Here is a 52,141-nt window from a genome sequence, read left to right as displayed (position 1 = left end):
GTTCGTTCAAGGCGGTGGTCGACGGCGAATACGATCACCTGCCGGAAGCTGCGTTCTACATGGTCGGCGGCATTGACGACGTGATCGCCAAGGCCAAGAAGCTGGCTGAAGAAGCGTAAGACAAAGCGCCCCTCCCGCGAGCGGGAGGGGTCGGGGGAGGGCCTGTTGGGCAGCCTTTATCCCGAAGCAAACATGCCCTCCCCCAGCCCCTCCCGCTTGCGGGAGGGGAGATTAGAGGCCCTCCTGTGAACGGAGGGGAGTTTGATCATGTCGCTCCACTTCGAACTCGTCACCCCGGCCCGCCTCGTCCGTTCGGAAGAGGTCTTCATGGTCGAAGTCCCCGGCTCCGAAGGCAACTTCGGCGTGCTGGAAGGCCATGCGCCGTTCATGTCGACGATCCAGGACGGCGCGCTGCGTGTCTACCGCACCAATGGCGCGGCGCCTGAGGATATCCGCATCACTGGCGGGTTTGCCGAAGTGAGCGAGAAGGGCCTGACGGTCCTCGCCGAACACGTCGAGGGCTGATTTCCGCCACGTGGTTAGCCAAGGGGCCGGTCCGTTTGGGCCGGCCTTTTGCGTTTGGGGGTAGCGCGGCGAGCCTCTCCCACGGTCGGGAGAGGCTGGCTGGGGATGCGCGGCGAACTTTTTTCGCTATTTCACATAACTGAACTTTTCAGCCCGATGAAATTGAGGCATGGCGACTCCGTTACCGACATTCCGGGAGAGCCCTGCCATGACCCAGTCCCTCGAAGCCGTGATCGGCGCGCAATCTGACCTTGTCCACTTCCTGCGCAACCAGCAGGTTGGCCCCAACGTCTATCCCGGCGTCCCAGCGGAATATTCCAACTGGCGCGCGGAGCAGTGGGCCTGGGGGCACACCGCGGTGCTCTACAACCAGTCGTACCACATGGTCGATCTGGCGGTTAAAGGCCGCGATGCCTTCGCGATGCTCGAGCATCTCGGCATCAACTCGTTCAAGAACTTCCAGCCCGAGCGCGCCAAGCAGTTCGTACCCGTCACCCCGGACGGCTACGTCATCGGCGACGTGATCCTGTTCTATCTGGACGAGAACCACTTCAATCTCGTCGGCCGCGCGCCGACGATCGAGTGGGTGGAATACCATGCCGCGACCGGCAACTGGAACGTGACCGTGGAGCGCGACGAGCGCTGGGCGATGCGCTCCGATGGCAAGCGCAATTCGTACCGCTTCCAGGTGCAGGGCCCCAACGCGATGAAGATCATCGAGAAGGCCATCGGCACCACCCCGCCCGAGCTAAAGTTCTTCCACATGTGCCGCCTGACCATCGGCGGCAAGGAAGTGCGCGCGCTGCGCCACGGCATGGCGGGGCAGCCGGGCGTCGAGCTGTTCGGCCCCTGGGAAGACTACGGCGCGGTGCATGCGGCGCTGGTCGAGGCGGGCAAGGAATTCGGCATGGCGCTGGTCGGCGGCCGGGCCTATTCGTCCAACACACTGGAATCGGGCTGGATCCCCTCCCCCTTCCCCGCGATCTACACCGGCGAGGCGCTGGCGCCCTATCGCGCGTGGCTGACCGCCAATTCCTATGAGGCGAAGTGCTCGGTCGGCGGCAGCTGGGTGCCCGAGACGGTCGAGGGCTATTACACCACGCCGTGGGATCTGGGTTACGGGCCGTTCGTGAAGTTCGATCACGAGTTCATCGGCCGCGCCGCGCTCGAGAGGATGGCGGCGGCGGGCAATCACCGCACCAAGGTGACGCTGGCGCTCGACAACGAGGACGTGATGCGCGTGCAATCGTCCGCGCTTTCGCAGGGCGAGCGGGCGAAGTTCATGGAATACCCGAGCTCGGTCTATGCGATGCATCCCTTCGATCAGGTGATGAGCGGGGGCAAGCAGGTCGGGCTTTCGACCTGGATCGGCTACACCGCGAACGAAGGCAAGTTCCTGACCTTGGCGATGATGGAGCCGGGCTTCACCGAACCGGGCACCGAAGTGACGCTGCTGTGGGGCGAGCCCGATGGCGGCACCAGCAAGCCCACCGTCGAGCCGCACGTGCAGACCGAGATCAAGGCTGTGGTAGCGCCCGTCCCCTACGTGGCGGCGGCGCGCGACAACTATGCCGAAGGCTGGCGCACGCGGAATTGAGCTGAGCCTGCACGAAGACACCAGACGCCGGTTTCGCATGAGCGGGACCGGCGTTCTTGCTGTCCGGGCCACCCAAAAATAGTTTGTGTTACTAACAATATCTGGCAGATTGCCGGCAACCAGAACCCAAGAGGATTGCCATGGCCGCGAACAACACGATCACCTTTTATGACCTTGCGCTGAGCACGGGCGCGACGATCAGTCCGTTCGTGTTGGCAACGAAATATGCCTTGAAGCACAAGGGCTTCGAGCTGGATGTCGTGCCCGGCGGGTTTACCGGCATTCTGGAACGCACCGGCGGCAAGACCGAGCGGCTGCCCGCGATTGTCGATGATGGCGAATGGGTGCTCGATAGCTGGGGCATCGTCGAATACCTCGACGCCAAGTACCCTGACCGACCTGCCCTGATCCCGCATCCCTCGGTAGCCGCGACCTTGAGGGCGCTCGATCACTGGTTCTGGAATGCCGCCGTCGGACCGTGGATGTTCTGCTTCTGCGCGGACTACCGCGATCTTTCGGTGCCGCAGGACCACGAATATGTGACGCATAGCCGCGAGAAGATGCTGGGGCGCAAGCTGGAAGAGGTGCAGGCCGGTCGCGAGGAACGCCTGCCCAAGATTTCCGCCGCGCTGGAGCCGCTGCGCGCCGCGCTGGGTCAAAGCCAGTGGCTGGGCGGGGATACGCCCAACTATGCCGACTACCGCATCATGGGCGGCATTCTGTTCACTGCATCGGTGTGCAAGGTGCCGGTGCTGGCCAATGACGATCCGCTGCGCGGCTGGATCGAGCGGTGCCTCGATCTCTACGGCGGTCTGGGCCGGCACCAGGGGCTATTTCCGCTGTTCGGGCTCGAGCAGCGCGAGGGCGATCCGGACCTGTTCAACCGCGCGGCGGGCCAGGGCGGCATCTACAAGCGCAACACCGGTCCGGATTCGACGCGGGCGGAAACGCAGCGCATTACGGAAGGGATGAGGAAATAGCGCTCTAGGCAAGCGCAGCGGCGGCCCGCAGCAGGGCTTGCCGCACGCGGGCCTCCAGCGCGGCATCGAAGCGGACGGCGGGAATGGCGACGCTGAAGGCGCCGACGAACTGGCCGTCGATCCGCGCCGGGACGGCAGTGCCCACGATACCGACGGTCGCTTCTTCCCGGGCCACCGCCATGCCTTCGCTGGTGATGCGGGCGATATCGGCGGTGAGGTCCGCTTCGTTAGTGCGGGTGGCCGGGGTGAACACGGCGCGGGTTGTTTCGGCAAAGTAGCGTGCGCGTTCGGCTTCGGGCAGCGCGGCGAGGATAACCTTGCCCGCTGCCAAGGCATGCAGCGGTCGCCGCGTGCCGGGATCGACCGCATAGCGCAGCGCCTGATCGCTCGCCTCGGTGACGATGGCCTCCACTTCCCAGCCGCGCTGGACCATGAACGAGGCGGTTTCGTTGAGCTCGCCCTTGAGCGCGCGGACGAGCGGGGCGACACGGTCGGCCAGCGGCAAGGCCTCCTGCGGAGCGCGCAGGCGTTCGAGCCCCGGTCCCGGCAGATAGCGCCGCCCTTCGCGCACCAGATAGCCGCGATCCGCCAGCGTGGTGAGGAGATAGGACAGGCTGCTCACCGGAATGCCCAGCGCGCCGGCAATTTCCTGCGCCACCGCGCCTTGCCGGTGCGCGACCACGAACTCGATCACATCGAGCGTGCGCAGCGCTGACTTGACCGGGGGTGCGGCGGAAGCGGTCATCAGGGCGCAAATGTCAGCGAGCCGCGCCGCTCGGCGAAGCGCCAGCCTTCGGCGGTGTGCACGAAGCGATCATGGAACGAGCCGACGAGCGGCGCGGCGGCGCCGGTGAACAGCAGCATGGCGCTGACGCCGCTGGCCGCATCGGGACCTTCCACGGTAATCACCACGTTGCTGCAGACGTGCCGCGTGGTGCGCGCCGGGCGGCTCTTGAACGCGGCAAGGATCGCCTCGCGGCCGTGGATCGGCGCATCAGGTGCGGTGGGGCGAAACATCACCCCATCCTCGGCATAGAGCGCGGCGACTTCGTCCCAGCGCGCCTCGTCGTTGAGGTTGGCGTAGAGCGCGATGAGGCGGGCGCAATCGGCCTCGGCAGCGCGGCGTTCTTCCTCTGTCATACGCGCGCCGCCGCGATATCGGCACCCTCGCGCAAGTTGCGCAGCTTGCGCCAGGTGACGATGGGATCGATCTTGCCGTAGCCCGCGAACGTGCCGAAGCCGCAATCGGTGCTGCCCACAACGCGGTCCGGCCCGACGATGGCGGCAAAGCGTTCGATGCGCTGGGCGATCAATTCGGGATGCTCGATGTAGTTCGAGCAGGTGTCGATCACACCGGGGGCGAGGATCTTGTCGGACGGCAGCTTGGCGTCCTTCCAGACCTTCCATTCATGCTCATGCCGCGGGTTGGCAGCTTCGAACAGGACGGTGGAGGGGCGCGCCTTCAGCACGATATCGATCACGCGCTCCAAGGGGATATCGTGGTCGTGCGGGCCTTCGTAGTTGCCCCAGCACACGTGCATCCGCATCCGCTCGGGCGGGATATTGGCGGTGGCGGCGTTGAGCGCCTCGACGTTCGCGGCGGCGACATGCAAGAAATCCTCCTCGCTCATGTCCTGATAGCCGGTGTGGCGGCTCATCGCGAGATCGGGGCAATCGAGCTGGAGGTAGAAGCCCGCGTTCACGATCGTCTCGTATTCCTCGCGCATCGCATCGGCGAGATCGGCGAGATAGGCCTCGTGGCTGGGATAGTGGCGGTTGACCTGAAACGCGGTGATGAGGCCGGGCGACGCGGCGTTCATGAAGGCTTCGGTTTCCAGCCCCGCGTGCTTGTCGAGCGCCGCGCGGAAGCGGCGGATATCGTCATGCAGCGGCTGCAGCGAAACGAGGCGCACATCGCCGATGCACGAGGCGCGGACGAATTCCTGGCTGCCCATGATCGCCGAGAGCTTCTTGGCAAGGTTCGGCACTTCGGCAAGGTCTGCCGCAGGCTTGCGGTCGATATGGCCGCCGAAGCCGGAGAGGCGCTCGATCATGTAGGTCGAGTAGCCGACCTTGCCGAGTTCGCCATCGGAGACGACCGAGACGCCAACCTCCACTTGCGCCTTGACGGCCGCATCGACCGCGCTGGCAACCGCGGTGTCGAAGGCCTCGGCGTCATAAGCCTCACCCTTGTCCCGCGCGAGGAGCAGCGGAGTGAGTTCATCGCCGCGCGGCAGGCTGCCAACATGAGTGGTCTTGATCTTCGCCATCACGCATCGCTCCAGTTCATACTTGTGAACTTTTCATAGAGGATGGCGCGGACGTGGCAAGCCGATGATCACCAAGAAAAGCATTGCAGGCGAGTGCCGCTTCTCGTTATGTTACCGCTATCATAATGTGAGAGGAATGCCATGCGAAAGACCTTCAGCCTTGGGCTGCTTGCCACGACATGTGCCTTTGGCGCGCTTGGCGGCGCATCTGGCACAGCCTTGGCGCAGACCCTCACGGTCAGCCCCGCGCAGACGCTGGAGACGCAAGGGCTCAGCGTGATCATCGAGCAGAACCAGTTCAGCCCGATCTTCTTCGACGAGAAGAATGCCGGCATCCAGATTGTACTCCACGGCGAACGCATTGCCACCGATGGCGAAGTGCGGCTCGATCCCACGCCCGAACAGTGGGCACCCGTCCCCACGTTCGGCGGGCGTACGCTGGGCAGCGCGCCAGGCGAGATCGTCGTCAGCTCAAGCTATCCCGAGCATAATCTCAAGTACCATGTGAAGGTAACCGCAGAGGACACCGGCTTTCGCATCGCGGTGGATCTCGATGCGCCGCTGCCGCCGGAGCTGGTCGGCAAGGCGGGCTTCAATCTCGATTTCCTGCCCACCGCCTATTTCGGCAAGACGTTCTTGATGGGCGGGGTGGCGGGGCTGTTTCCGCGCAACGCGGCAGGACCGATGGCGAAGGACAAGTCAGGCGATCCGCTCCCGATCGCTTCGGGCGCACAATCGATCACGCTTTCGCCCGAGGATCCGGCGACGCGGGTGACGATATCGGCCAATGCTCCGCTCGCGCTCTATGATGCACGCAACCGCGCGCAGAACGGGTGGTTCGTCGTGCGCTCGCTGATCGCGGCGGGAGCGACCAAGGATGCCGTGGTCTGGCACGTGCGGCCCAACGTGATCGCGGGCTGGACGCGGCCGCCGGTGATCGGCTTCAACCAGGCGGGCTATACGCCGGGGCGCGAAAAGGTGGCGCTGATCGAGCTCGATCCCGCGTTCAAGGCGCCGGCCGAAGCCACGCTGGTGCGCCTGACGGAAAGCGGCACCAGGGACGTGCTTATCGCACCGGTCAAGCCGCGCGGCAAGTGGCTGCGCTATGCCTATGCCGCGTTCGATTTCAGCGCTGTTCGCGAGCCCGGGCTCTATGCGATCCGCTATGCCGGGCAGACGACCAACCCCTTCCCCATCGCCGCCGATGCCTATGCACGGATCTGGCAGCCCTCGCTCGATACGTTCCTGCCGGTGCAGATGGACCACGTGACGGTGCGCGAGCAGTACCGCGTGTGGCAGAAGGATTCGCACCGCGACGACGCGCGGCAAGCACCGCCTAATGTGACGCTGTTTGACGGCTACCGCATGGGTGCGGCGCTCGATTCGCCGTTCAAGGCAGGCGAACACATTCCGGGCCTCGCCGTCGGCGGGTTTCAGGACGCGGGCGACTATGACATCCAGACGCCGCAGAACGCCGCCGTTGTGCGCGATCTGGTCTGGGCGCACGAGCTTTACGGGCTCGACTGGGACGAGACGAGCGTGGACGAGGCCGCGCGGCTCGTGGAGATCCGCAAGCCCGACGGCACTGCAGATGCACTGCAGATGATCCGGCATGGGGCGCGCCAGCTCCTCGCGCAGTACAATGTCTTCGGGCACGCGATCGTCGGGATCATCGATCCGACCTTGCAGCAGTATACCCACCTCGGCGATGCGGGTTCGCAGACCGACGGACGGGTTTATGACGCCGCGCTCGGTGCGCACGAGATCGTCGGCGACCGATCGGGCGCGCCTGACGACCGCTGGGCCTTCACCACGCATTTTCCGGCCAACGACCTCAACATGGCCGCCGGGCTGGCGGCGGCGGCGCGGGCGCTGGGCGCACTCGATCCCGCGCTGTCGGCCGAGGCGCTCGCGGCAGCCAAGGCGCTGTGGGCGAGCCAGAAGGACGCGAGCGGCAACAGCAGCGACGGGCGCGACGACGGTGGGTTCGATTCGGGGCTGCTCGATGCAGCGAAAGTGGCAGCGGCGGTCGAACTGGTGATCACCAGCAAGGGTGATCCGGCCGCGCAGGCGGCGATGCGCGCGCTGCTGCCCGCAATCGAGGCGCGGTTCGAGCGTATGAGCGCGCCGGCGCTGCGCGCGCTGCCTTGGATGGATGCGGCCTATGCCAAGCGGATCAAGGCGAAGGCTGCCACAATAAAGGGCAAGGTCGATGGCTGGCTGGCCGGCAATCCCTTCGGCGTGCCGGTCAGCATGGGGGGCTGGGCCGGATCGGGCGAAGTGGCCGCATTCGGCAGCAGCATGTATCTGCTGCACAAGGCCTTTCCCGACCTCATCGGGCCTGAATACACGCTGCGCGCGCTCGATTACCTGCTGGGGAGGCACCCGGCCAACAACCTCAGCCTCGTATCAGGCGTAGGCGGGCGATCGAAGCTGATGGGCTATGGCCACAACCGGGCCGACTTCGGCTTCATTGCGGGGGGCATGGTGCCGGGTGTGCGCGTGATCCAGCCAGACTTTCCCGAGCACATGACCGACTGGCCGTTCCTGTGGTTCGAGAACGAATACACGGTAAGCACGACGGCTTCGTACATCCTCGCCGCGCGAGCGGCGGCGGTTACGACGGCGGAGAAACCGTAAACGCGGATTCAGCCGCCGCGCTCCTCCCCCGGGCGCTTCCCGGTCATGCGCAAGTAGAAGCGCGAGAAGTAGGACGGGTCCTCAAAGCCGAGTTCGGCAGCGACCTGCGTGGCGGTGGCGTTGGTATAGCGAAGCAAGCGCTGGGCTTCCAATGCGAGGCGGCGGTGGATCAGTTCCATCGGCGAGCAGCCGAGCCGCGCCGCGGTAAGGCGTGAGAGCGTGCGGCGGGTGAGGCCCAATGCGCCAGCGTAGAAATCGAGATCGCGGTGCTGGCGGTAATGCAGCTCGATCAGCTGACGGAACCGGGCGAGGCGCTGATCGTCGCGGATCGGTGCATCGGCCTTGCCGTGGTCGCGGCCCAGCGTGCGGATCAAGCTTTCTGCAAGCGCGAGAAACAGCGGATCCTGCTGCTGCCAGTCCTGCTGGAGCACGAGCATTTCGCGTGCCAGCCAGAGCGCACGGGCAGCGGCTTCCGGCGAGAGCTGCGCCATGCCACCGCGCGCAAGCATGGCAAGCAGTGGATCTGCGGTGCCCGCCGCGCGTGTGGAAAAGTCTGTCGACAAGGTGAGGACAAAGCCGCGCGTGCCCTGACGGAAGCGAAAGCCGTGGACCATGGCGGCGGGGACGATGACCCGGCCGGGACCCTCGAGCCCGGTCTCCTCGCCTTCCAGCGTGACTGCGGCGTGTCCCTCTTCTACCAGAAGGACCTGCACGAAATGATCGTGGCGATGGATCCCGATTTCCCAATCATGCAGAGCGCTGCGCTCTGCAATAGTCTCAATATGCGCGAATCCGCCCGGAACCGGGGCGCTGCCCTCACCGTAGAGCGCGTAGCGGGGAATTGCTTCAACCATGTCCCGATAGTGCCAAGTGTTTGTCCCAGCGCTGCCTTCCACGGACTGCCCCCGGCTGTCAAATTACGAAACATGGCGTGCACGAGCGGGCACGGAGGGAGAGACCATCATGCGGACCGAAGTTGCCATCATCGGAGCGGGGCCAGCCGGGCTGCTGCTGGGCCATCTGCTCAAGGCCGAGGGAATCGCTTGCGTGGTGATCGAGCGCCAGACGCCGGACTACGTCCTTTCCCGCATCCGCGCCGGCGTGCTGGAGCAGGTGACGGTGGGGTTGATGGAGCGGCTCGGGCTCGATGCGCGCCTCAAGGCGGAGGGGCTGGTCGAGGAGGGCTTCAATCTGGCCGACGGCGAGCGGCTTATCCGCATCGATGTGGCGAAGTTCACCGGCAAGACGGTAACCGTCTACGGGCAGACCGAGATCACGCGCGACCTGATGGATGCAGCGCCGGAGCGCGGGCTCGAGGTGATCTACGGCGCAACGGACGTGGCGCTCCACGATATCGAAAGCGACGCGCCATCGGTCAGCTTCCGCCGTGATGGCCGCGAGGAGCGGGTGACAGCGCGCTTCATTGCCGGCTGCGACGGCTTCCACGGCCCCTCGCGCAAGGCGATCCCGACCTCGGTGGGCCGCGAGTACGAGCGGGTCTATCCGTTCGGCTGGCTGGGCATCCTTGCAGACGTGCCGCCGTGCAACCACGAGCTGATCTACGCCAATCACGAACGCGGCTTTGCTCTCGCCTCGATGCGCAGCCATGTGCGCAGCCGCTACTACATCGATGTGCCGCTGACCGAGAAGATCGAGGACTGGAGCGATGACCGGCTGTGGGACGAACTCGCGGTGCGGCTCGGGCCCGAGGCGGCGTCGAACATGACGCGGGGGCCGGCCATAGAGAAATCGATCGCGCCGCTGCGGTCCTATGTGTTCGAGCCGATGCGCCATGGCAGCCTGCTGCTCTGCGGCGATGCTGCGCATATCGTGCCGCCGACCGGGGCAAAGGGGCTGAACCTTGCGGCAAGCGACGTGCATTATGCGGCAGAAGCGCTGAGCGCCTATTTCAAGCGGCACGATAACGATGCGGTCGCCGCCTACTCTGCCCGCGCGCTCGCCCGCGTATGGAAATGCGAGCGCTTCAGCTGGTCGCTGACCAAGCTGATGCACCGCTTTCCTGACGATGGCCCGTTCGAGCGCGCCATGCAGGTGGCTGAGCTCGACTACATCGCCTCGAGCGATGCAGCGCAGGCGAGCATTGCGGAAAACTATGTGGGGCTGCCGGTCTAGCGCCGCTCCGCCTGGCCCGGCGCCGCCTCCCGGGTTGTGCCGCTGACAGGTGCTGTCACATCGTCATGGTGCCGTCACACACGGGCGACAAATAGCCCGCGCGGGTGGGTTGCCCGCCTGCGGGGGAACCGGCTTCGATGCGGCAGATCGACATCCTTCTGACCAATGCGCTTCCGGGCGGGCAGGACACTTTCGTCCATGGCGACCTGCGCGTGATCTTCCACGCGTGGAACTGGTCGGCGCCCCTGCCCCTCCTGGACGGCAGCCCGTGGGCCTTTGTCGACTGGCTGCTGCCTGAGCTATCGGGGCTCGAACTGTGCCGCCGCCTGCGCTGCGATACCCAGACCGAGGCAGCGCACATCACGCTGGTGCTGGAAGAAGACGATGCCGACGCCAAGCGCCGCGCACTACGCGCGGGGGCGGACGACTACATCATGGGCCCGATTGACCGCGCGGCGGTGCTCGACCGGGTGCTTTCTGTCCAGCTGCCCGAGCGCGAGGCGCCCGCACGCGCGCTGCGCCTTGGCGAACTTTCGCTCGATCTCACCGCATTGCAGGCCCGCTGGCGCGAGAAGCCGGTGCCGCTGATGCCGAACGAACTGCGCCTGCTGCGCTATCTGATGGAGCAACCAGGCCAGGTCTTCAGCCGCGTGCAGCTCATCGCGGCACTCGGCAAGAAGGATCAGCCGATCGACGAACGCACTGTCGACGCGTGGGTCAGCCGTCTGCGCCGCGCGCTGCGCGAGGCGGGCGCCGGCTATCCACTGCGCACCGTGCGGTCATTGGGATACGTGCTGGACAGGCCGTAGGGAACGGCGGACGCCCTCGAAGAGGACGCCCGCTCTCTCCCTTACAGATCGTGGCCGAGCTTGATGCCGAACACCTGCGGCTTGATCGGATAGAACCGCCGGCCTGCACCGCAGATCGAAGGTGTGCAGACGGTGTTGATGCTGAGGATGCCGCGCTTGTCGAACGCGTTCTCGATGAAGGCCGAGATATCGAAGCCCGAAACCTTGGCGCCCAGCGAGAAGTCGAACGTCTCGAACCCCTTGGTGCGGCCAAGCAGATCCGCCTCACGCGAGGTGAGGTAGGAGCGCGTGCCCGACTGGTGGTTGATCGTGCCCTGCACGAAGGCCTTGGCCTTGCCCATGGCGAACTCGTACCGCGCGGTCATGTTGCCCTTGAAGCGAGGCTGGATCGGCAGCGGCGTGCCCTTGGGCGCCGCGACCACGCCGAGCGTGCAGTCGGGATTGCCGTTGGTATCGAACGAGCAGAAATCGGTGGTCAGCTTGCCATCGATCAGCGCACCCGAACCCGAGAGGTTGAGCCCGCCAAGCCGAAGGTTGAAGTCCATCTCCGCGCCGTAGACCCGTGCATCGCCCGCGTTGTAGATGTTGGTCACACCGTTCGAGCCGACCGGGCTGAGGCCGTACTGCAGGTTCTTCCACTTCTCATAGAACAGCGCACCATTGAGGCGCAGCTTGCGGTCAAACCACGAGGTCTTGAATCCAAGCTCGTAGTTGTCGAGCGTATCGGCGATGTAGGGATTGACGTTGGGCCGGCGGTTGTTGCCGCCCGGGCGATAGCCGGTCGAGTAGGTCGCGTATACCAGCCGGTCCGGATCGATCTTCCACGTGAGGTTGACGCGGTGCGTCTCACCGTCCTGCTTGGCCTGGCGATCGAAGTTGTTGCAGACGCGGTCGTCGGCCTGAACGGGTACGCAATTGGCCGCCGTGGTGTTGGACTTGAAGCCCGAGAAACCGACGAAGGTGTTGTTGACCTTGAACACGCGGATGCCCGCGGCGAGCGTGAGCTGCGGGGTTATGTCGAACGAACCGTCGATGAACGCCGCATAGTCGCGATCGACGCGGTAGGCGCGTGTCGCGAAGAGGTCATCGCCCGACTTGGGCACCGCCGGCGAGTTCGGAATGCCGGCCAGCCCGTTGATGTAGTAGTCCGCAACGATGCGGTCGGTCTGGCGCTGGTAGAACACACCCGCAACGAGCTTGAGACGATCACCGCTGGGCGAGGCGATGCGCAGTTCGTGGCTCTGCTTGGTGAACGCGTCGTGGTTGCTGACCTGCTGGGTGGGATCGAGGAAGCTGCCGTCAGCCGCCTGGAAATAGGTGTAGAACCCGCCCTGGAACTGGTCGTAGGCGACCGAGTACTCCGAATAGTCGCCCTGGTTGGAGATCCTGCGGTCGAAGTAGCCGCCGGCGTACGTGAGGTCCCAGTTGCCGAGCTTGCCGTTGATGGTCAGCGTCGCAAGCGCCCAGGCGTCAAGGTTGCGCGAGGGGCCGAAGTCGGTGACCTTGAGATCGCCGAAGCGCGGATCGAACAGGAACGAGCCCTTGGTCTTCTGGTTCTGGTAGACGACCGAGGGCTGGATCGTCCAGCTGTCGTCAAGATCGACCTTCAGCGCGGCGCGGCCACCAGCCGTGTCGGTGGTGTTGACGTTGTCCTTGACGAACTTCGCGTTGTTCACGGTGACGTTGGTCGCCGGGTTGTCGTCACCCAGCGTGAAGGTGCGCGTACCTGGCACGCTGTCGATATAGCCGCCGTCGTGCTGGTAGAAGGCCATAAGGCGCAGCGCCGCGCGATCGCTGAGCGGAATGTTGACATAGCCTTCGAAGCTGCCGCCGCCGGTGCCCTTGCCCACCTTCGTGCCCGAGACGTCGACACGGCCGGAGAAGCCGCTGGAATCAGGCTTGTTCGGAATGATGCGCAGCGTGCCGGCGAGCGAGCTCGAGCCGAACAGGGTGCCCTGCGGACCCGAAAGCGCCTCGACCCGCGCGATATCGTAGACGTGGAGGTCGACCGCATTGCCGATGGTGGTGACGGGAACTTCATCGAGATAGAGCGCTGCGGTCGGCTGCGAGCCGCCGCGCAGGCCGTCACCACCGCTGGTGATACCGCGGAACGAGAGCTGGGTCTGCCCCGGGCCGAACGACTGGAAGCTGACGCTGGGCAGCGCCTTCGCATAGTCGTCGAAGCTCGAGACATTGAGTTCGTCGAGCTTCTTGGTGCCGAACGCCTGAATCGAGATCGGCACATTCTGCAGGTTTTCGCTGCGCTTCTGCGCGGTCACAATGATTTCGGTGCCATCGGAGACGGCGGTTGGTTCACCGCCGGCCTGCGGGCTATCCTGAGGGGCTGTCTGCGCGAGGGCCATGGGCGCCGCGAACGCCGCAGTCGCCATCAGAATGCTGCGCGAAACGCGCGTGTACGCCGTCGTCATATTATTTTCCCACCTTCTTGGTCCCCCAGGACGGCGCGGACCGTGATCCGAGTTACCGACAATTTCAACCGTGTTTCAGCGATGTGACGCCATCCATCGGCATGCGTGGCCGATTTGCAACGTAATATTGCAGGCTTCGCTTACCAGCCCTGCGGTGCCGCGGGATAGGCGGTCAGGACCTCGCCGAGCGCGGATTTGAGCGGTTCGAGGAAGGGTTCGAACGGCTTCCACGCTTCGGTTCCCTCGCGGAAGATCGGGCGGCGGACCTGTTCGGAGCTCGGCGTGCGCACGGCGCGTTCGGTCTCGTAGAAGGCAAGGCAGGCAGGCTCGAACGGCAGGCCGCACGCGGCGAGCAGCGCGCGCACTTCGGCCTCGGTATCCTCGACCATGCGTTCGTAGATCACGCGGTGCACTGCGCCAGGCAGCACTCGGTCGACATGCGCCATGAGGCGGACGTAGTCGCGGTAATAGGCGCCCATGTCCTCGAGCGAATAGGAGAAGCCCTGCCCGCGCGCGAAATGCTGCTTGAAGTTGGAGAAGCAGCACGAGAGCGGATGGCGGCGCGCGTCGATGATGGTCGCATTTGGCAGGATCAGCCGGATGAACGGCACGTGGAGCCAGTTGTTGGGCAGCTTGTCGATGAACAGCGGGCGCGCCGTGTGGCGCTGGACGCGGGTGCGCTCGAGGTATTGTTCACCAAGGTCCTTCAGCTTCGCGGGATCGAGCGCGGCGAGGCTGGCGGGATAGTCTTCGAGGCTGCGAGCAAGAATACCGATATCGGGCAGTTCGCTGGTGCCTTCGACCGCGCTGTGACTGGAGAGGATCTGCTCGACCAGCGTGGAGCCCGCGCGCGGCATACCCAGCACGAAGATCGGATCGCGCGCAGGGCATCCAACCCCTGCGTATCGCGCGAACATCTCCGGCGTGGCGACCGCGATGGCAGCATCGACCGCGGCAGTTGTCTCGGCGGCCTTGTAGGGCAGGCGCTTCTTGCGCAGCGCATTGCCAGCCGCATAGTGTGCGAAGGCGAGTTCCGGCTCGCGGCGATCCTCGTGCGCCTTGCCGAGTGCGAAATCGAGGTGCCAGCGGTCCTCGGGGCTGACCTGATCGCCCGCCAGTGCGGCCTGCATGGCGGCGATATCGTCATCGCTGAAGCGCACCGTCTTGAGGTTGGCAAGGCTCCACCACACTTCGCCCAGCCCCGGCTGGATGGCGAGGGCGCGGCGATAGGCGGCAATGCCTTCGCCAAGCCGCCCGACGGTCTTGAGCAGATGGCCGTAGCTCATCCACACCTTGGGCTGGTTCGGTGCCTCCGCCAGCACGCGGGCATAGAGCGCGAGCGCCTCGTCGAATTCACCGATGCGGCCGTACGCGGCAGCCTGCAGATTCGCGTTGCCGAGGTTGTCGGGATCCTCGGTGGTGACCTGCGCCAATTCGTCGAGCGCCTCGGCAACGCGTTCGGTGCGGTAGAGCACGAGGGCGAGATTGGCACGCGCCGGGGTGAAATCGGGCGCGAGCTCTATGGCGCGGCGCAGCAGGTTCTCAGCATCGTGATAGCGCCCGATACGGCCCGCAAGCTCCGCAAACAGGCGGATGGCGCGCACATCGAAGGGGTTTTCCTTGAGCAGCGCGCGCAGCAGGGGCTCGGCCTCATGCAGCGCATTGGCGTTCATCGCCATCGCGGCGCGAACGAGGCGGGGATCATAGCTGCGGACGTGATCGGGGAGGCTGGCCATTGCGTCCGCAACAAACACGGGTGACGCGGCGCGATCAAGCGCTAGTCTATGCGCAAAGCAAGAATGGGAGACCTGATGAACAAGCCCCGCGGCCTCAATTTCTGGATGGTGCTGGCGCTATGCGTGGGCAACATGGTTGGCTCGGGCATCTATCTGCTGCCTTCGACGCTGGCGCCGCTCGGCACCAACCAGCTTCTGGGCTGGATGGTCACCATCGCAGGGGCAACTGCGCTCGCCGCCACCTTCGCACGGATGGGCGCGCGGATGCCGGGATCGGGCGGGCCTTATGCTTATGCGCAGGCGGCGTTCGGACCCTTTGCCGGGTTTGCGACGGCATGGAGCTATTGGGTCATGCTCTGGGCGGGCAATGGCGCGATCGCGGTCGCGGTGGTGAGCAACCTCAGCCTCGTAGTGCCGTGGATCGGCAAGACGCCGGGTGTGCCCGCAGTGCTGGCGGTCGCCTGCGTGTGGGGGATGACCTGGCTCAATATCCGCGGCGTGCGCGCGGCGGGGGCGTTTTCGGTGGTGACGACCGCGCTCAAGCTGATGCCGCTGGTGCTGCTGATTGCGCTCGCCGTGTGGTTTGCGGCAAGCGGCCTGCCGCGCGTGGAGCAGCCGCCTGTTTCGATCGCGCCGGGGGCCATCGCGACAGCGGCCGGGCTGACCTTCTGGGGCTTCCTCGGCCTTGAATCCGCGACCGTGCCTGCCGGCAAGGTGGAGAACGCGGCACGCGTGGTGCCGCTCGCGACGATCATCGGTGTGGTGCTCACAGGGGCGGTGTACTTCGGGATCAGCCTTGCGTTTTGGGCCTACATGCCTGCCGATCAGGCTGCCGCCTCCCCTGCCCCGGTTGCCGATTTCCTTGGTCGGACATTCGGCGGAAGCATGGCCTCAGTCGTTGCAGTGTTTGCCGCGATCAGCGCGTTCGGAACGCTCAACGGCTTCATCCTGCTGCAGGGCGAAATGCCGCAGGCGATGGCGCGCGGCGGGGTGTTTCCGGCGTGGTTCGGCAAGGACGGCGCGCGCGGAACGCCGGTGCGCGCGCATATTGTTTCCTCGTTGCTGCTGAGCGCAGTAACGCTGCTCAACTATGGGCGGGGGCTTGGCGACCTCTTCCAGTTCATCGCCTCGGTCAGTCTCGCGGCAGGAATGCTGGCCTATTTCATGAGCATGCTGGCTGCCATTCGCCTGCTCCCCGAAGAGCGCGGACTGGTCCTGATGGCGCTGGGCGGCGCAGCGTTCATCGGCTGGGCGACCTGGGGCCTCGGCGCGAGCGCAGTGGGCTATGGGCTGGGCCTCGTGCTGGCAGGGGTGCCGGTCTATCTGGCTGTGCGGCGGGGGCAGGAGGCCGCGCTTGCATGAGGCCGCGCTGGTGGAAGCGCTTCTGGCTGCGCTATCTCTACTACTTCAAGCAGCACTGGATCATTGCCGGCACGATCACACTGTGGGTTCTGTGGATCATCGTGCAGATCGGAATTCAGCTTCTGCCGGTGGTGCTGGAGTTCCTGCTTGAACTCGTGATGTCACTGATCGCAGCGCTCTAGGCCTTGCGGTAGCCTTCGCGCGCGGCGCGGGCCATAACGACCGCAGCGTAGAGCACGACCACGATCACCAGCCAGCGCAGCATGGCGACATCCATACTCTTGACCACGAAGGCAGCGACAAGGACCGCCGGGACACCGCCGAGAATGATGCCGGTGACGACGCGCATGTCGATCTCGCCGATCAGGATGTGGCGCACGCTCGCCCCGGCGCCCGCAAGCGCGGCGCTGCCTGCCATGACCGGGAAAGCATAGCGCGGGTCCATGCCCATCAGGCTGAACATGATCAGCGTGGGCGCATAGTTTCCGATGCCGAAGTTGACGAGGACGCCGAAGACGAAATTGGCCGCAATCGCGACGACCAGCCACGGCAGGCTGAGCGTGGAAGCGGTGCCACCGCCGGGCATCAGATGGAGATTCATGATGGTGAAAATCGTCGCTGCGATCACCAACGCCAAAGCGACGACGGCCTGCACCACCCAAACCTGCGCACGCGCGACGAGCGGCGCGCCTGTAAGCGCGCCGGAGAGCACGGCAAGTACGCAGCCCACCAGCAGGACCGGATCGACCTGAACGCCGAGCAGGATCAGAAAGATGATCGCCTGCATGATCGAAGGCCCGGTGTGGCCGACCAGCATCGTGCTGGGGATCAGCCGGTCCGGCACCATGCGGCGGAACTTCATCCACGCCGTGGTTGGCGCCATGGAGCCGATGCCGAGGGTATCGAAGAAGTTGGTGACAGCGCCCAGCAGGATGGCTTCGGGCGCCGGAACGCTGCGCTGCGCGATCGCCGAGCGCAGCAGCGCGAACAGATAGAAGGACACTGCCAGACCAAGCGGGATCAGCAGCGCAATCAGCATGGTCTGTTCCCTTTGGCCCTGTTTAACAGGCAAAGCCTAGCGCATTTCAGCGGACCTGCAATGCCACCGGCGGAACGGCTGGGGCACCCTTCGCAATGTGCCGAAACTGCAGAAGAAACCAGTCGCCAAGGTCATCGGCCGGATGTCTTGCCCGTCACGCGCTTCAATCATTCCTTAACTCTCGCTGTTTAGACCTTGATAACACTTTGGGGGCCAGAGGTTTGATATGTCGAAGTATCCGAAACCGCTGCCTCCCCCCTTGAATTGCCCCCTCCTCGCGGGCTGCCGCGCGGGGGCAATCAGCCCAAAGCGGGACTCGTAATCGTGGTCACCGCCCGCCCCAAAGTCGACACCGTGTACGACGAGGAGGCGCGGCTTCGCGCGCTTCAGCAGCTCGAGATCCTCGATTCAGATCCTGAATTGCCCTTTGAGACGATCGTCGATCTCGTGCGTGACGTGCTCAAGGTGCCGATCTGCGCGGTCTCCCTCATCGATCGGGACCGGCAGTGGTTCAAGGCGATGCGCGGTCTCGCCGTTTCGGAAACCGAGCGCAGCATTTCCTTCTGCACACATGCGATCCAGCAGGACACGCCGTTTATTGTGCAGGATGCAGCTCGCGATCCCCGCTTTGCGGAGAATCCACTGGTGACCGGGGAACCCGGCATCGGCAGCTATGCCGGGGCCCAGCTCAAGACCAAATCCGGATACAACATCGGCACCTTGTGCGCGATCGATCAGGGGCCGCGGGAGTTTTCCGGCGCGGAACTCAGCATTCTGACCAAGTTTGCCAGTCTCGTGATCGATGAAATCGAAATGCGCGAGATTGCGACGACCGATGTCCTCACCGGAGCGCTCAGCCGCCGTGCCTGGCTGCGCTGCGCCGAAAATGAAGTGCACCGAGCGCTGCGCACTAAGGCTCCGCTGGCCTTCCTCATGATCGATATCGATCACTTCAAGCAGATCAACGACCGCTTCGGCCATCCCGTGGGCGATGCGGTCATCAGGGAGGTTGCCAAGACCTGCGATTCCGAGGTGCGCCAGTCAGATTGGTTCGGCCGCTTTGGCGGTGAAGAATTCGTGGTGGCCATGCCGGGGACAAGCCTTGCCGATGCGGCCATGGTCGCGGAGCGGATCCGCGAAGCTGTCATGACCCTGCGGCTGGCTTGCCTCGGCGATCACACCTGCACGGTCAGCATCGGCGCGGCTGCCTACGAAGCGCTGGAGACCAACCCGGAACTGGCGCTAGACCGGGCCGATCAGGCGCTGCTGCGAGCGAAGCTGCTCGGCCGCAATCGCGTTCAAAGTACCCCCGCGCTGCCGGACATGGCGAGCGCGGCGGCCTGAACGAGGCGGAGCATACTCACCGGCTTCGGTGCAGCGCCTTCCACAGCGTGCCGCGATCACGGATGATTTCCGCCGCAGCGTTGTGGCCCGGTGCGCCTGTCACGCCGCCGCCAGGGTGGGTGCCCGAACCGCACATGTAGAGGCCCTTGATGGGCGAGCGATAATCACCGTGGCCGAGCACCGGTCGCGCGGCCCAGAGCTGATCGAGCCCCATGTTGCCGTGGAAGATATCGCCGCCGATGAGGCCGAACTTGCGCTCGAGATCGAGCGGCGAGTGGATCTGGCGCGCGATGACCGCGCTCTTGAAGTTAGGCGCGTGGTCGTTGACGGTATCGATGATGAGGTCCGCCACCTTCTCGCGGTGCTTGTCCCAATCGACCTTGGGATCGAACTGCTGACAGAACAGGCTGGCGACATGCTGGCCCGGAGGGGCGAGGCTGTCGTCGATGGTCGAGGGCAGCTTGATCTCGATGATCGGCTTCTTCGACCAGCCGCCTGTCTGCGCATCGATGAAGGCCTGGTCCATGTAGTCCATGCCCGGCGCGATGATGATGCCGGCGGTGTGGTGCTCGGCCTTTTCCTTGCCCGGCAGTACGGTGAAATCGGGGAGTTCGGACAGCGCGACGTTCATGCGGAACGTGCCCGAGCCGGTCTTGTAATTCTTGATGCGGCGGTTGAAGTCCGCGTCGAGATCACTTGAATCGACAAGTTGGCGATAGAGCAGCGCAGGGCCGACATTGGCGGCGATTGTTGGTGCGTAAAGCTCCTCGCCGCTTTCGAGCTTCACGCCCGTGGCCTTGCCGTTGTTGACGAGGACCTTGGAAACCGGCGCTTCGAGGCTGATCTCGACGCCGTACTCGGCACAGGCGCGCGCCATGGCCTGCGTGATCGCGCCCATGCCGCCGACCGAGTGGCCCCAGGCGCCGAACTTGCCGTTCACTTCGCCGAACACGTGGTGGAGCAGCACATAGGCCGAGCCGGGGGTGGAAACGCCCGCGTAGTTGCCGACGACGGCATCGAAGCCGAAGGCGGTCTTCACGTAATCGTGCTCGAACCAGCCATCGAGGAAATCGCGCGCCGACTTGGTGAAGATATCGAGCAGATCGCGCTGCACATCAAGGCCGAGGCCGGCAATGGGCCAGCCCTGCTGCGCAGCGGCCAGCAGCGAGCGCACCCCGCCACCGACGTTGGGCGGGCACTTGAGCGCGATATCGCGCAGCACCTGCGCGACCTTTTCGAGTGCGGCGTCGTAGTGCGGATAGGCCTCGGCGTCCTTCTTGTTGAAGCGCGCGAACTCGGCTTCGGTCCGGCCGGGGCCGCCTCCGAGCTTGAGATAGTCATTCTCGAAGGGGAAGAAATTGCTGATCGTGCGCTCGATGATGCGGAAGCCGCGCTCGTGCAGCTTCATGTCGGCGATCACCTTGGGGCGCAGCAGGCTGACGGTGTAGCTCGCGGTCGAGTTGCGGAAGCCGGGATGGAACTCTTCGGTCACACAGGCGCCGCCGACAATGTCGCGCCGCTCCAGCACGCGCACCTTCATACCGGCGCGGGCGAGATAGAAGGCGCAGGTGAGGCCATTGTGGCCGCCGCCGATGATGATCGCGTCGTAGCGGTTGGACATTGGATTTCTTCCCTTGAATTCGCTGTTCTGCTTTCTTGCTCTCTCCCCTTCAGGGGAGAGGTACGAAGGCTTGCGAGCTTGCTCGCTAGCCGAAGTTGAGAGGGGATCGGGGCGCTCGTTCCCCTCTCCCAACCCTCTCCCCTAAAGGGGCGAGGGCATCTATGCCTTGCTCCACCCCGCCGGCGGGGCCTTATGCAGCCTCGCCTCAGGAGTCAGCGCGCGGATCTTGCGGGCGAAGCTGCGCAGGCAGACTTCGCTTTTGCCAATCGGGCCAGCGCCATAGGTCTGGGAATTCATCCCCTGCTGCACGCGCTCGATCAGCCAGGTGTCTTCCTTGTTGACCACGCGATTGATGCGCCAGTTGGCATAGCGCACCAGCTTCATCGTCCGGCTGTCGTCGGGCAGCGCATAGGCCATTTCGCGCAGCAGGCAGGTGGTGGGGCTGATCGGCAGCCACTGCATGAAATCGATCTGGTCGGCATAGATATCGAAAGCGATGTTCGGCCAGAGCTTGAAGTAGAGCCAGCGGCGGCGGTTCTCCTCCGGAAGCTCCTCCACATGGGGCAGATGCGCCTGATAGAAGCGTTCCCAGAAATTGGCCGAAGGCTTGTCGACGAGATCGCCCTTCAAGCGGTCAACCCAATCGTCTGCGCTGATCTGGTAAGACTTGCCGAAAATGCGCGTGAGGCCGTCGTGCGCGACCGGGATGTGGAGGTTGTCCGAATAGTTGTCGCCAACATTCTTCCAGTTCACGTCACGCGGGCGCAGTCGCATCCTGCCCATCGGCTGCATGTCCTCGAACCGGTAGGGCGCGATCTCGGCCTCGTGCGGCGCCATCATCTCGCCGGGTGTGGGGAACACGCCGGGCTTGAGGCACACCCAAACAAAGCCGCGCCACACTTCAAGCGCGACGGGTGCGAGGCCGTTTTCCTCCAGCTTGAGAGCGGGATAGTCGGACTTCATGGGAACGCCGGTGAGGCGGCCGTCGGTTTCATAGACCCAGGCGTGATAGGGGCAGACCAGCTTCTTGGCACAGCCCGCGGTGCCCTCCACCAGCCGCATCGCGCGGTGTCGGCAGACATTGGCGAAGGCGCGGACTGCGCCATCATCGCCGCGCATCACGATCACGCTTTCGCCGATATAGTCGATCGTGCGCCAATCCCCCGCGTTCGGGATCTCGTTCACATGGCAGACGATCTGCCACGAAGGGCGGATGACCCGCTCCATTTCGAGCGCGTGGTATTCGGGATCGGTGTAGAGCCAGCCGGGGAGGCTCCAGTCCGCGTCAGGATCGTGCTCGCTGGCGGAGAGCGCCGCGATGGCAGACTGGTGGCCCATACCGAATCTCCAGGGGATCGAAAAAAGCTTGTTGGACGATCGTACAACAACGGGTAGGATGTGCAAGATGAAAGCGCCCGCATTTCGTAGGATCGAGCCCGATGCGCGCCGCCTCGCGCTGATCGAGGCGTGCGCGCGGGTGCTGGCGCGCGCGGGTGCCGCCGGCGTGAGCGTGCGCGCGATTGCGGTGGAGGCGGGCGTCTCGCCAGGCCTTGTCAGCCACTATTTCCCGGGAATCGAAGCGCTTGTCGCCGCGACTTACGCGCATGTCGAAGCGACGGTCGCCGAAACGCTCGACCGCGCAGTGGAGGCGGCAGGCCCCGAGCCGCGCGCGCGGCTCGATGCATTCGTGACGACGACGTTCGCGCCGACAATTGCCGACCCGCAGCTGCTCTCGACATGGATCGCATTCTGGAGCCTTGTCACCGCACGGCCCGCCATCGCCGCGCAGCACGACGAGCAATATGCCGGATCGCGCGCGCGGCTTGAGGCCCTGCTCGGCGCTTGCGGGATGCCCGAGAGCGAACGACGACGCGCGGCGATTGCCGTCAGCGCGCTGCTCGACGGGCTCTGGCTGGAGCTGTGCCTCTCGCCCGGCTGCTTCAGCGCGGAAGAAGCGGGCGCCATTGCGCGCCGCTTCCTCGATACGCTGATTTCGTAAGGCCTCTTACTTCGTCAGATCGGTGACCAGCGAGAGGTAGTAGGTCACGCCGGGGCGGATGTTTTCCAGTCGCACGCGCTCGTTGAGGCCATGCGAAAATTCCTCGCTGTCCTTGGTGAAGAGCGGGCTTGCGCCATAGGCAGGGATGCCCAGGCGGCGGAAATACATGCTGTCAGATGCACCGGAGCTCTGCGAAGGGATGACTGCGATGTCCTTGCCCCAGGCTTTGCGAATGGCCTTGGTCGAAGCGTCGACGAAGTCGGGCCGCATGGGCGAGGCCGGGGTTTCGAACGAACCTTCGGTGACATCGATGATCTTGACGACCGGGCTGTCGATCACCTTCGCGAGCTGGGCCATGATTTCGGCGAGGGTGTGGCCGGGGAAGATGCGGCAGTTGATGAAGGCTGCAGCGCGCTGCGGGAGAGCGTTGAGCGCGTGGCCCGCCTCGGCCATCGTCGGCACGCAGGTGGTGCCGACTTTCCCGACTGTGGCCGGATTGGCGCGCAAGACGGCAATCGCGGCTTCGTCGGCCGGATTGGCGGCAAAGGCACGCATTGCGGCGGCAATCTTCGGATCAGTTTCAAACGGCGCGGCCTGCGTGAAATAGGCCTTGGTCAACGGGTTCTGCTCGGCGGGGAACTTGTAGGCCCCAACCTTCACCAGCGCTTCGGCGAGCTGGACGATGGCGTTTTCCGGGCGCGGAGCGGAGCTGTGACCGCCGGGGTTGGTGACTTCGAGCTTGAAGTCGCCGTAAGTCTTTTCGGCCCCGTCCCACACCCAGTAGAGCGGCTTGCCGGTGGCTTCATCGAACTTGCCGCCGCCAGCATCGGCGTTGATCACGAGCTCGGCATTCTTGAGCTTTTCGGAGAGGAGTCCGGTGGTCTTCATCACCGTTTCCTCATCGCCCGAAAACTCGATCACGATGGTGCGGCGCGGCTTGAAGCCGGAGCGGCGCAGCTCGATCAGCGAGGCGAGCGCGGTGGCGCCGCCGAACTTCATGTCGGTCGCGCCGCGGCCATAGAGCACGCCGTCCTCGACCACCGGCGTGAAGGGATCGCGCTGCCAATCGGAGGGCTTGGCCTCGACCACGTCCATATGGCCCGAAATCACAAGCGGCTTGAGCTTGGGATCGGAGCCCTTCCAGGTGGCAATGATGTAGGCGGTGTCATCAACCGGGGTGATCTCGATATCCGCTTCGGCCCAGCCGCCTGCAATCAGCGCCTGCTTGTAGAGGTTGGCGACGTCGATCGTGCGGTTGTTCTCGCCGCGCACCGAGCGGATGGCGATAGACTTCTTGGCCAGATCAAGCACTTGCGCCTCGGCGACAGGGTAACCTGCAGGGGCGGCGGCGAGCGCCGGAAGCGGGGCAAGCGCGAGCACGGAGAAAGCGGTGATACGAAATGGGGACATGGCGTTACGGGACTCCTGATGTCCCTTGACGCTGGCGGGCTATGCTACGGCGCGCAAGATGTTTTCTTGAAAGTTGCGCCACGTGGAGCTTGGCCGCCTGCCCACTCCAAATCCCTCGCGCTCCGCAGGAGAGACTTAAACTCTATTCCCCTCCCGCTCTGCGGGAGGGGTCGGAGGCGGGCCTTCCCTCAGCCCTTGACCTTGCTCGTATCGAAGGTGCCAAGGCCCGGCTTGAAGCTCTTCTCGTCGAGGAACTGGCGGGTGGCTTCCTTGCGCGCTGCAGCCCCGCCAAAGCTGTGGAGCGCTTCCTGCGCGCGGATCTGGTATTCAAGGCCATTGTCGTAGGTCATGTCGACCATGCGGCGCATTGTCCACTTGGTGGCGCGCAGCGCGTGGGTGTCCTTCTTCTTGAGCACGTTGGCGATTTCCAACACCCGCTCGCGCAGCTTCTCGGCGGGCACGGCTTCGGTCACGAGGCCCTGCTCCTCCGCCTGCTTGCCGGTCAGGTTCTCACCCATCATCGCGTGGTACATCGCCTTGCGGAAGGGCATGAGCTCCTGCGCGACCTTGGAGGCGCCGCCGCCGGGGAGGATGCCCCAGTTGATCTCGGAAAGGCCGAACTGCGCGTCCTCGCTGGCGATGGCGATATCGCAGCCGAACAGCGGCCCATACCCGCCGCCGAAGCACCAGCCGTTGATCATCGCGATCGTCGGCTTTTCATACCAGCGCAGCCGCTCGAACCAGCCGTAGCTTTCGCGCTGCGACTTGCGCACGGCGCCGAGGCCCTGCGCCTCGGTCTCGCGGAAGTATTCCTTGAGGTCCATGCCGGCGGTCCAGGCCTCGCCCTCGCCAGTAAGCACAAGGACCTTCACGTCCTCGCGGAATTCCAGCTCCTCCAGCACGGCCTTCATGCGGCGGTTAAGCTTGGGGCTCATGCAATTGCGCTTCTCCGGCCGGTTGAAGGCGACCCACGCGATGCCATCCTCAACGCAGAAGGCGACGGTGTCTTCCTCGGCGCGGTCAGGCTTGGGGGCAATCGGGGTCTGGTCGGTCACGGCGTGTCCTCTCGGGTGAAACTCGGCTTTTGGGTTATGTTATATAACACTTCGCGAGTCGGCGCAACGTTATGCCCAAGGCCTTGGCGCGGGGTGAAACGAGCGCCCCGATACGGTTTCACCCGTAACGGACGCGAAACCTGCACCAAAGGACAGGATGGGGTCGGCTCTCCCTGTGAACGATCACTGCATACGAATGCAGCAATTGATAATAATGCAAAATTGTCCGCCTGAAATCGCGTGAATCGGCTGTTTTCGGCACCAAAATTGCAATTATTGCAACTGCTACCCCATGTTTCGCACTTGCGAAGACTCGGGGTGGGGCGCACTAAGAACACGCCTTTCAGGCATCCTCTCCCAAACTTTCAAAGGGCCATCCGGCAACGGGTGGCCCCTTTTTTTGGTCTGGTTCCAGAGGGCACGCGAGCCGCGCGTAATCCGATCTTCCAACAGTCCCGCCCCAACCTTCGCCATTCCCGCGCGCGAATGACCTGGTGGTTAGAGATCAAGCATTCGGCAGGATCACTGTCCGCCCGATGACCCGGCGTTCGCGCATCGCGAGGTAGGCCTCGCGCCAATGGTCGAGCGGCACGGCGGAGTGGACATGCGGGCGAATGCGACCCTCCTCGGCCAGCTTCAGAATCGCGGCCATGTCCTCGCGCCCGCGCTCAGGAAAGCGGCGGCCATATTCGCCCGCGCGCACGCCGACGACGGAGAAGCCCTTGATGAGCGGAATGTTGGTGCGCACTTCGGCGATGCGTCCGCTGGCGAAGCCCACGACCAGCAGGCGCCCGCCGAACGCGGTGTAGCGGCAGGCCTCGTCGAACACGTCGCCGCCGACGGGATCGTAGACAAGGTCCGCACCGCGCCCGCCGGTCAGTTCGAGGATCTGCTCACGCAGGCCGGTTGGGCCGGCAAGCACATGATCGGGCCTGTAGAGGCGCTGCACGGCCTCACGCTTTTCGGCGCTGGAGGCCACCGCGATGACCATGAGCCCAAGCGCCTTGCCGAGATCGACGGCAGCAAGCCCAACCCCGCCCGCAGCACCGTGGACCACCAGCGTCTCGCCCGGCTCGGCCCGGCCGATGCGCGCGATCGCGGTGTAGGCGGTGATATAGGCCGCGCGCAGCGAGGCACCTTCGGCGAAGGACAGGCCCTGCGGCAGCGGCGTGAGCGCGGCATCGGCAAAGACGCCGTACTGCACCACGGCGCCAGTGAGCGTTGCGACAATGACCTTGTCGCCCGCCTGCCAGCGGCTCCCCTCCCCCGTCGCTACAACTTCACCGGCGGCTTCCATGCCAGGCACGAAGGGCAGCGGGGGCTTCGCCTGATAGAGCCCCTCGGTCATCAGCAGATCGGGAAAGCCGAGCGAGGCGGCCTCGATCCGGACCAGCGCCTGCCCCGGTCCGGCTTGCGGCACCGGACGTTGTGCCAGGCCAACGCCGGCAAGATCGGGGGCCAGCGCGGACACTTCAAGGACGCGCATAACGGAGGGCAGCGTGGTCATTGGCGGTTCTTCTCCCGCCGCAGTCGATGCCTCAGCCGCTCCGCTCCGTCCAGTCCTACGCCGCGATCGCCCGCTGATGCAGGCGAGTGATCGCATCGAGCGAGGAGAGCAGCGCCCCTTCCTGCCAGCAGCCGTAGTAGGAGCAGTGCTCGCCCGCGAGAACAATGCGGCCATCCATCGAAACAAGGTCCTGATAGTGCGCCGCGCGGCTTTCCTCGCTCCAGGTGGCGCAGCAACCGAGGATCCACGGCATGCGGCTCCACGCGAGCGAGACGCCGCTGCGGAACTCGGACTTGTAGTGCTTGGGATGAAACACCGAACCTTGATCGAGCGCGGCCTGAATCCGCCTTTCCGGCGTCATCCCGGCAAGGATGTAGGCCCCCACCCCAAAGGGATAGGCCCCCAGCAGCACCGCCGGGCGATCGCTGAAGGCCCCGTGGCTGGGATAACTGACAAGCCCGATGGCCTGATCCGTGAACGAGCTGCCACCGTAGATCGCGTCCTCGGTTTCCCAGAAGCGGCGGTTCATCTCGAGCCCGATCTTGACCGAGTTGCCATAGGGCAGCGCCTTGATCGCGGCCTTTTTGGCAGGCGAGACCTCCACGTCGATCTGGCCCAGCACCGTGGCGGGGATGGTGCAGACCATCCAGTCTGCGCGCGTTTCGCCCGCTGCGCCGGTCTTGGCATCGGCCCATGAGGCGGTGACGCCCTTCTCGTCCTGCGCGATCTTGGTAACGCGGGTCCCGAAGCGGATCAGCTTGCCCACGCGCGCCTGAAACGCCTTGCCGATGTGGTCCATGCCGCCCTTGGGCTGGAACATCGAGGGCTGCATGACGTGCTCTGAAAAGAAGCCGAGGACATCCCAGATCTTGCTGTCCAGCGTGTCGCTCAGGCTGAAGGGGTCATTGGGTATCGGCTCGCCATTGACGCCGCCGCCCGGCGGCCGCTCCCAGCCGCGCTGTTCGCCCAGCTTCTCGCTCTTCACATAGGCCATGTTCTTGTCGAGCACGCCCCAGCTGCGCATGGCCTCGAGCAGCTTGGCCTTGTCCTCCTTGGTTACGGCCTGATCCAGCGCACCGGCATTGAGCGCCTTGCCGAGGAGTTCGGAAACATGGCCCTTCCAGTCGGTCACGACATCCCGGTAGCGCTGCGGCTTGCCTCCGAAAGCCGCCTTGCGATGGACGAAGGCATTGGTGTTGTTCTGGACATAGGGTTCGAGCTGGACGCCCAGTTCCTTGCAGTAATGCAGCACGGTGCGGTGGTGGTGCGGGATGCGCCAGGGGCCAGGGTTGAGGTAGTTGCCCGGCGCGAAGCCGACCTTCTGGACGGAGCCGAGCTCGGTGACGCTGTCACCGCCGCGCAGGGTCATGTTGCGGCCGCCCGCGCGGTTCTGGGTTTCAAGGATCTGGACCTTGTAGCCCGCCTTGGTCAGCTCGTAGGCCGCGAGCATCCCGGCAAGGCCCGCGCCGAGCACCAGGACCGAAGCGCCGGGCTTCGTGCCGGAAAGCCCAGGCGGCCCGGTGAACTGCGATTCCGCCGCGTGGCCCATCACCGTCATCGCCTGATAGAGCGCCGCGCCGCCGCCAACCTTGCCGATCATGGTGAGGAGATCGCGGCGCGTGGTCGGCAAGATGGAATCGGTCATGCGGGGCACCTTGGCTGGCAGGTAATCAGTGGCCGCAGTTGCAATCGGGCACCGGCGGATTGGCGGTGGTGATGCGGTCGAGATCGGCGACCGTCACCTCGTCGTGGTAGTCGTTGAAGTGCCCGCGCACATAGTTGAGCACCGCGGCAATCTGCGGGCGGGTGAGCATGTCCGAGAACCACGGCATGCCGCCTCGGCCCTTCAAGAGTATGATGCTGGGATAATCCTTGTCCGCAAGGCGCGGATTGCCCGCGAGGGCCGGGATCATCGCGCCGGCCTGCCCTCCGCCTTTGGCATCAGCCATGTGGCAGGCCTGGCAGATCTGCTCGTAGAGTTCCTTGCCTTCGCCCGAGGTTTCGACCGCTGAGGCGCCGCCCCGGTCCTGCGCAAGGCCCGGCGCGCCGGAGGCGAGCGCAGCAGCGAGCGCAACAGCACCCGCGAAAAGAGACGTCTGGCTGTATCCCGGCAAGGTTGTGGGTCCACTCCTGCTACCGTCGGTTCTGCGCCAAGCTATGCTGCATTGCAGCGCCGTCAATGCAAAATGTTGCCGGAGGGGCTCGCGGCGCCCCTGACCATTGGGGCATTGTGCGCCTTTTGCGCCTGCGAATTCTCGCCTATGCTTGAACCGATATGGCCGCCTGCTGCGGCCGTCACCGAAGGGGAACCACCGATGCGCTTCACGCTTATCCCTGCGCTGGCCTTGGCCGCGCTTGCTTTCGCCCAGCCTGCCGCTGCGCAGGTGACTCGCGTGCAGAGCAACCCGCAGGCGCTGATTCTCGACGGGGCTGATGTGAAGGCGGGGACGGACCTGTTCTACCTTTCAGGCCAGCTCGCCTCACCTGTCGATCCCGCCAAGAGCTTTGCCGAGGTGAAATCGATCGAGGACCTGGGCGATACGAAGACGCAGACGATCAGCGCACTCGCGAAGATCAAGACGATCCTCGAGGCGCGCGGCTATGCCATGTCGGACGTGATCAAGCTGACGTTATTCGTGGTGGCCGATCCCAAGCTCGGCAAAATGGACTTCGCCGGGGTGAACGAAGGCTTCAAGCAGTTCTTCAAGACCGCCGAGAACCCCAACACCGTGGCCCGTTCGACCTTTCAGGTCTCGGCGCTGGCGGGCCCCTATTTCCTGATCGAGATCGAGGCCATCGCCGCAAAGAAGCGCTGAGGGTTCCAGCGCGGAGGAGCGGTTATGGAGGATTGCAAACGTATTCCTTTGGACTCCTGTCCCGGTTCGGTCTCTTAGGCTGTGTGTGGTGACTTGCCGCCGGTGTGCTGCCTCGCTTAGTCTGCGAGGCGACACCGGGGAGAGGCCGGACACCATCGCAGCGCGATCATGGCGAGGGCCGCCGCAGAAGCCCGTGCCATGCTGCGTCTGCCTAGGGGGAGTGAGGATCTGTGCGCCTCGACCAGAGTGACAAGCCCGCCGCCAGCGCATCGCGCGCCGACGACGGTGATATGCAGGCCCATATTCTCGACGTATTGCAGCACCGCGTGGGCAAGGACGTCCATTCCGCGACCCCGCATGACTGGTTCACCGCGACCGTCCTCGCGCTGCGCGACAAGGTCATCGACCAGTGGATGGAATCGACGCACCGCACCTATGAGGCGGGCGGCAAGCGCGTCTATTATCTCAGCCTCGAATTCCTGATCGGCCGCCTGCTGCGCGATGCGCTCTCGAACATGGGGCTGACGCGCGAAATGGAAAAGGCGCTGCGCTCCTATGGTTTCGATCTCTCGGTGATCGAGGATCTGGAGCCCGATGCGGCGCTGGGCAATGGCGGGCTCGGGCGGCTGGCTGCGTGCTTCATGGAAAGCCTCGCGAGTCTCGATATCCCGGCCTACGGCTATGGCATCCGCTATGTGAACGGCATGTTCCGCCAGCGGCTCGACGATGGCTGGCAGGTGGAACTCCCTGAAACCTGGCTGAGCCATGGCAATCCCTGGGAGTTCGACCGCCGCGAGAGCGCCTACCGCATCGGCTTCGGCGGCGAAGTTGTCGACAAGGGCGACCGCGTCGAGTGGATCCCCGCCGAACAGGTCGAAGCCTCGGCGGTCGATACGCCGGTGGTCGGCTGGCGCGGCAAGCGGGTCAACACGCTGCGATTGTGGACCGCAAGCGCGCTCGATCCGATCCGATTGGATGCCTTCAACGCGGGCGACTATGCCGGCGCGCTTGCAGAGGAAGTCCGCGCCGAAACCTTGGTGCGCGTGCTCTATCCTGCGGACTCCAGCCCGGCCGGGCAGGAACTACGCCTGCGGCAGGAGTACTTCTTCACCTCCGCCTCGATCCAGGACATCGTGCGCCGCCACGTGCAGACCTATGGCGATATCGCCAGCCTGCCCGACAAGGCCGCGATCCAATTGAACGACACGCACCCGGCGGTTGCGGTGGCCGAGATCATGCGGCTGCTGGTCGATGTGCATGGGCTCGATTTCAACGAGGCGTGGGACGTGACGCGGCGTACGGTCGGCTACACCAACCACACCCTGCTGCCCGAGGCGCTGGAGAGCTGGCCGCTGCCGCTGTTCGAGCGATTGCTGCCGCGGCACATGCAGATCATCTACGCGATCAACAGCCGCGTGCTGCGCGAGGCGAGGAAGAACGGACTGGACGACCGCGCGATTGCCGCGATCAGCCTGATCGACGAGGCGGGTGAGCGGCGCGTGCGCATGGCGAACCTTGCCTTCGTGGGCGCGCACAGCGTCAACGGGGTGGCGGCGCTCCATACCGAGCTGATGAAGTCGACGGTCTTTTCGGATCTTCACCAACTTTACCCACATCGCATCAACAACAAGACCAACGGGGTGACCCCGCGGCGCTGGCTTCAGCAATGTAATCAAGGGCTTGTGAGCGTCATCACCGACGCGATCGGACCGGCGTTCCTGGACGACGCCGAACGCCTCGCGGACCTCAATGCGCTGGCCGGGGACGCCGCGCTTGGCGAGCGGATCGCCGAAGTGAAGCGGGCCAACAAGGTCGCGCTGGCAGGCTATGTGCGCCAGACGATGGGCCTGCGGCTCGATCCCGATGCGCTGTTCGATGTGCAGATCAAGCGCATCCACGAATACAAGCGCCAGCTGCTCAATCTGATCGAAACGGTGGCGCTCTATGACCAGATCCGGAGCCATCCCGAGCGCGACTGGGTGCCGCGGGTCAAGATCTTCGGCGGCAAGGCAGCTTCGAGCTATCATAACGCCAAGCTGATCATCAAACTGGCGAGCGACATCGCCCGGCGCGTCAACGCGGACCCCTCGGTCGGCGGCCTCCTGAAGGTCGTGTTCATGCCGGACTACAACGTTTCAAAGGCCGAACGGATCATTCCGGCGGCGGACCTTTCGGAGCAGATCAGCACGGCGGGCATGGAAGCCTCCGGCACCGGCAACATGAAGTTCGCGCTCAACGGCGCGCTCACCATCGGCACGCTCGACGGCGCGAATGTCGAGATCAAGGACCGAGTGGGCGACGAGAACATCGTGATCTTCGGCCTCACCGCCGATGAGGTCGCCGAGAAGCGCAGCGGCGGATACAACCCACGCGCCGTGATCGAAGGCAGCCGGGAACTCCAGCAGGCCGTCTCGGCCATCGCGACGGGCGTGTTCTCACCCGATGATCCAACGCGCTATGCCGGGCTGATGGGCGGGATCTACGACCACGACTGGTTCATGGTAGCCGCCGATTTCGATGCCTATCACGCGGCGCAGCGCAGGGTCGACCGCTTGTGGGAAGACCAGGCGGGTTGGCGCGCCAAGGCGATCCGCAACATCGCCAATGTCGGCTGGTTCTCCTCCGACCGGACCATCGGCGAATATGCCCGCGAGATCTGGGGAGCTCTGACGTGATCAAGTTTCTGGCCTCATGAAGCCCTCCCCCGCCGCGCTCGAAGCCCTGCTGAACGGGACCCACGCCGATCCCTTCGCTTTGCTGGGCATTCACGAGGGACCGGGCGGCGCGTTTGCCCGGGCGGTGCTGCCGGGGGCAGAGACGGCGGAGGCGCATGGGCTTGACGGCGCGCCGCTGGGCATGCTGGCAAGGATCGATGCGCGCGGACTGTTCGAGGGCGTAGTCAAAGGCCCGCGCCAGCCGGTGAAGTACCGCTGCACGTCCGGCCCGCACGAGTGGTGGGTGACCGATGCCTATTCGTTCGGTCCGGTGCTGGGGCCGCTCGACGATTTCCTGATCAACGAAGGCACGCACCTGCGCCTGTTCGACAAGCTCGGTGCGCATGTGATCGAGCACGAAGGCGCAAAGGGCGTACATTTTGCGGTCTGGGCGCCCAATGCCGAGCTCGTCTCGGTGGTCGGCGATTTCAACGATTGGGACGGGCGGCGCCATCCCATGCGGCGGCGCGCGGACATCGGCGTTTGGGAAGTGTTCCTGCCCGGTATCGAGGCCGGGCGTGCGTACAAGTATCGCGTGGTTGGCCCGGGCGGCGCCGTGCAGCCGCTCAAGGCCGATCCCTTCGCGTTCCGCTCCGAACTCAGGCCTGCGACGGCGAGCGTGATCGACGCGCCCGATGCGCACCAATGGGGCGATGCCGACCACCGCGCGAGCTGGGCCGCGACCGATCCGCGCCGGGTGCCGATCTCGATCTACGAAGTGCATCCGGGTTCGTGGCAGAAGCCCAAGGCGGATCAGGGCGAAGACCGCGAGTTCTACAGCTGGGACGAGCTGGCCGACCGGTTGATCCCGTACGTGGTCGAAATGGGCTTCACCCATATCGAGTTCCTGCCGGTCTCCGAGCATCCCTTCGATCCGAGTTGGGGCTATCAGACGACCGGGCTGTTTGCCCCTTCCGCCCGTTTTGGCGAGCCCGAGGGCTTTGCGCGCTTTGTCGACGGAGCGCACCGGGCGGGGATCGGCGTGCTGATCGACTGGGTGCCGGCGCACTTCCCGGTCGATGCGCACGGCCTTTCGCGCTTCGACGGCACGTATCTTTATGAACACGCCGATCCGCGCCTTGGCTTCCATCCCGACTGGCAGACCGCGATCTACAATTTCGGACGGCGCGAAGTCCTGAGCTTCCTCGTCAACAACGCGCTGTACTGGGCCGAGCGCTATCACGTGGACGGCCTGCGCGTCGATGCGGTCGCCTCGATGCTCTACCGCGATTACAGCCGCAAGGACGGCGAGTGGATCCCCAATGCGGAGGGTGGGCGCGAGAACTGGGAAGCGGTCAACTTCCTGCAGGCGATGAACCGCGCGGTCTATGCAAGTCACGCCGGGTTCCTGACGATCGCCGAGGAATCGACCAGCTGGCCGGGTGTCACGCTGCCGACCGATGCCGCCGGCCCGCCGCGCGGGGGGCTGGGCTTCGGGTTCAAGTGGAACATGGGCTTCATGCACGATACGCTGGCCTACATGGCGCGCGATGCGGTGCACCGGCGCTATCACCACGACGAGATCACGTTCGGCCTGATGTATGCCTTCAGCGAGAACTTCGTGCTGCCGCTGAGCCATGACGAAGTGGTCCACGGCAAGGGCTCGCTGCTCGGCAAGATGAGCGGCGCGGATGCCTGGCAGAAGTTTGCCAACTTGCGCGCCTATTATGGCCTCATGTGGGGCTATCCCGGCAAGAAGCTGCTGTTCATGGGGCAGGAGTTTGCGCAAGGGCGCGAATGGAGCGAGGCGCGCGAGCTCGACTGGTATCAGCTCGATCTGCCCGAACATGCGGGCGTGCAGCGCTGGGTGAAGGACCTCAACCACGCCTACCGCACGGTTCCCGCGCTCCACCAGCGCGATTGCGAGGGCGACGGGTTCGAGTGGCTGGTGGTGGACGATGCCGCTGCCTCGGTCTTCGCGTGGGCGCGCAAAGCACCCGGTGCGCCGACCGTGGTGGTCGTCAGCAACATGACACCGGTGCTGCATGGACACTACCGCCTGCCCTTCCCGCAAGATGGCCAGTGGCGCGAAGTGCTCAACAGCGATGCCGCGATCTACGGCGGATCGGGCCAGGGCAATATGGGCGGGGTGACGGCGGAGCATGGCGCAGCGCTTGTCGTGCTGCCGCCGCTGGCGACCGTGATGTTCGTGTTCGAAGGATAACGAAAAAGGTAGCAACGGGGGAGTTTGCGATGAGAGATACCTACGCACAGCCGCTGGCGCGTGATGCCATGGCCTATGTTCTGGCAGGCGGGCGCGGCAGCCGCCTGTACGATCTCACCGACAACCGCGCCAAGCCCGCGGTCTATTTCGGCGGGGTCAGCCGGATCATCGATTTCGCGCTATCGAACGCGATCAATTCGGGCATCCGCCGCATTGGCGTGGCGACGCAGTACAAGGCGCATTCGCTGATCCGCCACATGCAGCGCGCGTGGAATTTCATGCGGCCCGAGCGTAACGAGAGCTTCGACATCCTCCCCGCCTCGCAGCGCATTTCCGAGCATGCGTGGTACGAAGGGACGGCGGACGCGGTCTACCAGAACCTCGACATCATCGCGAGTCATGCGCCCAAGTACATGGTGATCCTTGCGGGCGATCACATCTATAAGATGGACTACGAGCTGATGCTGCAGCAGCACGTGGCATCGGGCGCGGACGTCACCATCGGCTGCCTCGTGGTGAAGCGCGAGGAGGCCAAGGGCTTTGGGGTGATGGCGGTGGACGGGAATGCCGTGATCACGGATTTCGTGGAGAAGCCCGAAGATCCGCCCGCGATCCCCGGCGATCCGGAGCATTCGCTGGCCTCGATGGGCATCTATGTGTTCGACACCAAGTTCCTGTTCGACGCACTGCGCCGAGATGCCGCCGATCCCAATTCGAGCCGCGATTTCGGCAAGGACATCATCCCCGACATCGTGAAGAACGGGAAGGCCGTCGCCCACCGCTTTACCGACAGCTGCATCCGCGCGGCCGAGCAGATCGGCGAATACTGGCGCGATGTCGGTACGCTGGACGCCTATTTCGAGGCGAACCTCGACCTGACCGACGTGGTGCCCAAGCTCAACATGTATGACCGCGATTGGCCGATCTGGACCGATCAGGTCGTGGCAGCCCCCGCCAAGTTCGTCCACGATCAGGACGGGCGGCGCGGCATGGCGATTTCCTCGCTGATCTCGCAGGACTGCATCGTCTCGGGCGCGACCGCGCGGCGCTCGCTGCTGTTCACCGGCGTGAAGATGGGCTCGTTTTCCAGCGTCGATGAAGGCGTGATCCTCCCTTATTGCAACATCGGGCGCGGCGCGCGGCTTTCGCGCGTGATCCTCGATTCCGGGGTGCGCATTCCGGAAGGGCTCGTGGTGGGCGAGGACCCGATCCTCGACGCGAAGCGCTTCCGCCGCACCGAGAACGGGGTTTGCCTGATCAACAAGGCGATGATCGAGCGGCTGAAGTGAGGAAACCCACCCCCAACCCCTCCCGCAGGCGGGAGGGGAGAAACAAGCAGCTTCTTCTTGGTTCACCTCCCGCTTGCGGGAGAGGTTAGGGGTGGGCCTGTCATGACGCTCAACATTCTCTCCGTCGCTTCCGAGGCCGTGCCGCTGGTCAAGACCGGCGGGCTGGCCGACGTGGTCGGCGCGCTGCCTGAGGCGCTCGCACCGCATGACGTGGCGATGACCACGCTGCTGCCGGGCTATCCGGCGGTGATCGCCGCTTTGCCCAAGAAGCCCAAGGTGCTCCACACGTGGCAGAGCCTGCTGGGCGAACCGGCGCGGCTGCTGGCGGGCAAGATCGGCGCGCATGATCTGCTGGTGGTTGATGCGCCGGGGCTGTTTGCGCGGGGCGGCGGGCCTTACGGCGATGCCACCGGGCGCGATTGGGCGGACAACGCCAGGCGCTTTGCCGCATTTGGCCGTGCCGCGGCGGATGTGGCGGGCGGCGTTGCAAAGGGCCTCGCCTTCGACCTCGTCCACGCGCACGATTGGCAGGCCGGCATGACGCTCGCCTACCAGCGTTTCGCCCCCGCCGGGCCGCAGCTGCCCTCGGTCATCACGATCCACAACATGGCGTTTCAGGGGCACTACGGGGCGGACTTGTTCCCGGCGCTCGGTCTGCCGCCGCAGGCGATGGCGATCGACGGGATCGAGTATCACGGCGGGATCAGCTTCCTGAAGGCGGGGCTGGCAGCGGCGAGCCGGATCACCACGGTGAGCCCGACGTACGCGCGCGAAATCCGCGAGCCGGGCTTCGGCATGGGCCTCGAAGGGCTGATCCGCGCGCGCGAGAGCGAGGTGAGCGGGATCGTCAACGGGATCGACACGGACGTCTGGAACCCGGCAAGCGATCCAGCGCTGAAGGCGGCCTACTCCGCCAAGGCGCTGGGCAAGCGCAGCGCCAATGCGCGCGCGCTGGAGGCGGAGTTCGGCCTCGAACGCGGGGATGGCCCGCTGTTCATCGTGATCAGCCGGCTGACCTGGCAAAAGGGCATGGACGTGCTGCTCGAAGCCGCAGACCACCTTATCGGCATCGGCGGGCGGCTGGCACTGCTGGGATCGGGCGATGCGGCGCTGGAAAGCGGCTTCCACGCGGCGGCCGCGCGGCATCCGGGGCGGATCGGGGTGCGGATCGGCTATGACGAGGCGCTGTCGCACCGCATGCTGGGCGGCGGCGATGCGATCCTCGTCCCGAGCCGGTTCGAGCCTTGCGGGCTGACGCAGCTCTATGGCCTTGCCTACGGCTGCGTGCCGGTGGTGAGCCGCACCGGCGGCCTTGCCGATACCGTTATCGACGCCAACCTCGCGGCGCGGCAGGCCGGTGTGGCCACGGGCGTGCAGTTCGACGGGGTGCGCTATCAGACGTTGGCCGATGCCCTCACCCGCACCGTCAGCCTGTTCCGCGATCCCGCCGCCTGGCGCAGCCTGCAACGCGCGGGGATGAACGCGGATTTCTCCTGGAGCGGCAGCGGCGGGGCCTATGCCGACCTATACAAGAGCCTTACGGTAGCGCCATGATCCTGACGATTCCCTCCTCGCCGTTCACCGACCAGAAGCCCGGCACTTCGGGGCTGCGCAAGAAGGTGCGCGTGTTCGCCCAGCCGAACTACGCGGAGAACTTCATCCAGTCGGTGTTCGACGCCGTCTCGCCCGAGCCGGGTTCGACGCTCGTGATCGGCGGAGACGGGCGGTATCACAACCGGACGGTGATCGAGGCGGCGATCCGGATTGCGGCGGCCAATGGCTATGGCCGGGTGCTGGTGGGCCGTGGCGGCATTCTTTCGACCCCGGCAGCCAGCCATGTGATCCGCAAATATGGGGCGAGCGGCGGCCTGATCCTTTCGGCCAGCCACAACCCCGGCGGGCCGGACGAGGACTTCGGCATCAAGTATAACATCGCGAACGGCGGCCCCGCGCCCGAGGCGATCACCGATGCGATCTTTGCGCGCACCAAGGTGATCGATCGCTGGCTGACGGTGGAGGCGGCGGACGTTGACCTCGATACGCTGGGCACGCAGCAGGTGGCGGGCATGGCGGTCGAGGTGATCGACAGTGTGGCCGACTGGGCGGACCTCATGGAGACGCTGTTCGATTTCCCCGCGATCCGCGCGGCGGTGGCCAACGATCTCACCATGGCGTTCGATGCGATGCATGCCGTCACCGGACCCTATGCCGTCGAGGTGCTGGAGAAGCGGCTGGGGTTCCGCCCCGGCACCGTGCACAATGGCGTGCCGCTTGAGGACTTCGGCGGGCACCATCCCGATCCCAACCGCGTTCATGCCAAGGTGCTGTTCGATCTGATGTTCTCGCCCGATGCGCCGGCATTCGGCGCGGCTTCGGACGGCGATGGCGACCGCAACCTGATCGTGGGCAAGGGCATTTTCATCACGCCTTCGGACAGCCTCGCGATGCTGGCGGCCAACGCGCATCTGGCACCGGGCTACGCCAAGGGCCTTGCCGGGATCGCCCGCTCGATGCCGACAAGTGCGGCGGCGGACTGCGTGGCGCAGGCGCTGGGTATCCCTTGCTACGAGACGCCGACGGGGTGGAAGTTCTTCGGCACGCTGCTCGATGCCGGCAAGGCGACGATCTGCGGCGAGGAAAGCGCGGGGACGGGTTCGGACCATGTGCGAGAGAAGGACGGGCTCTGGGCTGTGCTGCTCTGGCTCAACATCCTCGCCGTGCGCGGCGAGAGCGTGGAGGCGATCGCGCGGGCGCACTGGGCGAAGTTCGGCCGCAACTACTATGCGCGGCATGATTACGAGGCGCTGCCCAAGGATGTGGCCGAAGCGCTGATGACGGCGCTGGAAGCTTCGTTCCCGACGCTGCCGGGCAAGGTCTTCGGGCCGCTCACGGTCGAGAAGGCGGACAGCTTTGCCTATGACGACCCGGTCGATGGCTCGCACAGTGCCAATCAGGGGTTGCGGGTGCTGTTCGTGGGCGGATCGCGCATCGTGCTCAGGCTCTCGGGCACGGGCACCGAGGGCGCGACACTGCGGCTTTATCTGGAACGCTATGAGCCGGCGGGCGGCACGCTCGATGCCGATACCGATGCCATGCTGGGCGATCTGATCGCCGCGGCCGAGGCGATTGCCGGGATCGCCGCACACACCGGCCGGACGGCGCCTGACGTGATCACATGACCCAGCTTTCGGTGCGCGCGCCGCGCGCCGAAGCTCTCATGCTCTGCCTGTTTGACGGCGAGGCCGAGACCCGCCTGCCGATGGTGCAGCAGGGCGATGACTGGGCGGCTGAGGCCCCTCCACCCGGTACGCGCTATGGCCTGCGTGCCATCGGTGAATGGGCGCCGGAGCGCGGGCTATGGTTCGATCCCGCCAAGCTGCTGGTCGATCCGCGCGCGGTGGAGCTGGACCGGCCTTTCACCTACAGCCCAGCGCTTTCGGCATACGGCGCGGATACCGCCGCGCTGGTGCCGCGCGCGGTCATGCCAGCCGCGCTCCCCGAGGTGCCGCCAACGCCGCCCGTCTTCAGGCGCGGCGGGCTGATCTATGAAGTCAACGTGCGCGGGCTGACCATGCTGCACCCCGAAGTGCCCGAAGCGCAGCGCGGGACGGTGGCGGCGCTCGCGCATCCGGCGGTGCTGGCGCATCTGCAGAAGCTGCAGGTCAGCGCGGTGGAGCTCATGCCGATCACCGCGTGGATCGACGAGCGGCATCTGCCGCCGCTCGGCCTGCGGAACGCCTGGGGCTACAATCCGGTGGTGCCGATGGCGCTCGATCCGCGGCTGTGCCCGGGCGGGGTGGCGGAGCTGCGCGAGACGGCGGCAGCGCTCCATGCGTGCGGGATCGGGGTGATCCTCGATCTCGTGTTCAACCATACCGGCGAAAGCGATGTGCTGGGGCCGGTGCTGAGCTTTCGCGGGCTCGAAAACGCGGCCTATGCGCACAATGCCGATGGCTCGCTGATCAACGATACCGGCTGCGGCAACACGCTCGATTTCGCGAACCCGGCGGTGCGCGGGCTGGTGATCGAAAGCCTGCGGCATTTCGTGCAGCATTGCGGGGTGGACGGCTTCCGTTTCGACCTGGCAACCATCATGGCGCGCGGCCCCGGCTTCGCGGCAGATGCGCCGATCTTTGCCGAGATCACCGCCGATCCGTGGCTGGCGGACAGGGTGATGATTGCCGAGCCGTGGGACATTGGCCCGGGCGGCTATCAGTTGGGGCGCTTCCCGCACCATTGGCTCGAATGGAACGATCGCTACCGCGACGATGTGCGGCGGTTTTGGCGCGGCGATACGGGCGTGGGCTTGCTGGCGACGCGGATTGCCGGCTCCTCCGACATCTTCGGCAAGGACTGCCGCGCGGTGAGCTATCTCGCGGCGCACGATGGCTTCACGCTCGCCGACACGCTGGCTTATGCGCATCGCCACAACCACGCCAATGGCGAGGACAATCGCGACGGGCATGGCGAAAACTTCAGCTGGAACAACGGCGTCGAAGGGCCGAGCGACGATCCAGCGGTGCTCGCCCGCCGTGCTGCGCTGGCGCGGGCCATGCTGGGCACACTGTTCGTCTCCACCGGCACGATCATGCTGACGGCTGGCGACGAGTTCGGCCGCAGCCAGCAAGGCAACAACAACGCCTACGCCCAGGACAACGCGGTGACGTGGGTCGACTGGGAAGGCCGCGACCGCGCGCTGGAGGACCATGTCGCGGCGCTGGCGGCGTGGCGCGCGGCGCGAGACCTGGCGCAGTTTCCCGAAGGCGGCGAATGGCGCGCGCTTGATGGTGCGGCGATGGATGCAGCGCGGTGGGAAGACCCGGCTACGCAAGGCTTCGTCTGGCAGAACACATGCGAGGCGGCGCAATCGACGGGATTGGGGATCGATCGCGCCGCCCCTTGGGCCGGGCCACGAGAGGACGGCGGGCCCGGAAACGGATCAGGCGCGCTGCCAGACTAACGTATCGCGCGCGGCTGGCTGCGCACGGGGTGTCTCCTGAACCACCGGCAGCGGCTCGGGCAGAACGGTGTTAAGCAGCAGGCGCCCGAAGGCCCAATCCCCCAATTCCGATGCGGCATTGATGTGCCCGGCCTCCCCCGCATCGGCGAGGCGTGCGCCCCAGCGGCGGGCAAGGCGGCGCGCTTGCCCCATCGTCAGGTAAGGATCGTTGCGGCTGGCGACGAGGACCGAGGGGAACGGCAGCGCGCTTTCGGGCACCGGCGCGAAGCGAGTGAGCCGCCGGTCCAGCGGGCGCTCCTCGACATCGGGCGGGGCCACCAGCAGCGCGCCGATAACCTTCCCGCCCTCCACCGGACCGCCGGGCTGTTCATACTCCGCCCACCACGCGACGGCGAGGCAGCCGAGGCTGTGCGCGGCCAGCACAACCGGCCCTTCGGCGCGCTGGATCGCGAGGTTGAGCTTGTTCACCCAGGTGTTGCGATGCGGATCCTCCCACAGCCCCAGATCGACGCGGCGGCAGCGCGGCAGGCGCGCCTCCCAGATCGTCTGCCAGTGGCCGGGGCCAGAGTTGCCAAGTCCCGGTACGGTGAGGATCACCGGCTGCGCGGAATCGCGCGGAGCATTGATTTCATGGGCCATATTACGCCTCCAGGAGAGGAAATGGCCGGTCGACTCGGTGTACGTCCCGACAGACACACCATTAACTCAACTTTTTCGATAGACAATAGCGCAGCGACGAAGCGCGCGGGGATTTCGCCAGTCTGCGAAAGGGGGCCCGCCGTCTTGCGGTTTGCCGGTGCGATTGCCATTTCCTCGCCGCAGTTGACGTGCACAAGCAAGGCACGCGGGCCAAACCATTGCACGCGCGGGGGCCACACCCATGATGACAAACGACAGCGGGAAGCGGCTGCGCCTTGCGGCAGTGCAGCATGTGGTGATACCGGCGCGCGCATGAACGCCCCCGCGCCCCTTTCTGCTTCTCCCGCGCGGCGGCAGCCAAAGAAGCGGTTGGTCGTTTCGATCCACGATGTTTCGCCCCGGTTCGAGCGCCAGGTCGATGCGCTGGCGGAACGGCTCGCGCGCCATGTCGGCGAAGCGCGGTTCGCCATGCTGGTGATCCCGGATCATTGGCGCGGCGCGCCGATTGCAGGCAATGCCGCCTTTGCGGCTCGCCTGCGCGGCTGGGCCGATCAGGGCATCGAGATGTTCCTCCACGGCTGGTCTCACAAGGACGAGACGCCGGCGACCGAGGGCCTTGCCGCGATCAAGGGCAAGCACATGACTGCGGGCGAAGGCGAATTCCTGAACCTGCCGCAGGCGGAGGCGCTCGCGCGCATGCGCGAAGGCCGCGCGCTGGTGGAAGACGTGATCGGCCGCCCGGTGGCTGGCTTTATCGCGCCGGCCTGGCTTTATGGCGAGGGCGCCCACGCAGCGATGCGCGAACTGGGCTTTGCGCTCGCCGAAGACCATATGAAAGTGTGGCGCCCTGCCAGCGGCGAAGTGCTGGCGAAGGGCCCGGTGATCACCTGGGCCAGCCGCAGCAAAGCGCGCATCGCAAGCTCGCTGTTTGCCGCCGCGCTGGGGCGGGCCGCCCTGCCCGTCACCCGCACGATCCGCGTCGCGGTGCATCCGGGCGACACGACCGTGCCGGCGCTGCTGGAAAGCATCGACAAGACGCTCGCGCGGTTCGTGCGCACGCATGAGCCTTCGCGCTATGCCGCGCTCGGCGGCGCTGCATGAACGCGCTGTCGGCGGCCATGACCGAGGGGACAGCCGCCGGCACGCAGCCGCTGCGCATCCTGACGTTCCTCCACAGCTTCGAGCCCGGCGGGGTCGAGCGCGTGGCGCTGCGGCTGCACGAGGCCTGGCGCGCGCAGGGTCTCGATGCGCGGCTGGTGCTGGGGCGCACGGCTGGCGCGATGAAACGGGAGTGGCCCGATCTGAACAAGGGGGGGCTTGGCTACGAGATCCTCGGCAGCGAGTGGATCCCCAGCGCGGCATGGGAAACGCTGTGGATGATCCTCCACCTGCCCCGCGCGATCCGGCGGATCCGGCCCGATGTGCTGTTTTGCGCGGGCAATTCCTACACCATCGTCGCGGTGGCGATGCGACTGCTGCTGGGCAAGGCGTGCCCGCCGGTGGTCGCCAAAATCAGCAATGACCTGACGCGCATGGACCTCCCTGCCCCGGCGCGGCCGTTCTACCGGCTGTGGCTGCGGATACAGGGGCGGATGCTGCACCGGCTGGTGGGCATGGCGCCGCCGATGCGCGCGGAAATCGGCACGCTGATGCGCGTGGAAGATGCGCGGATCGCGGTGATCGACGATCCCTCGCTTGCCGAAGCCGATATCCGGCGCCTTGCCGCCGCGCGCGAGGCCGCAAAAGCCGTGCCGCGGGGGCCCGGGAGGCGTTTCCTGGCCATCGGGCGGCTTGCTGCGCAGAAGAATTTCGGCCTGCTGATCGATGCCTTTGCGCGCATGGCGGGGCCGGATGACCAATTGGCCATCATTGGCGAGGGGTCTGCGCGCCGCGCGCTGGAGGCGCAGATCGCGAAAGCTGGGCTTGCCGGCAAGGTGCGTCTGCCGGGCCATGTGAGCCCGCTCGATGCCGAGCTGGCGGCTGCCGATTCGCTGGTACTTTCCTCGGAATATGAAGGTGTTCCTGCCGTTGTTGCAGAAGCGCTGGCAGCGGGTCTGCCGGTGGTTTCGACGCGCTGCAGCGTGAGCATGGATGACATGCTGGGCGGCGGGCAGTTCGGGCTGCTGGTGCCGGTTGGCGATGCGGCGGCGCTGGCACAGGCGATGGACGACATTGCCAAGTTGAAATTTGACGAAACCGCAGCGCGTGATCAATCACGCCGGTTCACCGTAGAGATAGCTTCGCATGGCTATCGGACGCTGATGGAGGACCTCGCCCGTGCTTAACCCCGATGGCGAGGCGGGCTCCTCGAAGGATATCTCCCCGATGGTTCCACCTGATACGCTGGCCGAAACCCTGCCCCCGGTTCTGCCCACCGCACTGCCGAGCACCGCGCCGCTCGAGCGCAGCTTGCGCAAGTGGAGCGGCTGGGTCGGCCCGGTCATCTCGCTTGCCATTCTGGTTGCCGTGCTGTGGCAGCTGCGCAAGATCGACTGGGGTCAGGTCTGGTCGATCGTGCCGACCAGCCCCTTGATCTGGCTGGTGCTGGCGGCGAGCTATTTCGCAGGGCCGGTGGCGGACTGGGTGATCTTCCGCAAGCTGTGGGGCATTCCGGTCTCGGGCATCTTCCCGCTGCTCAAGAAGCTGATCGGCAACGAACTGCTGCTGGGCTATGTCGGTGAGGTCTATTTCTACGACTGGGCGCGCCGCCATGTGAAGATGGAAGGCTCGCCCTTCGGCGCGGTCAAGGACGTCGCGATCCTTTCAGCGCTGGCGGGCAATATCATGACCGTGCTGCTGCTGATCTTCACCTGGCCGATCATCAGCCAGCTGGGGCTCGATGGCGCGGGCAGCAGCGATGGCCACGTGCTGGCGACCTCGATCGGCGTCGTGCTCGTCACCAGCCTCGTGATCATGTTCTTCCGCAACGGGCTGCTCAGCCTGCCCAAGGCCGATCTCGGCTTCGTCTTCGTCGTCCACACGCTGCGCATCGTGGCCAATACCGGCCTATCCGCGCTCGCCTGGCACCTGATCCTGCCCAGCGTGGGCATGGGTTCGTGGCTCCTTTTCGCAACTGTTCGGCTCCTCTTGTCCCGCCTGCCGCTCATTCCCAATAAAGACATCGCGTTTGCCGGAATCTCGACACTCCTCGTGGGCAGTCAGGTTCAGACAAGCGACATGATTGCCATGATATCGCTCCTGATCGTGGCAACGCATGTGGTGTTGTTCATTGGCTTGATGCTGCTTGATCTGGTGCAGAAGGAGAAGAATGCTTGAAACGGGTCCTCTTCCTTGGTGGTGCACTTGCGCTGCTCTGCGGGGCCGCGCCCATTCCATCGACGCCTGACCTCGGCAAGGCTGAGGGCCAGTGCCGTCCGGGTGAGAGCGGGCCAGCCTTCCTCGTCGATCTGATGGGCCTCAAGGACCGCGCCGGGCGCGTGAAGGTCGAGGTCTATCCGGCAAACGACACCGACTTCCTCGCGGACGACAACATCCTCGTCATGGCGGGCAAGACCTTCCGCCGTGTGGAGGTGGCTGTGCCTGCCGAGCCGACGCCGCGCGTGTGCATCCGCCTGCCCGGCCCCGGCACCTATGCCGTGACGGTGTTGCATGACCGCAACGCCGATCGCAAGTTCAGCCTCAGCCACGACGGCATCGGCTTTTCGGCCAATCCGAAGCTCGGCTGGTCGAAGCCCAAGGCCAGCGCCGTAGCGGTCAATGCGGGTGGCGGGCTAACCACATTGCGCATCGTGATGAATTACCGTACCGGCCTGTTCTCGTTCGGGCCCCTCAAGAGATCATAGGTCATCCCATGAAGCTCGTCGATGTTTGCGCCTTCTATGCGCCGAAGGGCGGCGGTGTGCGCACGTATGTTGATCGCAAGCTGAAGGCCGGCGCGGCGATGGGCCACGAGGTCGTCGTCATTGCGCCCGGCGAGGATACCTACGTCGAGGAACGCGGGCCGAACGCGCGCATCGTGTGGCTCAAGAGCACGGTTTTCCCGCTCGATTTCAACTACCGCTACTTCAGCGACGTGCCAGCGCTTTACGAAGCGCTCGACCGCGAGGCGCCGGACATGGTGGAGGCCTCATCGCCCTGGCGCAGCGCGAGCCTTGTCGGCGAATGGCGCGGCACTGCGCCGCGCGCGCTGATCATGCATGCCGATCCGCTTTCGGCCTATGCCTACCGCTGGTTCGACGGCGTGGCGCCGCGCCCGGTGATCGACAAGGCGTTCGATCGCTACTGGCGGCACCTTCGCAAGCTCGACACGCAGTTCGACATGATCGTGAGCGCGAGCCAGGGTCTGTCCGACCGGCTGACCAAGGGCGGTCTTGCCGGCGTCGTGACCAATCCTATGGGCGTCGATCCCGGCGTATTCTCTCCCGCGCACCGCGACGAGCGGCTGCGCAAGGGGCTGCTCGAGCTGTGCGAATTGCCCGAGGATGCGACGCTGCTGATCGGCGTAGGCCGCTTTGCGCCCGAGAAGCGCTGGCCGATGCTGGTCGATGCCGTGACGGCTGCGGGCACGCGCCGTCCGGTCGGCCTTGTGCTGGCGGGGCAAGGCCGCGATCTCAAGGCCATCGAGAAGCGCATTGCCGGCAATCCGCATATCCGCATCCTCGCGCCCATCACCGACCGCGGCGAACTCGCGCGCGTGATGGCGAGCGCCGACGCGCTGGTGCATGGCTGCGAGGCGGAGACGTTCTGCATGGTGGCGGCCGAGGCGCGCGCGAGCGGCCTGCCGCTGATCGCCCCTGATGAGGGCGGCGCAGCGGACCAAGCCCGTGCATCGGGCGGATGGGTCTACGAATCCGCCAACGCTGCGGCTGCTGCGGAAACCATCGTCGAATATTGCATCGCGCGCGAAAGCGGGGTCGATGGACCGCGCGCCCAGATCCCCGCTCCGCGCGTGATGGACGATCACTTCGCCGAGCTGTTTGCCAGCTACGAACGCCTTGTGCGCGATGCGCGCCGGCAGACGGGTCCGCGCCGCGCGGCCTGAGTGCGCGCTCAGCTGCCGCGTCTGCTTCGATTGCCCGATCCCGGCGGACTTCCGCTAGGCGTCTGCTGCCCGAGCAGGCCTCAGCTTTTTCATTTAATCGAACAATCAGAACAATATTATCAGGATTTTCCGGATAAGCAGCACGCGTTATCTCAGTTGCAACAAGACCGGACACTCCCTCGCCCGGCCAGACTTGCAAAGGATCTCGCCATGACCACCACCACTGCAACTGCCCCCGCCGCATCGATCGCTGCTCCCGCCACTGGTCACGTCCTCGCCGCCGCAGGCCGCGTGCTGATCGCCGCCATCTTCATCTTGAGCGGCATCGGCAAGATCGCCAATCCCGAGGCCACCATCGGCTATATCGCCAGCGCCGGCCTGCCCTTTGCGCCCGCCGCACTGATTGCTGCAGCGCTGATCGAGGTCGGCGGCGGCCTTGCCCTCATCGCGGGCTTTCGCACGCGACTGGTCGCGCTCGTTCTCGCCGGCTTCAGCGTGATCGCCGCGCTCGGCTTTCACGCCCACTTCGCCGACCAGAACCAGTTTATCCACTTCCTGAAGAACCTCGCCATGGCGGGCGGCCTGCTTCAGGTTGCCGCCTTCGGTTCGGGCCGGATCGGCTTTGACAAGCGCTGAAACCCTCTACGCCAGCCGCACAAACGAGAACGGCGGCCGGGTCACCCCGGCCGCCGCTTTCATGTTCGCGTCTTGTACGATGATCAGAAGTTGATCGTCGCCTCGATGCCGTAAGTGCGCGGGGCATTCCAGTTGCCGTAGTCACCCAGCACCGCGCCGTTCGCGTTCGAGCGGCGATAGACATAGGCGGTGTTGAACAGGTTGCGCGCCCAGCCCGCCACCGTCAGCTTCTGGCCGCCATTGCCCATCGGGATATCGGCCAGCGCAATGCGGCCGTTCACGACGAAGCTCTTGTCCGCCTTCACGTCTTCGTTGTCGAAGGTGTAAGCCGCGTCGGCATAGTTGCCATCGAGGTGAAGCTTGAGCGACGTGCCGTTGCTGCCGATCGGGTAATCGTAATCGATCGTGCCCGAAAGCGCGTTTTCAGGCGTGTAGACGATGAACACGTCCTGAAAGACCGGGGCGGTGTTGGTCGGATCGATTTCCTGGTTGAGCTGCTCCTGCACCGTGTTCCGCGCAGGCGGGATCTTGGTGTAGGTGTAGACATAGGACAGACCAAGCGCGAGCCCGTCGACCGGACGGATGTTGAGATCGGCCTCGATACCGCGGATCTTGGTGGTGCCGAGCGCGTTCACCGTTTCCAGCGTGTTGCGTACGGTGCCGTTCGCCTGCGGAATGAAGAAGTTGAAATCGACCTGGCTGTTGGTGCGGTCCATCATGTAGCCAGCGAGGTTGAAACGCACCTTGCGATCGAACAGCTCGGTCTTGAGGCCCACTTCGTAAGACTTCACTTCCTCCGGCCCGAACGCGCGGTAGATCACCGAGCGCGAGCTCGCACCGCCGGCGCGGTAGCCGGTCGAATACTTGGCATAGAGATTCACGCCGGACGTCACGTCGTAGGCGATGACCGCAAGCGGATCGAAGCGATTGTTGTCCTGCTTGAACGTCAGATCGGAAGGGGCACCATTGAGGGTGAACAGCAAACCGTTCTTGCGGTCCGCGGTATAGCGGCCACCCAGCGTAATGTGCAGCGGCTGGATCGGGGTCCAGGTCGCCTGGCCGTAAGCCGCGTAGCTCTTGGCATAGGCAATGCTGGCGCGCGCGATTGGCGCAGTCGCTTCATACTGGTTGGGATCGTTGATTGCGACACCGGTGGGCAGCTGCGTTACCGGATCGGAGATCCACTTGTTGCTGTTCGGCGTGCGGGCCGCATCGTTGGCGCGCTCGCTGAAGTAGTAGAGGCCGAGCACGTAGTCGATGTTCGAGATGCTGCCGACCGCCTGCAGTTCGGTGCTGAACTGGCGCTGGTCAAGCGTCGAAAGGCTGTAGCGGCTGAAGTTGCCATTGGGCACGTAGACCGGGGTACGATGCGCACCACCCGAGTTGTCCCACTGGTCATCGCTGACAGTACGCCAAGCGGTGATCGAGCGCAGCTCGAGCTCGGGGCTGACCTTGTACTTGATCGTCGAGGTGAAGCCTTGCGTCTTGTCGATCGAGGGCTGCTGCGGCACGCCGATATCGGCCACATCAGGGCGGAACCAGCCAGCCTTGACCTGGCTCGGCAGCGGGGCGATGCCCTTGGTCGTCAGCGTATTGTCGGTGTACCACGCCTTGGTGGCATTGTCGTAGACAGTGCCGACCGGCTTGCCGAGCGGGTTGTAGTTGAGCAGCGCGCTGTAGAACGGGGTGTTCTCGTCGCGGCTCTTGTCGAAGGCGAGGTCGACGGTCAGGCCATCAACCGGCTTCCAGCGCGCTGCGATGCGGCCGCCGTAGCGCTGGTACTGGTTCCAGCCCGTCTGACCCGCGAGCGGGTTCTTGGTGGTCGGATCCTGATGCGCGACCACGCCGTCGATCTTGAACGCCACCGAACCAATGGGAGAATTGATCGCGGGAAGATCGAGGTGAAGCGAGCCGGTGTAGGAACCGTAGTTGCCAAAGCCCGCCGTGGCGCGACCGCCGAATTCACCGGTGGGGGCCTTGAGCACCATGCTCAGCGCGCCGCCTTCGGTGTTGCGACCAAACAGCGTGCCCTGCGGGCCCTTGAGCACTTCGATGCGCTCGATATCGAACAGCGCAGCGTTGAGGCCATGCTGGCGGCCAAGGTAGACGCCGTCGAGGTAGACACCGACGCCTTGCTCGCGCGCCGGCTGGTTGGCGTCGCCCGGGACGATGCCGCGCAGGCCGATCGTGAGCGCCGACTGGCGCGCTTCGAAGGTGGCGATGCGCAGGCTGGGCACCGCGCCATCGGCGAGGTCGATCAGGCTCTGCACGTGGCGGTTCTTGACGTCTGCCGCGCCGACCACCGAGATCGAGATCGGGGTCTTCTGCAGGTTGGTTTCGCGCTTGGTCGCGGTAACGACGATCTCTTCGATCGGCACGCCATCGGGCAGGCCAGCGGCGGGCGCAGGGGCAGCCTCGGCCGACTGCGCTTCCGCAGCGAAGGCGGGGCTCGCCACGAGTGCGATGACGCCCACCCCGGCCAGCAAGCCGGTGCGAAGGGTGTTTGCGAGTTTCATGAATAACCTCAGTTAGGGTGTAACGGTCTCAACTGAGGCGGCCTCTAGGCACGTTCGATGACAGTTTTTTGACATTTTTACACATGGCGTCACGCAAAAACCCTAAAAATCCGCGGTTCAAGCAACACTGTGACCGGGAATCCACGCTAATATATAATCTCTGAAATATGGCGCGCGCGGCACCCTCCAGTCAGCTTGGGTTCAGATATTACCTTTAGTAAAGGCCGTCTTAACGCGCAGATCGTGCGAATCCTTATCTGCCCCGCAGCGCTGCGACTTCCGGCGCGCGGCCCGGCTCGCAACGGCCAATGGCGCGCAGGCCACGCTTCGTCGCAAGGTAGCTGCCTTGGGGGTTGGATCATCAACCTTTGCGTGGCCTTAGTGATGGTTGGGATCGCAACCGCATTCAGGATCTGCCGGGACAATGATGATCAAGCGGCGCCAGTTTATCGGCGCCATCACCGGAACCGCCGCCGCGCTGGCACTGCCGCGCAGCCCGTTGCACGCGCAGGACGCGGAGCTTCCCGGTGGAACCTTCTGGGGCACGGTGCCCGTTCCCGATGCCGATGTACCCGCCATCCAGGGCGAATCCGTGGCGATCGCCCGCTCGGGCATCCTGCCGCTGATCCCGCGCGCCCTCGCCGCGCTCGACAAGCACGGCGCGGTGATCGCGGTGCGCGACCGGATCGGCATCGTCGATTTTTCGCAGCCTTCGCGCGAGGCGCGCTTCCATATCGTCGATCTGGCGAGCGGCACGGTCTCCGCGCCATTGCTGGTCGCGCATGGCAAGGGATCGGACCCGGCGAATCGCGGGATTGCCGAACACTTCTCGAATCAGGTGGACTCCGAGGCATCCTCGCGCGGCAGCTATGTCACCGGCGAGCTCTACTATGGCCGCCACGGCCGTTCGCGCCGGCTGGTCGGGCTTGATCCCGACAACGACCGCGCGCTGGAGCGCGGCATCGTCATCCACGCGGCGAGCTACGTCGACCCATCGCTGGTCGCGGTGCAGGGCCGCATCGGCCGGAGCCAGGGCTGCTTCGCGGTGAATCCGCGCGTGATCGCCCAGGTGCTCGAGCAGCTCGGCCCCGGCCGGCTGCTCTTCGCGGCGACCTAGGCCGGCTTTTTCTGCAATAGCGCCATCCTGAGGCACCGGCAGACGACTTCGTCGCGCTGGTTGAGCGCCTCGTGCGCGAAGGTCACGATCCCCGCATCGGGGCGGGACTTGCTGGCGCGCAGTTCCACCACTTCGCTGGTCGCGCGCAGGGTATCGCCCAGAAACACCGGTTTGGGCATCACCAGCTTGTCATAGCCGAGATTGGCGACGAGCGTGCCGACGGTGGTATCGCCGACCGAGAGCCCCACCATCAGCGCGAAGGTGAAGGTGCCGTTGACGAGGATCTTCCCGAACTCGCTGGCGCGCGCGGCTTCGGCATCGATATGCAGCGGCTGCGGGTTGTGCGTCATGACCGAGAACAGGAGGTTGTCCGTCTCGGTGACGGTGCGGCGAATTTCGTGCGCGAGCTTGTCGCCCACCTGCCATTCATCGAAGTAGCGGCCTGCCATGTTCCCAATCCCTTCTACTTGCCCCCTCCCCTCAAGGGGAGGGACGGGGAGGGGTTTACGCACGCCAGCCTTGACGCGCTTCGCGCTCCCCCTCCCCCATCCCCTCCCCGCCGGGGAGGGAGGCTTTGCGGCCTATTCCGCCTTCTCCACCCGCACCAGCAAGGCTTCGACCTGCACTTGCGAGCCTACCGCGACTGTCAGCTCCGCCACCTTGCCATCGAACGGCGCGGTGAGAGCGTGTTCCATCTTCATGGCTTCGAGCACGAGCAGCTTCTGGCCCTTGGAGACGGTGTCGCCGGCGGTGACGTCCACCGCAATGACCTTGCCGGGCATGGGGGCGAGGATGGCGCCGTCGGAGGCGTGGCCGCGGCCCGCTCCGTCAATCCGCCATGGTGCGGACGTGAAGTAGGAACCGTCATTGAACCAGATCGTCGCTGCACCGCGCTCGATGTGATTTCCTCCACACGACCAACTCACCTCGTGCTCGCGTCCCTCTGGATAGACTTCCTCGACGGGCAAACCATCGATCAGAACTCGCAGCCTTTGGTCGCTTGGCGCGTTCAGCCGGAAACCACGGACCCCTTCTGCATACGCAAATGGCCGGGCAGTCTTGAATGCAACGTGATAGAGCGTTTGAAGGCCTGCGTTCTGCACCATCTCAGTCGTGACTGGCAAAGGTGCGGCGAGTGTCTCAAGTTCTGTAGCGATAGTTCCAGTCGTCATCGCGGCGTTCAGGAAAGCTTCGGATTGCAGTGACCGTGCCAGAAAAAGCGCATTCGTCCGAACCGGCCAGCACTCGCAGTCGCGGCACGCCTTCGCAAGGCGCCACGCAACATCTTCCCGGTCATACCCTTTGATTACGAGTTTCGCGATCATGGGATCGTAGAACGGCGACACCATGTCGCCTTCCTCTACTCCGGTTTCGAGGCGCACACGTTCCGGAAGCCGCAAATGCTCCAGCCGCCCCGTACTCGGCAAAAACCCCTTGGCCGGATCCTCCGCATAAAGCCGCGCTTCCATCGCCCAGCCGTTGATTGAAAGCTCGTCCTGCCGCTTGGGCAGCGGCTCCCCGCTCGCCACGCGGAGCTGCCATTCGACGAGATCGACGCCGGTGATTTCCTCCGTCACCGGATGCTCCACCTGCAGCCGCGTGTTCATTTCCATGAACCAGATGCGGTCGGCGCGCAGGCCTTCGCTTGCGTCGGCAATGAACTCGATCGTGCCCGCGCCGACATAATCGACCGCCTTGGCCGCCTTCACCGCCGCTGCGCAGAGCGCCTCGCGCGTCGCTTCGTCCATGCCCGGCGCGGGAGCTTCCTCGATCACTTTCTGGTGGCGGCGCTGGAGCGAGCAGTCGCGCTCGAACAAGTGCACCACATTGCC

At 65.3% G+C, this 52,141-nt stretch carries 42 protein-coding genes; 24 read left to right on the top strand and 18 right to left on the bottom strand.

Annotation, left to right across the window (positions count from 1 at the left end):
* Window positions 1-267: 267 nt before the first annotated feature.
* The 3 genes from Q0082_RS18295 (at window position 268) to Q0082_RS18285 (ending at window position 3,102) form a co-directional block, all read left to right on the top strand.
* Complete coding sequence (locus tag Q0082_RS18295) at window positions 268-525, top strand: ATP synthase F1 subunit epsilon (protein ID WP_054121972.1); 258 nt, start codon at window positions 268-270, stop codon at window positions 523-525.
* A 208-nt stretch (window positions 526-733) separates the two neighbouring features.
* Window positions 734-2,122: an aminomethyl transferase family protein gene (locus Q0082_RS18290; protein WP_298195047.1), complete on the top strand. Its 1,389-nt coding sequence runs from the start codon at window positions 734-736 to the stop codon at window positions 2,120-2,122.
* A 140-nt stretch (window positions 2,123-2,262) separates the two neighbouring features.
* Window positions 2,263-3,102: a beta-etherase gene (locus Q0082_RS18285; RefSeq protein ID WP_298195046.1), complete on the top strand. Its 840-nt coding sequence runs from the start codon at window positions 2,263-2,265 to the stop codon at window positions 3,100-3,102.
* A 4-nt stretch (window positions 3,103-3,106) separates the two neighbouring features.
* Here the strand turns inward: Q0082_RS18285 and Q0082_RS18280 are convergent, their stop codons facing one another.
* Genes Q0082_RS18280 through Q0082_RS18270 form a run of 3 tightly spaced genes read right to left on the bottom strand, consistent with a single transcriptional unit; the run spans window position 3,107 to window position 5,372 of the window.
* On the bottom strand, window positions 3,107-3,847 hold the full coding sequence (locus tag Q0082_RS18280) for an IclR family transcriptional regulator (RefSeq protein ID WP_298195045.1): 741 nt from the start codon (window positions 3,845-3,847) through the stop codon (window positions 3,107-3,109).
* On the bottom strand, window positions 3,847-4,242 hold the full coding sequence (locus Q0082_RS18275) for a nuclear transport factor 2 family protein (protein WP_298195044.1): 396 nt from the start codon (window positions 4,240-4,242) through the stop codon (window positions 3,847-3,849). The genes Q0082_RS18280 and Q0082_RS18275 overlap by 1 nt, the downstream gene beginning before the upstream one ends.
* Window positions 4,239-5,372, bottom strand: a complete 1,134-nt coding sequence (locus tag Q0082_RS18270; protein ID WP_298195043.1) for a cobalamin-independent methionine synthase II family protein — start codon at window positions 5,370-5,372, stop codon at window positions 4,239-4,241. Before Q0082_RS18270 ends, Q0082_RS18275 begins: the two co-directional genes overlap by 4 nt.
* Before the next feature lie 141 nt (window positions 5,373-5,513).
* On the opposite strand from Q0082_RS18270, the gene Q0082_RS18265 reads away from it, so the two are divergent.
* Window positions 5,514-8,012: a glycoside hydrolase family 9 protein gene (locus Q0082_RS18265; protein ID WP_298195042.1), complete on the top strand. Its 2,499-nt coding sequence runs from the start codon at window positions 5,514-5,516 to the stop codon at window positions 8,010-8,012.
* 8 nt (window positions 8,013-8,020) lie between these two features.
* Here Q0082_RS18265 and Q0082_RS18260 read toward each other — a convergent pair whose 3' ends face one another.
* Entirely contained in the window at window positions 8,021-8,866 is an 846-nt protein-coding gene (locus tag Q0082_RS18260) for a helix-turn-helix domain-containing protein (protein WP_298195041.1), read from the bottom strand.
* 109 nt (window positions 8,867-8,975) lie between these two features.
* Between Q0082_RS18260 and pobA the strand changes: the two genes are divergently transcribed.
* Both pobA and Q0082_RS18250 read left to right on the top strand, forming a co-directional pair.
* Window positions 8,976-10,145, top strand: coding sequence for a 4-hydroxybenzoate 3-monooxygenase (gene pobA, locus Q0082_RS18255; protein WP_298195040.1), 1,170 nt, complete (start codon window positions 8,976-8,978; stop codon window positions 10,143-10,145).
* Window positions 10,146-10,282: 137 nt separating this feature from the next.
* Complete coding sequence (locus Q0082_RS18250; RefSeq protein ID WP_298195039.1) at window positions 10,283-10,954, top strand: response regulator transcription factor; 672 nt, start codon at window positions 10,283-10,285, stop codon at window positions 10,952-10,954.
* Window positions 10,955-10,995: 41 nt separating this feature from the next.
* On the opposite strand, the gene Q0082_RS18245 is transcribed toward Q0082_RS18250, so the two are convergent.
* Window positions 10,996-13,383 carry a TonB-dependent receptor gene (locus Q0082_RS18245; protein WP_298195038.1) on the bottom strand — a complete coding sequence of 796 codons (2,388 nt, stop codon included), beginning with the start codon at window positions 13,381-13,383 and terminating at the stop codon, window positions 10,996-10,998.
* A gap of 140 nt (window positions 13,384-13,523) precedes the next feature.
* A complete protein-coding gene (locus tag Q0082_RS18240; protein ID WP_298195037.1) occupies window positions 13,524-15,119 on the bottom strand; it encodes a sulfotransferase in 1,596 nt (531 codons plus the stop codon).
* 75 nt (window positions 15,120-15,194) lie between these two features.
* On the opposite strand from Q0082_RS18240, the gene Q0082_RS18235 reads away from it, so the two are divergent.
* Window positions 15,195-16,481 carry an amino acid permease gene (locus tag Q0082_RS18235; protein ID WP_298195036.1) on the top strand — a complete coding sequence of 429 codons (1,287 nt, stop codon included), beginning with the start codon at window positions 15,195-15,197 and terminating at the stop codon, window positions 16,479-16,481.
* Window positions 16,478-16,663: a hypothetical protein gene (locus Q0082_RS18230; RefSeq protein WP_298195035.1), complete on the top strand. Its 186-nt coding sequence runs from the start codon at window positions 16,478-16,480 to the stop codon at window positions 16,661-16,663. The genes Q0082_RS18235 and Q0082_RS18230 overlap by 4 nt, the downstream gene beginning before the upstream one ends.
* Here the strand turns inward: Q0082_RS18230 and Q0082_RS18225 are convergent.
* Complete coding sequence (locus tag Q0082_RS18225; RefSeq protein ID WP_298195034.1) at window positions 16,660-17,520, bottom strand: TSUP family transporter; 861 nt, start codon at window positions 17,518-17,520, stop codon at window positions 16,660-16,662. The genes Q0082_RS18230 and Q0082_RS18225 overlap by 4 nt on opposite strands.
* Window positions 17,521-17,844: 324 nt before the next feature.
* On the opposite strand from Q0082_RS18225, the gene Q0082_RS18220 reads away from it, so the two are divergent.
* A complete protein-coding gene (locus tag Q0082_RS18220) occupies window positions 17,845-18,864 on the top strand; it encodes a sensor domain-containing diguanylate cyclase (RefSeq protein ID WP_298195033.1) in 1,020 nt (339 codons plus the stop codon).
* 16 nt (window positions 18,865-18,880) lie between these two features.
* Here Q0082_RS18220 and Q0082_RS18215 read toward each other — a convergent pair whose 3' ends face one another.
* Complete coding sequence (locus tag Q0082_RS18215; protein WP_298195032.1) at window positions 18,881-20,485, bottom strand: NAD(P)/FAD-dependent oxidoreductase; 1,605 nt, start codon at window positions 20,483-20,485, stop codon at window positions 18,881-18,883.
* Window positions 20,486-20,644: 159 nt separating this feature from the next.
* Window positions 20,645-21,823, bottom strand: coding sequence for an aromatic ring-hydroxylating dioxygenase subunit alpha (locus Q0082_RS18210; protein WP_298195031.1), 1,179 nt, complete (start codon window positions 21,821-21,823; stop codon window positions 20,645-20,647).
* 67 nt (window positions 21,824-21,890) lie between these two features.
* On the opposite strand from Q0082_RS18210, the gene Q0082_RS18205 reads away from it, so the two are divergent.
* Window positions 21,891-22,484, top strand: coding sequence for a TetR family transcriptional regulator C-terminal domain-containing protein (locus Q0082_RS18205; RefSeq protein ID WP_298195030.1), 594 nt, complete (start codon window positions 21,891-21,893; stop codon window positions 22,482-22,484).
* Window positions 22,485-22,490: 6 nt separating this feature from the next.
* Here the strand turns inward: Q0082_RS18205 and Q0082_RS18200 are convergent, their stop codons facing one another.
* The 5 genes from Q0082_RS18200 to Q0082_RS18180 all read right to left on the bottom strand — a co-directional run bounded on the left by Q0082_RS18200 (window position 22,491) and on the right by Q0082_RS18180 (window position 28,570).
* Window positions 22,491-23,894, bottom strand: coding sequence for a M20/M25/M40 family metallo-hydrolase (locus Q0082_RS18200; protein WP_298195029.1), 1,404 nt, complete (start codon window positions 23,892-23,894; stop codon window positions 22,491-22,493).
* A gap of 188 nt (window positions 23,895-24,082) precedes the next feature.
* Window positions 24,083-24,949 carry a p-hydroxycinnamoyl CoA hydratase/lyase gene (locus Q0082_RS18195; protein ID WP_298195028.1) on the bottom strand — a complete coding sequence of 289 codons (867 nt, stop codon included), beginning with the start codon at window positions 24,947-24,949 and terminating at the stop codon, window positions 24,083-24,085.
* 505 nt (window positions 24,950-25,454) lie between these two features.
* Window positions 25,455-26,456, bottom strand: coding sequence for an NADPH:quinone oxidoreductase family protein (locus Q0082_RS18190; RefSeq protein WP_298195027.1), 1,002 nt, complete (start codon window positions 26,454-26,456; stop codon window positions 25,455-25,457).
* Window positions 26,457-26,511: 55 nt separating this feature from the next.
* Window positions 26,512-28,101 carry a flavin monoamine oxidase family protein gene (locus Q0082_RS18185; RefSeq protein ID WP_298195026.1) on the bottom strand — a complete coding sequence of 530 codons (1,590 nt, stop codon included), beginning with the start codon at window positions 28,099-28,101 and terminating at the stop codon, window positions 26,512-26,514.
* 25 nt (window positions 28,102-28,126) lie between these two features.
* Window positions 28,127-28,570, bottom strand: coding sequence for a cytochrome c (locus tag Q0082_RS18180; protein ID WP_298195025.1), 444 nt, complete (start codon window positions 28,568-28,570; stop codon window positions 28,127-28,129).
* A 201-nt stretch (window positions 28,571-28,771) separates the two neighbouring features.
* Here Q0082_RS18180 and Q0082_RS18175 point away from each other — a divergent pair, with 201 nt between their 5' ends.
* From Q0082_RS18175 to glgX, 7 genes are all read left to right on the top strand, one after another.
* Window positions 28,772-29,272, top strand: coding sequence for a RidA family protein (locus Q0082_RS18175; protein ID WP_298195024.1), 501 nt, complete (start codon window positions 28,772-28,774; stop codon window positions 29,270-29,272).
* A 290-nt stretch (window positions 29,273-29,562) separates the two neighbouring features.
* Window positions 29,563-31,947: a glycogen/starch/alpha-glucan phosphorylase gene (locus tag Q0082_RS18170; RefSeq protein ID WP_298195048.1), complete on the top strand. Its 2,385-nt coding sequence runs from the start codon at window positions 29,563-29,565 to the stop codon at window positions 31,945-31,947.
* A 16-nt stretch (window positions 31,948-31,963) separates the two neighbouring features.
* The gene (gene glgB, locus Q0082_RS18165) at window positions 31,964-34,150 is read left to right on the top strand and encodes a 1,4-alpha-glucan branching protein GlgB (RefSeq protein WP_298195023.1); all 2,187 of its coding nucleotides are present in this window, start codon (window positions 31,964-31,966) and stop codon (window positions 34,148-34,150) included.
* Between the two features lie 29 nt (window positions 34,151-34,179).
* Window positions 34,180-35,439, top strand: coding sequence for a glucose-1-phosphate adenylyltransferase (gene glgC, locus Q0082_RS18160; RefSeq protein ID WP_298195022.1), 1,260 nt, complete (start codon window positions 34,180-34,182; stop codon window positions 35,437-35,439).
* Between the two features lie 102 nt (window positions 35,440-35,541).
* Entirely contained in the window at window positions 35,542-36,993 is a 1,452-nt protein-coding gene (gene glgA / locus Q0082_RS18155; protein ID WP_298195021.1) for a glycogen synthase GlgA, read from the top strand.
* A complete protein-coding gene (locus Q0082_RS18150; protein ID WP_298195020.1) occupies window positions 36,990-38,618 on the top strand; it encodes an alpha-D-glucose phosphate-specific phosphoglucomutase in 1,629 nt (542 codons plus the stop codon). The genes glgA and Q0082_RS18150 overlap by 4 nt, the downstream gene beginning before the upstream one ends.
* Complete coding sequence (gene glgX, locus Q0082_RS18145; RefSeq protein ID WP_298195019.1) at window positions 38,615-40,399, top strand: glycogen debranching protein GlgX; 1,785 nt, start codon at window positions 38,615-38,617, stop codon at window positions 40,397-40,399. The genes Q0082_RS18150 and glgX overlap by 4 nt, the downstream gene beginning before the upstream one ends.
* Here glgX and Q0082_RS18140 read toward each other — a convergent pair.
* On the bottom strand, window positions 40,379-41,038 hold the full coding sequence (locus Q0082_RS18140; protein WP_298195018.1) for an alpha/beta hydrolase: 660 nt from the start codon (window positions 41,036-41,038) through the stop codon (window positions 40,379-40,381). The two genes, glgX and Q0082_RS18140, sit on opposite strands and share 21 nt — an antisense overlap.
* A 312-nt stretch (window positions 41,039-41,350) precedes the next feature.
* On the opposite strand from Q0082_RS18140, the gene Q0082_RS18135 reads away from it, so the two are divergent.
* The 6 genes from Q0082_RS18135 (at window position 41,351) to Q0082_RS18110 (ending at window position 46,676) form a co-directional block, all read left to right on the top strand.
* Window positions 41,351-42,139, top strand: a complete 789-nt coding sequence (locus Q0082_RS18135; protein ID WP_298195017.1) for a polysaccharide deacetylase family protein — start codon at window positions 41,351-41,353, stop codon at window positions 42,137-42,139.
* On the top strand, window positions 42,136-43,323 hold the full coding sequence (locus Q0082_RS18130; protein ID WP_298195016.1) for a glycosyltransferase: 1,188 nt from the start codon (window positions 42,136-42,138) through the stop codon (window positions 43,321-43,323). Before Q0082_RS18135 ends, Q0082_RS18130 begins: the two co-directional genes overlap by 4 nt.
* A 40-nt stretch (window positions 43,324-43,363) precedes the next feature.
* Complete coding sequence (locus Q0082_RS18125; protein WP_298195015.1) at window positions 43,364-44,314, top strand: hypothetical protein; 951 nt, start codon at window positions 43,364-43,366, stop codon at window positions 44,312-44,314.
* Window positions 44,311-44,841, top strand: a complete 531-nt coding sequence (locus Q0082_RS18120) for a DUF2141 domain-containing protein (protein ID WP_298195014.1) — start codon at window positions 44,311-44,313, stop codon at window positions 44,839-44,841. The genes Q0082_RS18125 and Q0082_RS18120 overlap by 4 nt, the downstream gene beginning before the upstream one ends.
* 8 nt (window positions 44,842-44,849) lie before the next feature.
* On the top strand, window positions 44,850-46,040 hold the full coding sequence (locus Q0082_RS18115; RefSeq protein ID WP_298195013.1) for a glycosyltransferase: 1,191 nt from the start codon (window positions 44,850-44,852) through the stop codon (window positions 46,038-46,040).
* 210 nt (window positions 46,041-46,250) lie between these two features.
* Entirely contained in the window at window positions 46,251-46,676 is a 426-nt protein-coding gene (locus Q0082_RS18110; RefSeq protein WP_298195012.1) for a DoxX family protein, read from the top strand.
* A gap of 83 nt (window positions 46,677-46,759) precedes the next feature.
* Here the strand turns inward: Q0082_RS18110 and Q0082_RS18105 are convergent, their stop codons facing one another.
* Window positions 46,760-49,192, bottom strand: coding sequence for a TonB-dependent receptor (locus Q0082_RS18105; protein WP_298195011.1), 2,433 nt, complete (start codon window positions 49,190-49,192; stop codon window positions 46,760-46,762).
* A gap of 424 nt (window positions 49,193-49,616) precedes the next feature.
* Here Q0082_RS18105 and Q0082_RS18100 point away from each other — a divergent pair, with 424 nt between their 5' ends.
* Entirely contained in the window at window positions 49,617-50,309 is a 693-nt protein-coding gene (locus tag Q0082_RS18100) for a murein L,D-transpeptidase catalytic domain family protein (protein WP_298195010.1), read from the top strand.
* Here the strand turns inward: Q0082_RS18100 and Q0082_RS18095 are convergent.
* Both Q0082_RS18095 and Q0082_RS18090 read right to left on the bottom strand, forming a co-directional pair.
* Window positions 50,306-50,758 (bottom strand): MaoC family dehydratase, encoded by a 453-nt coding sequence (locus Q0082_RS18095; protein WP_298195009.1) that lies wholly within the window; start codon window positions 50,756-50,758, stop codon window positions 50,306-50,308. The two genes, Q0082_RS18100 and Q0082_RS18095, sit on opposite strands and share 4 nt — an antisense overlap.
* Before the next feature lie 132 nt (window positions 50,759-50,890).
* Window positions 50,891-52,141 (bottom strand): biotin/lipoyl-containing protein (locus tag Q0082_RS18090; RefSeq protein ID WP_298195008.1); only part of this gene is annotated, 1,251 nt, incomplete at its 5' end.

This window comes from Novosphingobium sp. (assembly GCF_027489515.1).
Taxonomy (GTDB): Bacteria; Pseudomonadota; Alphaproteobacteria; order Sphingomonadales; family Sphingomonadaceae; genus Novosphingobium.
This window is presented reverse-complemented; position numbering and strand designations above follow the sequence as displayed.

Bases quoted from the DNA above. Each gene is read 5' to 3' on its own strand.
- Q0082_RS18295 (WP_054121972.1), top strand. From the start codon at position 268: ATGTCGCTCCACTTCGAACTCGTCACCCCGGCCCGCCTCGTCCGTTCG.
- Q0082_RS18290 (WP_298195047.1), top strand. From the start codon at position 734: ATGACCCAGTCCCTCGAAGCCGTGATCGGCGCGCAATCTGACCTTGTC.
- Q0082_RS18285 (WP_298195046.1), top strand. From the start codon at position 2,263: ATGGCCGCGAACAACACGATCACCTTTTATGACCTTGCGCTGAGCACG.
- Q0082_RS18280 (WP_298195045.1), bottom strand. From the start codon at position 3,847: ATGACCGCTTCCGCCGCACCCCCGGTCAAGTCAGCGCTGCGCACGCTC.
- Q0082_RS18275 (WP_298195044.1), bottom strand. From the start codon at position 4,242: ATGACAGAGGAAGAACGCCGCGCTGCCGAGGCCGATTGCGCCCGCCTC.
- Q0082_RS18270 (WP_298195043.1), bottom strand. From the start codon at position 5,372: ATGGCGAAGATCAAGACCACTCATGTTGGCAGCCTGCCGCGCGGCGAT.
- Q0082_RS18265 (WP_298195042.1), top strand. From the start codon at position 5,514: ATGCGAAAGACCTTCAGCCTTGGGCTGCTTGCCACGACATGTGCCTTT.
- Q0082_RS18260 (WP_298195041.1), bottom strand. From the start codon at position 8,866: ATGGTTGAAGCAATTCCCCGCTACGCGCTCTACGGTGAGGGCAGCGCC.
- pobA (WP_298195040.1), top strand. From the start codon at position 8,976: ATGCGGACCGAAGTTGCCATCATCGGAGCGGGGCCAGCCGGGCTGCTG.
- Q0082_RS18250 (WP_298195039.1), top strand. From the start codon at position 10,283: ATGCGGCAGATCGACATCCTTCTGACCAATGCGCTTCCGGGCGGGCAG.
- Q0082_RS18245 (WP_298195038.1), bottom strand. From the start codon at position 13,383: ATGACGACGGCGTACACGCGCGTTTCGCGCAGCATTCTGATGGCGACT.
- Q0082_RS18240 (WP_298195037.1), bottom strand. From the start codon at position 15,119: ATGGCCAGCCTCCCCGATCACGTCCGCAGCTATGATCCCCGCCTCGTT.
- Q0082_RS18235 (WP_298195036.1), top strand. From the start codon at position 15,195: ATGAACAAGCCCCGCGGCCTCAATTTCTGGATGGTGCTGGCGCTATGC.
- Q0082_RS18230 (WP_298195035.1), top strand. From the start codon at position 16,478: ATGAGGCCGCGCTGGTGGAAGCGCTTCTGGCTGCGCTATCTCTACTAC.
- Q0082_RS18225 (WP_298195034.1), bottom strand. From the start codon at position 17,520: ATGCTGATTGCGCTGCTGATCCCGCTTGGTCTGGCAGTGTCCTTCTAT.
- Q0082_RS18215 (WP_298195032.1), bottom strand. From the start codon at position 20,485: ATGTCCAACCGCTACGACGCGATCATCATCGGCGGCGGCCACAATGGC.
- Q0082_RS18210 (WP_298195031.1), bottom strand. From the start codon at position 21,823: ATGGGCCACCAGTCTGCCATCGCGGCGCTCTCCGCCAGCGAGCACGAT.
- Q0082_RS18205 (WP_298195030.1), top strand. From the start codon at position 21,891: ATGAAAGCGCCCGCATTTCGTAGGATCGAGCCCGATGCGCGCCGCCTC.
- Q0082_RS18200 (WP_298195029.1), bottom strand. From the start codon at position 23,894: ATGTCCCCATTTCGTATCACCGCTTTCTCCGTGCTCGCGCTTGCCCCG.
- Q0082_RS18190 (WP_298195027.1), bottom strand. From the start codon at position 26,456: ATGACCACGCTGCCCTCCGTTATGCGCGTCCTTGAAGTGTCCGCGCTG.
- Q0082_RS18185 (WP_298195026.1), bottom strand. From the start codon at position 28,101: ATGACCGATTCCATCTTGCCGACCACGCGCCGCGATCTCCTCACCATG.
- Q0082_RS18175 (WP_298195024.1), top strand. From the start codon at position 28,772: ATGCGCTTCACGCTTATCCCTGCGCTGGCCTTGGCCGCGCTTGCTTTC.
- Q0082_RS18170 (WP_298195048.1), top strand. From the start codon at position 29,563: ATGCAGGCCCATATTCTCGACGTATTGCAGCACCGCGTGGGCAAGGAC.
- glgB (WP_298195023.1), top strand. From the start codon at position 31,964: ATGAAGCCCTCCCCCGCCGCGCTCGAAGCCCTGCTGAACGGGACCCAC.
- glgC (WP_298195022.1), top strand. From the start codon at position 34,180: ATGAGAGATACCTACGCACAGCCGCTGGCGCGTGATGCCATGGCCTAT.
- glgA (WP_298195021.1), top strand. From the start codon at position 35,542: ATGACGCTCAACATTCTCTCCGTCGCTTCCGAGGCCGTGCCGCTGGTC.
- Q0082_RS18150 (WP_298195020.1), top strand. From the start codon at position 36,990: ATGATCCTGACGATTCCCTCCTCGCCGTTCACCGACCAGAAGCCCGGC.
- glgX (WP_298195019.1), top strand. From the start codon at position 38,615: ATGACCCAGCTTTCGGTGCGCGCGCCGCGCGCCGAAGCTCTCATGCTC.
- Q0082_RS18140 (WP_298195018.1), bottom strand. From the start codon at position 41,038: ATGGCCCATGAAATCAATGCTCCGCGCGATTCCGCGCAGCCGGTGATC.
- Q0082_RS18135 (WP_298195017.1), top strand. From the start codon at position 41,351: ATGAACGCCCCCGCGCCCCTTTCTGCTTCTCCCGCGCGGCGGCAGCCA.
- Q0082_RS18130 (WP_298195016.1), top strand. From the start codon at position 42,136: ATGAACGCGCTGTCGGCGGCCATGACCGAGGGGACAGCCGCCGGCACG.
- Q0082_RS18125 (WP_298195015.1), top strand. From the start codon at position 43,364: ATGGTTCCACCTGATACGCTGGCCGAAACCCTGCCCCCGGTTCTGCCC.
- Q0082_RS18115 (WP_298195013.1), top strand. From the start codon at position 44,850: ATGAAGCTCGTCGATGTTTGCGCCTTCTATGCGCCGAAGGGCGGCGGT.
- Q0082_RS18110 (WP_298195012.1), top strand. From the start codon at position 46,251: ATGACCACCACCACTGCAACTGCCCCCGCCGCATCGATCGCTGCTCCC.
- Q0082_RS18105 (WP_298195011.1), bottom strand. From the start codon at position 49,192: ATGAAACTCGCAAACACCCTTCGCACCGGCTTGCTGGCCGGGGTGGGC.
- Q0082_RS18100 (WP_298195010.1), top strand. From the start codon at position 49,617: ATGATGATCAAGCGGCGCCAGTTTATCGGCGCCATCACCGGAACCGCC.
- Q0082_RS18095 (WP_298195009.1), bottom strand. From the start codon at position 50,758: ATGGCAGGCCGCTACTTCGATGAATGGCAGGTGGGCGACAAGCTCGCG.